The 57,219-nt window shown below is 70.3% G+C and carries 50 protein-coding genes (2 of these 50 cut by a window edge); 28 read left to right on the forward strand and 22 right to left on the reverse strand.

What is annotated here, in order from left to right; translation table 11 throughout:
- Positions 1–802, forward strand: partial view of a DUF6745 domain-containing protein gene (locus OHN74_RS40970; RefSeq protein WP_327699635.1) — the 3' portion only. It extends 227 nt beyond the left edge of the window; only the last 802 of its 1,029 coding nucleotides appear in the window; the start codon falls outside the window, past its left edge; its stop codon occupies positions 800–802.
- A 180-nt stretch (positions 803–982) separates the two neighbouring features.
- Here the strand turns inward: OHN74_RS40970 and OHN74_RS40975 are convergent, their stop codons facing one another.
- Entirely contained in the window at positions 983–1,768 is a 786-nt protein-coding gene (locus OHN74_RS40975) for a PaaX family transcriptional regulator (RefSeq protein ID WP_327700443.1), read from the reverse strand.
- Between the two features lie 393 nt (positions 1,769–2,161).
- On the opposite strand from OHN74_RS40975, the gene OHN74_RS40980 reads away from it, so the two are divergent.
- The 5 genes from OHN74_RS40980 to OHN74_RS41000 are packed head-to-tail and all read left to right on the forward strand — an operon-like array spanning position 2,162 to position 6,164.
- Positions 2,162–3,139: an ABC transporter substrate-binding protein gene (locus OHN74_RS40980; RefSeq protein WP_327699636.1), complete on the forward strand. Its 978-nt coding sequence runs from the start codon at positions 2,162–2,164 to the stop codon at positions 3,137–3,139.
- The gene (locus OHN74_RS40985; RefSeq protein ID WP_327699637.1) at positions 3,136–3,996 is read left to right on the forward strand and encodes an ABC transporter permease; all 861 of its coding nucleotides are present in this window, start codon (positions 3,136–3,138) and stop codon (positions 3,994–3,996) included. Before OHN74_RS40980 ends, OHN74_RS40985 begins: the two co-directional genes overlap by 4 nt.
- On the forward strand, positions 3,993–4,775 hold the full coding sequence (locus tag OHN74_RS40990; RefSeq protein ID WP_327699638.1) for an ABC transporter permease: 783 nt from the start codon (positions 3,993–3,995) through the stop codon (positions 4,773–4,775). Before OHN74_RS40985 ends, OHN74_RS40990 begins: the two co-directional genes overlap by 4 nt.
- A 13-nt stretch (positions 4,776–4,788) precedes the next feature.
- Positions 4,789–5,622: an ABC transporter ATP-binding protein gene (locus OHN74_RS40995; protein ID WP_327699639.1), complete on the forward strand. Its 834-nt coding sequence runs from the start codon at positions 4,789–4,791 to the stop codon at positions 5,620–5,622.
- 23 nt (positions 5,623–5,645) lie between these two features.
- Positions 5,646–6,164 (forward strand): hypothetical protein, encoded by a 519-nt coding sequence (locus OHN74_RS41000; RefSeq protein WP_327699640.1) that lies wholly within the window; start codon positions 5,646–5,648, stop codon positions 6,162–6,164.
- A gap of 18 nt (positions 6,165–6,182) precedes the next feature.
- Here OHN74_RS41000 and OHN74_RS41005 read toward each other — a convergent pair whose 3' ends face one another.
- Together OHN74_RS41005 and OHN74_RS41010 are read right to left on the reverse strand one after the other, a co-directional pair.
- Positions 6,183–7,382 carry an MFS transporter gene (locus OHN74_RS41005; RefSeq protein WP_327700444.1) on the reverse strand — a complete coding sequence of 400 codons (1,200 nt, stop codon included), beginning with the start codon at positions 7,380–7,382 and terminating at the stop codon, positions 6,183–6,185.
- Between the two features lie 96 nt (positions 7,383–7,478).
- Positions 7,479–8,744 (reverse strand): cellulase-like family protein, encoded by a 1,266-nt coding sequence (locus OHN74_RS41010; protein WP_327699641.1) that lies wholly within the window; start codon positions 8,742–8,744, stop codon positions 7,479–7,481.
- Between the two features lie 76 nt (positions 8,745–8,820).
- Between OHN74_RS41010 and OHN74_RS41015 the strand changes: the two genes are divergently transcribed.
- The gene (locus OHN74_RS41015; RefSeq protein WP_327699642.1) at positions 8,821–10,860 is read left to right on the forward strand and encodes a glycoside hydrolase family 2 protein; all 2,040 of its coding nucleotides are present in this window, start codon (positions 8,821–8,823) and stop codon (positions 10,858–10,860) included.
- A 119-nt stretch (positions 10,861–10,979) separates the two neighbouring features.
- Here OHN74_RS41015 and OHN74_RS41020 read toward each other — a convergent pair whose 3' ends face one another.
- The 3 genes from OHN74_RS41020 to OHN74_RS41030 form a co-directional block, all read right to left on the reverse strand.
- Positions 10,980–11,909, reverse strand: a complete 930-nt coding sequence (locus OHN74_RS41020; RefSeq protein WP_327699643.1) for a carbohydrate ABC transporter permease — start codon at positions 11,907–11,909, stop codon at positions 10,980–10,982.
- Complete coding sequence (locus tag OHN74_RS41025) at positions 11,906–12,811, reverse strand: carbohydrate ABC transporter permease (protein ID WP_327699644.1); 906 nt, start codon at positions 12,809–12,811, stop codon at positions 11,906–11,908. Before OHN74_RS41025 ends, OHN74_RS41020 begins: the two co-directional genes overlap by 4 nt.
- 64 nt (positions 12,812–12,875) lie before the next feature.
- Positions 12,876–14,222, reverse strand: a complete 1,347-nt coding sequence (locus tag OHN74_RS41030) for an ABC transporter substrate-binding protein (RefSeq protein WP_327699645.1) — start codon at positions 14,220–14,222, stop codon at positions 12,876–12,878.
- A gap of 168 nt (positions 14,223–14,390) precedes the next feature.
- On the opposite strand from OHN74_RS41030, the gene OHN74_RS41035 reads away from it, so the two are divergent.
- The 6 genes from OHN74_RS41035 to OHN74_RS41060 all read left to right on the forward strand — a co-directional run bounded on the left by OHN74_RS41035 (position 14,391) and on the right by OHN74_RS41060 (position 19,729).
- On the forward strand, positions 14,391–15,134 hold the full coding sequence (locus OHN74_RS41035; protein ID WP_327699646.1) for an SDR family NAD(P)-dependent oxidoreductase: 744 nt from the start codon (positions 14,391–14,393) through the stop codon (positions 15,132–15,134).
- A gap of 70 nt (positions 15,135–15,204) precedes the next feature.
- A complete protein-coding gene (locus OHN74_RS41040) occupies positions 15,205–15,960 on the forward strand; it encodes a FadR/GntR family transcriptional regulator (RefSeq protein ID WP_327699647.1) in 756 nt (251 codons plus the stop codon).
- A complete protein-coding gene (gene dgoD / locus OHN74_RS41045) occupies positions 15,957–17,102 on the forward strand; it encodes a galactonate dehydratase (protein WP_327699648.1) in 1,146 nt (381 codons plus the stop codon). Before OHN74_RS41040 ends, dgoD begins: the two co-directional genes overlap by 4 nt.
- Before the next feature lie 49 nt (positions 17,103–17,151).
- Positions 17,152–17,787 carry a bifunctional 4-hydroxy-2-oxoglutarate aldolase/2-dehydro-3-deoxy-phosphogluconate aldolase gene (locus tag OHN74_RS41050; RefSeq protein ID WP_327699649.1) on the forward strand — a complete coding sequence of 212 codons (636 nt, stop codon included), beginning with the start codon at positions 17,152–17,154 and terminating at the stop codon, positions 17,785–17,787.
- The gene (locus OHN74_RS41055) at positions 17,784–18,749 is read left to right on the forward strand and encodes a sugar kinase (RefSeq protein WP_443060520.1); all 966 of its coding nucleotides are present in this window, start codon (positions 17,784–17,786) and stop codon (positions 18,747–18,749) included. Before OHN74_RS41050 ends, OHN74_RS41055 begins: the two co-directional genes overlap by 4 nt.
- Positions 18,750–18,763: 14 nt before the next feature.
- Positions 18,764–19,729, forward strand: a complete 966-nt coding sequence (locus OHN74_RS41060; RefSeq protein WP_327699650.1) for an SMP-30/gluconolactonase/LRE family protein — start codon at positions 18,764–18,766, stop codon at positions 19,727–19,729.
- A gap of 345 nt (positions 19,730–20,074) precedes the next feature.
- Here OHN74_RS41060 and OHN74_RS41065 read toward each other — a convergent pair whose 3' ends face one another.
- Complete coding sequence (locus OHN74_RS41065; protein ID WP_327699651.1) at positions 20,075–20,956, reverse strand: LysR family transcriptional regulator; 882 nt, start codon at positions 20,954–20,956, stop codon at positions 20,075–20,077.
- Positions 20,957–21,027: 71 nt separating this feature from the next.
- Between OHN74_RS41065 and OHN74_RS41070 the strand changes: the two genes are divergently transcribed.
- The 4 genes from OHN74_RS41070 to OHN74_RS41085 all read left to right on the forward strand — a co-directional run bounded on the left by OHN74_RS41070 (position 21,028) and on the right by OHN74_RS41085 (position 24,381).
- A complete protein-coding gene (locus OHN74_RS41070; RefSeq protein ID WP_327699652.1) occupies positions 21,028–22,233 on the forward strand; it encodes a thiolase family protein in 1,206 nt (401 codons plus the stop codon).
- Positions 22,230–22,925 carry a 3-oxoacid CoA-transferase subunit A gene (locus OHN74_RS41075; RefSeq protein WP_327699653.1) on the forward strand — a complete coding sequence of 232 codons (696 nt, stop codon included), beginning with the start codon at positions 22,230–22,232 and terminating at the stop codon, positions 22,923–22,925. The genes OHN74_RS41070 and OHN74_RS41075 overlap by 4 nt, the downstream gene beginning before the upstream one ends.
- Positions 22,922–23,647, forward strand: a complete 726-nt coding sequence (locus tag OHN74_RS41080) for a 3-oxoacid CoA-transferase subunit B (protein ID WP_327699654.1) — start codon at positions 22,922–22,924, stop codon at positions 23,645–23,647. Before OHN74_RS41075 ends, OHN74_RS41080 begins: the two co-directional genes overlap by 4 nt.
- A 92-nt stretch (positions 23,648–23,739) precedes the next feature.
- On the forward strand, positions 23,740–24,381 hold the full coding sequence (locus OHN74_RS41085; protein ID WP_327700446.1) for a DNA alkylation repair protein: 642 nt from the start codon (positions 23,740–23,742) through the stop codon (positions 24,379–24,381).
- A gap of 51 nt (positions 24,382–24,432) precedes the next feature.
- Here OHN74_RS41085 and OHN74_RS41090 read toward each other — a convergent pair whose 3' ends face one another.
- From OHN74_RS41090 to OHN74_RS41105, 4 genes are all read right to left on the reverse strand, one after another.
- Positions 24,433–25,476, reverse strand: a complete 1,044-nt coding sequence (locus OHN74_RS41090; RefSeq protein ID WP_327699655.1) for a LacI family DNA-binding transcriptional regulator — start codon at positions 25,474–25,476, stop codon at positions 24,433–24,435.
- A gap of 76 nt (positions 25,477–25,552) precedes the next feature.
- Positions 25,553–26,389 carry an ATP-binding cassette domain-containing protein gene (locus tag OHN74_RS41095; RefSeq protein ID WP_327699656.1) on the reverse strand — a complete coding sequence of 279 codons (837 nt, stop codon included), beginning with the start codon at positions 26,387–26,389 and terminating at the stop codon, positions 25,553–25,555.
- A complete protein-coding gene (locus OHN74_RS41100; protein ID WP_327699657.1) occupies positions 26,386–27,381 on the reverse strand; it encodes an ABC transporter permease in 996 nt (331 codons plus the stop codon). Before OHN74_RS41100 ends, OHN74_RS41095 begins: the two co-directional genes overlap by 4 nt.
- Positions 27,382–27,617: 236 nt before the next feature.
- Positions 27,618–28,634, reverse strand: coding sequence for a sugar ABC transporter substrate-binding protein (locus OHN74_RS41105; protein ID WP_327699658.1), 1,017 nt, complete (start codon positions 28,632–28,634; stop codon positions 27,618–27,620).
- Positions 28,635–28,908: 274 nt separating this feature from the next.
- Between OHN74_RS41105 and OHN74_RS41110 the strand changes: the two genes are divergently transcribed.
- From OHN74_RS41110 to OHN74_RS41120, 3 genes are all read left to right on the forward strand, one after another.
- Complete coding sequence (locus OHN74_RS41110; RefSeq protein WP_327699659.1) at positions 28,909–29,874, forward strand: carbohydrate kinase family protein; 966 nt, start codon at positions 28,909–28,911, stop codon at positions 29,872–29,874.
- A 224-nt stretch (positions 29,875–30,098) separates the two neighbouring features.
- A complete protein-coding gene (locus OHN74_RS41115; protein ID WP_327699660.1) occupies positions 30,099–32,657 on the forward strand; it encodes a GH32 C-terminal domain-containing protein in 2,559 nt (852 codons plus the stop codon).
- Between the two features lie 54 nt (positions 32,658–32,711).
- Positions 32,712–33,005 (forward strand): putative quinol monooxygenase, encoded by a 294-nt coding sequence (locus OHN74_RS41120; protein ID WP_327699661.1) that lies wholly within the window; start codon positions 32,712–32,714, stop codon positions 33,003–33,005.
- A gap of 246 nt (positions 33,006–33,251) precedes the next feature.
- Here the strand turns inward: OHN74_RS41120 and OHN74_RS41125 are convergent, their stop codons facing one another.
- The 5 genes from OHN74_RS41125 to OHN74_RS41145 form a co-directional block, all read right to left on the reverse strand.
- Complete coding sequence (locus OHN74_RS41125; protein ID WP_327699662.1) at positions 33,252–35,720, reverse strand: CBM35 domain-containing protein; 2,469 nt, start codon at positions 35,718–35,720, stop codon at positions 33,252–33,254.
- Between the two features lie 107 nt (positions 35,721–35,827).
- Complete coding sequence (locus OHN74_RS41130; protein ID WP_327700447.1) at positions 35,828–36,697, reverse strand: carbohydrate ABC transporter permease; 870 nt, start codon at positions 36,695–36,697, stop codon at positions 35,828–35,830.
- A gap of 17 nt (positions 36,698–36,714) precedes the next feature.
- Positions 36,715–37,644: a carbohydrate ABC transporter permease gene (locus tag OHN74_RS41135; RefSeq protein WP_327699663.1), complete on the reverse strand. Its 930-nt coding sequence runs from the start codon at positions 37,642–37,644 to the stop codon at positions 36,715–36,717.
- Positions 37,645–37,693: 49 nt separating this feature from the next.
- Positions 37,694–39,028: an ABC transporter substrate-binding protein gene (locus OHN74_RS41140; protein ID WP_327699664.1), complete on the reverse strand. Its 1,335-nt coding sequence runs from the start codon at positions 39,026–39,028 to the stop codon at positions 37,694–37,696.
- Between the two features lie 127 nt (positions 39,029–39,155).
- Positions 39,156–40,202, reverse strand: coding sequence for a LacI family DNA-binding transcriptional regulator (locus tag OHN74_RS41145; protein ID WP_443060521.1), 1,047 nt, complete (start codon positions 40,200–40,202; stop codon positions 39,156–39,158).
- A gap of 105 nt (positions 40,203–40,307) precedes the next feature.
- On the opposite strand from OHN74_RS41145, the gene OHN74_RS41150 reads away from it, so the two are divergent.
- Complete coding sequence (locus OHN74_RS41150; protein ID WP_327699666.1) at positions 40,308–42,494, forward strand: glycoside hydrolase family 36 protein; 2,187 nt, start codon at positions 40,308–40,310, stop codon at positions 42,492–42,494.
- Between the two features lie 189 nt (positions 42,495–42,683).
- Entirely contained in the window at positions 42,684–44,057 is a 1,374-nt protein-coding gene (locus tag OHN74_RS41155) for a cryptochrome/photolyase family protein (protein WP_327699667.1), read from the forward strand.
- A 28-nt stretch (positions 44,058–44,085) separates the two neighbouring features.
- On the opposite strand, the gene OHN74_RS41160 is transcribed toward OHN74_RS41155, so the two are convergent.
- Positions 44,086–45,111 (reverse strand): MerR family transcriptional regulator, encoded by a 1,026-nt coding sequence (locus OHN74_RS41160; protein WP_443060522.1) that lies wholly within the window; start codon positions 45,109–45,111, stop codon positions 44,086–44,088.
- A 140-nt stretch (positions 45,112–45,251) separates the two neighbouring features.
- Here OHN74_RS41160 and OHN74_RS41165 point away from each other — a divergent pair, with 140 nt between their 5' ends.
- The 3 genes from OHN74_RS41165 (at position 45,252) to OHN74_RS41175 (ending at position 48,825) form a co-directional block, all read left to right on the forward strand.
- A complete protein-coding gene (locus OHN74_RS41165) occupies positions 45,252–45,851 on the forward strand; it encodes a sigma-70 family RNA polymerase sigma factor (protein ID WP_327699668.1) in 600 nt (199 codons plus the stop codon).
- 160 nt (positions 45,852–46,011) lie between these two features.
- A complete protein-coding gene (locus OHN74_RS41170; RefSeq protein ID WP_327699669.1) occupies positions 46,012–46,890 on the forward strand; it encodes a PhzF family phenazine biosynthesis protein in 879 nt (292 codons plus the stop codon).
- Positions 46,891–47,061: 171 nt separating this feature from the next.
- Positions 47,062–48,825 carry a serine/threonine-protein kinase gene (locus tag OHN74_RS41175; RefSeq protein WP_327699670.1) on the forward strand — a complete coding sequence of 588 codons (1,764 nt, stop codon included), beginning with the start codon at positions 47,062–47,064 and terminating at the stop codon, positions 48,823–48,825.
- Positions 48,826–48,886: 61 nt separating this feature from the next.
- Here OHN74_RS41175 and OHN74_RS41180 read toward each other — a convergent pair whose 3' ends face one another.
- The 4 genes from OHN74_RS41180 to OHN74_RS41195 form a co-directional block, all read right to left on the reverse strand.
- Positions 48,887–49,351, reverse strand: a complete 465-nt coding sequence (locus OHN74_RS41180; RefSeq protein ID WP_327699671.1) for a cyclic nucleotide-binding domain-containing protein — start codon at positions 49,349–49,351, stop codon at positions 48,887–48,889.
- Positions 49,352–49,673: 322 nt separating this feature from the next.
- The gene (locus tag OHN74_RS41185; RefSeq protein ID WP_327699672.1) at positions 49,674–51,395 is read right to left on the reverse strand and encodes a SulP family inorganic anion transporter; all 1,722 of its coding nucleotides are present in this window, start codon (positions 51,393–51,395) and stop codon (positions 49,674–49,676) included.
- A 189-nt stretch (positions 51,396–51,584) separates the two neighbouring features.
- Positions 51,585–52,388, reverse strand: coding sequence for a polyphosphate kinase 2 (ppk2, locus tag OHN74_RS41190; RefSeq protein WP_327699673.1), 804 nt, complete (start codon positions 52,386–52,388; stop codon positions 51,585–51,587).
- A gap of 42 nt (positions 52,389–52,430) precedes the next feature.
- A complete protein-coding gene (locus OHN74_RS41195) occupies positions 52,431–52,553 on the reverse strand; it encodes a hypothetical protein (protein WP_327699674.1) in 123 nt (40 codons plus the stop codon).
- Between the two features lie 339 nt (positions 52,554–52,892).
- On the opposite strand from OHN74_RS41195, the gene OHN74_RS41200 reads away from it, so the two are divergent.
- Entirely contained in the window at positions 52,893–53,678 is a 786-nt protein-coding gene (locus tag OHN74_RS41200) for a carbonic anhydrase (RefSeq protein ID WP_327699675.1), read from the forward strand.
- 248 nt (positions 53,679–53,926) lie between these two features.
- Positions 53,927–54,769, forward strand: a complete 843-nt coding sequence (locus OHN74_RS41205; RefSeq protein ID WP_327699676.1) for an SMP-30/gluconolactonase/LRE family protein — start codon at positions 53,927–53,929, stop codon at positions 54,767–54,769.
- Between the two features lie 42 nt (positions 54,770–54,811).
- Here OHN74_RS41205 and OHN74_RS41210 read toward each other — a convergent pair whose 3' ends face one another.
- A complete protein-coding gene (locus OHN74_RS41210; RefSeq protein ID WP_327699677.1) occupies positions 54,812–55,666 on the reverse strand; it encodes an SCO2400 family protein in 855 nt (284 codons plus the stop codon).
- Between the two features lie 684 nt (positions 55,667–56,350).
- On the opposite strand from OHN74_RS41210, the gene OHN74_RS41215 reads away from it, so the two are divergent.
- Positions 56,351–57,219 carry the 5' portion of a DNA-directed RNA polymerase subunit alpha gene (locus OHN74_RS41215; RefSeq protein WP_055531818.1) on the forward strand. 154 nt of this gene lie beyond the right edge of the window, so 869 of the gene's 1,023 nt are visible here — the first part of the coding sequence; the start codon lies at positions 56,351–56,353; its stop codon lies beyond the right edge, outside the window.

The following is a 57,219-nucleotide window of genomic DNA, read 5'->3' on the forward strand; positions in this document are numbered from 1 at the left end:
GCTGGGCGCGCCCTGGGCCGCCGAACGGGCCCGGCTGCACGCGCGGTTGGGGCCGGAGCGGTGGAGTGGGCACTGGCGGTCCACGGGAGCGAGTCTGTGGGAGTCGACCCGTACTCTGGTCGACCGGGTGCGGGCGGGAATCGTCGAGGAACTCGCCACCGGCCGCCAGGAGGAGGCACGGGTCCGCCTGCTGCTTCTGGACGCCGCGCTGGGACAGCACGACGCGGCCTGGCTGTGCGCGTTCGAGGCCGGTGACGACAGCCCCCTGGCAGGCCTGGCCGCGGTGGCGCGCGAGGCGGGCTGGTGGTGGCCCTACGAGAAGACGGTGATCGTCAGCGAACGTCCCCTGACGCTGCACCGCGACGAAGCGGGCCGTCTGGACCGCGGAGACGGCCCGGCGCTCGGCTACGCGGACGGATTCGAGCTGTACGCCTGGCGCGGCATGCCCGTACCGAGGGACTTCCTGGACGAGCTGACCGCACTGACCCCGGAGCGGATCCGTGGCGAGGAGAACGCCGAACTCCGCCGGGTGATGCTGGAGTACTACGGCTACGACCGGTACCTGGACGAGTCGGGCGCGAAACCCGTCCACCGCGACGAGACGGGGGTGCTGTGGCGGGTCGAACTCGTCGGCGACGAGGACGTGGTCATGGTCGAGGTCGTCAACTCCACACCGGAGCCGGACGGTACGAGCCGCACCTACTGGCTGAGGGTGCCGCCGACGACCCGCACGGCCCGTGAGGGAGTGGCCTGGACGTTCGGAATCGGCGCGGACATGTACGAGCCGTTGCGGCAGACATGACCGGAAGGCCATGCCCGCCGACGGTGTCGGCCCGAGGGTCCCGGGCCTGTTCCAGCTTGTCGATCGGGGCGGCGACCAGTTCCTGGGTGCGCGGGTCGAAGGCGACGGATCGATTCTGACGGCCGGACCGTCGGCACCCGATCCCGCCGCTGATCGGCACCCGTGATGTCGGCCCCGGCGTCAGGAGACCTGTACCGGTGTGGTCTCCAGGAGGTCGGTGGCCATCCGGCGGGCGGGGGCCTCGGTCTGCTGCGCGATGCGGTGGAAGGTCTCCTGGGCCGAGCGGGCCGGCCAGTCGGGGGGCAGGTGGCCGGCGGGGAGCCGTGGGTCGGTGCGGATGGTGTCCAGCCATTCGCTGATCACGCGCAGTCGGACACCGAGCGGGTCGTCGGACCCGGTGCCGGGCCAGCCGGCCCAGCGCTTGTCGAAGTCGGCGTACCGGGCGCCGATGCTGCCCAGGTCCCAGGTGTCCCGGATCATCAGGCCGATGTCGGTGGCCTCGTCGGCCGAGGCATGGAAGATCTTGACGTGGGCGGCGAGGCCGAGCTCGGAGACGAGTGTGGAGACGTCGACGTCCCCGGGGGCGATCCACAGTCCGCTGTACAGGGCCCCGAAGCCCGACCAGGTGAGCCGGGAGCGCAGATCGTGCCGCTGGCGCTGCCAGGACTCGGGCAGTGAGAAGCCGAGCAGGGTCCAGGTGCCGTCCCACTCCTCGTTGACGGCCCCGGTCTGCCAGAGGCGTCGCTTGCCGTCGACGAGAATCTCTTCCGTTTGAGCGGTCAGACCGAAGTACATCCTGCGTCCCTGGCGCTGGCGCTGCAGCAGACCCCGGTTGACCATGCGGGTGAGGGTGGACCTGACGGCGTGTTCCCCGACTCCGGCACGGGCGAGTACATCGATGATGCTGCCCGAGTACACATGTCCGAGCTCCTCCTCCAGGACATAGCTGCCGAACAGGGCGAACATCAGCGACTGGGGGCGCGGCTGCGGTCCGTCGGGGGTTTCCGCCGCGGCCCGGGTGTTCTCGTCGTGCACGTCGGAAAGGGTACGGCCGTCCCGCCGGTCCCCGACGCCAGGGGGCACGGGCGAGGTCACGGGGACGTCGGGCCGACGGGGCCACGGATTCTCATGCGGGGGTGCACGGACGGAACTCCCTTTTCTGGTGTGCCTCGTCGGCGGTGGCCGCACTCGGCGAAGTTGTCGGGGCCTCTCTTGTCCTGAGTACTGACAGCGCGAACATAGGTGTGTACATTGCGGCCGTCAAGAAAGTGCACAACATTCGGGTCGCAGGTCCGCGCGACCCGGTCCTTCACATCGGGGCGTTCACCCATCCAGCGTTGCTTCCGTCAGGAGAGGCCCATGCAAAGGCGCAGTTTCGGGCTTGCCGCAGTAGTGATCACGATCGTCGGCGCGGCCGGATGCGGGTCGTCGGACCCGGCAGACAGCGGTTCGTCGTCCTCCGGCGGCGACAAGACCACGCAGGTCAAGGTCGGCATCATCCCCATCATCGATGTGGCCCCGCTCTATCTGGGCCAGAAGAAGGGGTTCTTCAGCAGCCGGGGCATCGAACTGGAGATGGTCAGCGCCCAGGGCGGCGCGGCGATCATCCCCGGTGTGGTGAGCGATCAGTTCCAGTTCGGGTTCAGCAACACCACGTCGCTGATGATCGCCCAGGTCAAGGGCGTACCGATCAAGTCCGTGGTCAACGGCGCGGCCTCCAACGGCAAGGTCGGGGCCGACGTCACCGGTGTGGCCGTCAAGAAGGACAGCGCGATCAAGTCGGCCAAGGACCTCGCCGGGCACACGGTCGCCGTCAACACCCTGCAGAACATCGGGTCCACCACGGTGCGCGAGTCGGTCCGGCTGGCCGGCGGCGATCCGTCGAAGGTCAAGTTCGTCGAGATGCCGTTCGACCAGATGCCGGCCGCGCTGGACGGCGGGCGGGTGGACGCCGCCTGGATGGGCGATCCCGCGATGACGATCGCCAAGGCGCAGGGCGCCCGCGTCGTGGCCTCGCCGTTCGCCGAGACGGACCCGAAGCTCACCGTGGCGACGTACTTCACCTCCACGCAACTCGTGAAGCAGAAGCCCGACCTGGTCAAGAAGTTCGCCGCAGCCATGAGCGAGTCGCTCCAGTACGCCACCGACCACCCGGACGAGGCACGCCAGATCCTCACCACCTACACCAAGCTCAGCGGCGATGTCCTGAACAAGGTCACGCTGCCCAGCTGGCCTGCCGAGATCGACATGGCCTCGCTGCAGAAGCTCGCCTCCCTCGGCGAGACGGACGGCCTCTTCGACGGCAAGAAGCCCGACCTGAACGCCCTGTTCTCATGACCCGCGCCGCCGTCACCACCGACGTGGCGGGCTCCGCCGGGACCGGCACCGGTCCCGGCGGAGCCCCCGCCCGGCGGCTGCCGGAGCGGGCCGTCGCCCCGCTGCGCGGCCTGGCCGGACTCGCCGGGCTCGTCGCCGTGCTCGAAGTGCTGCCGCACACCGGCCTGGTGTCGGCCGACTATCTGCCGCCCGCCTCGGAGACCGTCCGCGCGCTGTGGCACCTGCTCGCCGAGCAGGCATTCTGGACCGCGCTCGGCGACACCCTCACCGGCTGGGGCCTGGGCCTGGCCATCTCCGTCGTGGCGGGCGTGGCGGCCGGACTGGTCATCGGCTCCGTACCCGTGCTGCGCGCGGTCACCGCCTCCACCATCGAGTTCCTGCGCCCCATCCCGTCCGTCGCCCTGATCCCCGTCGCCGTCCTGCTCTACGGTGCCGACCTCCGGTCCAAGCTGCTGCTCGTGGTGTACGCCTCCTTCTGGCAGGTGATCGTCCAGGTCCTGGCCGGTATCCAGGACGTCGACCCGGTCGCGGACGACACCGCCCGCAGCTATCGGCTCGGCACCTGGGGACGGCTGCGCCACGTCATGTGGCCCACCGCCCTGCCGTACGTGATGACGGGCGTACGGCTGGCCGCCACCGTCGCCCTCATCCTCGCCGTCACCGCCGAACTCGTCATCGGCGCGCCCGGACTCGGCCAGGAGATCGCCGTCGCGCAGTCGTCCGGAGCCGTACCGCAGGTCTACGCCCTGGTCCTGGTCACGGGGCTGCTCGGCGTCGCCGTCAACCTGGTGGCGCGAGCGGTCGAGCGGCGGGCACTGCACTGGCACCAGTCCGTACGTACGGAGGTGGCCGTATGACCGTCCTCACCGTCCTGCGCCGCGCCCTGCTGCTCCTGGGCCTGCCGGCCGTCCTCTTCGCCGTGTGGTGGTACGCCACCGCCGACAGCACCGACTTCTACGTACCGCCGCTGTCCAGCATCCTGGAAGCCTTCGGGAAGGTCTGGACGGGGGAGCGGCTGCTGTCCGACGTCGTGCCCAGTCTCCTTCGCCTCGCGGCCGGTTATCTCCTCGCCGTGGTGGCCGGAGTGGGGCTCGGCCTGCTGGTCGGTATGCGGCGGGTCGTACGGGACGTCCTGGAACCGGTCCTGGAACTCTTCCGGGCCATTCCGCCGCCCGTCCTCGTACCGGTGATCATGCTGTTCGCGGGCATCGGCGACACCATGAAGGTGATCGTCATCGTCAGCGGCTGTGTGTGGCCGATCCTGCTCAACACCGTCGAAGGCGTCCGCGCCGTGGACGAGGTGCTCGGCGACACCTGCCGGTCCTACGGCATCACCGGCACCGCCCGCCTGCGCCACCTCGTGCTGCGCGCGGCGAGCCCGCAGATCGTCACCGGCATGCGCCAGGCCCTGTCGATCGGGATCATCCTCATGGTCATCAGTGAGATGTTCGCCGCCAGCAACGGCCTGGGCTTCACCATCGTGCAGTTCCAGCGTTCGTTCGCCATCCCTGAGATGTGGAGCGGCGTCCTGCTCCTCGGCATCCTCGGCTTCCTTCTCTCCCTGCTCTTCCGGTTCGCCGAGAACCGGGTCCTGGCCTGGTACCACGGCCTGCGCCGCGCCCAGCGCAACCCCTGAAACGGAGCCGTCGATGCTCGACGTACGCAACCTGCAGAAGATCTACACCGGTCGGAACCGCAATGTCGAAGCCCTACGGAACCTGACGTTCCATATCGGCGCCGGTGAACTCGTCTGCCTGGTCGGGCCGTCCGGATGCGGCAAGACGACGCTGCTGAAGTGCATGGCGGGACTGCTCGCCCCCACCGACGGCGAAGTGCTCCTGGACGGACGCCCGGTCGACGGGCCCCCGCCCGGGATGGCGGTCGTCTTCCAGGAGTACGGCCGTTCCCTGTTCGCCTGGATGAACGTCCGCGACAACGTCGCCCTGCCCCTGCGCCGCAAGAAGCTCGGCAAGGCGCGGACACGGGAACTGGTGGACCACGCACTCGAGGTCGTGGGACTGGCCGACGCCCACCAGGCCTACCCCTGGCAGCTGTCGGGCGGTATGCAGCAGCGCGTCGCCATCGCACGCGCCGTCGCCTTCGAACCGAAGGTGCTGCTGATGGACGAGCCCTTCGCGGCCGTCGACGCCCAGACGCGTGCCGAACTCGAGGACCTCATCCGGCGCTTGTGGCGGGAACTCGGCGTCACCGTGCTGTTCGTCACCCACGACATCGACGAGGCCGTCTACCTCGGCCAGCGCACCGTCGTCCTGTCCAAGTCGCCGACCGTCGTGCAGGAGGACCTCACCATCGACCTCCCCGACGAACGCGACCAGTTGCACACCCGCTCCAGCCCCCGCTTCGCCGAACTCCGCGCCCATGTCTACGAACAGATCCAGCGGGCAAAACACCGGAGCGGCGACACGGACGCCCAGGTCGAGGACCGGGCACCCGAGCCCGCACTGCAGAAGACCGAACGCTGAGCGGCCTCTTGGGGGAGCAGGACATGGAACAGCCCACCGGAATCGAGGAGATGGCGGAACGGGTCGCCCTGGTCGACGCGGCCGTCCGGCCCATCGCGCAGCGGCCCGTGGACATCACCGACCCCGACTGGGTGGAGAAGATGCGGCAGGGGCCGGCTCCGCTGGACGAGGCGGGTGTCCGGGCGGAGGCCGAGTCGGTGCTGCGGGCCCTGATCGCCGTCTACACACAGGGCGACGAGTCGCTTCGCGTGTCCGTACGCGGGCTCTTCTCTCGCTACACCTCCTTCCGTTGGGCCACCCACCTGCCCGTCGATCCCACCCCCGAAGGCTTCCGGCAGCGCCTGCTGCACATGTCCGCCGTCGACCAGGGCTCCGACATGCGAGACGAGCTGCTCTCGCTGCGCGACCTGTGCGCGGACGCGCGAACGGCGGGGATCGACATCGGACCGATCCTGCGTGAGGTGGCGGAGCTGTCCAGCCGGGAGGACAAGTACGGGATGGGGTCCATGCGGGACATCCTGCGCGGTGCGGCGCAGCCTTGACCGGGCGAAGCCTCGGCCCTACCCCACCGGCTGCCGCACGGGCGACCTTGCCAGTCGTGCGGCGACCGCCATGACGACGACGGCGATCAGGACGATGCCGGCGCCGACGAAGAGCGGCGCGGTGTAGCCGAGGCCCGCGGTGATGGCCAGCCCGCCGAGCCAGGCGCCGAGGGCGTTGCCGAGGTTGGACGCGGACACGTTGGCGCCGGCGGCCAGTGCCGCTCCGTGGGCGTGGTCGGTGACGCGGGTGATCATGCCGGGCACACTGGCGAACCCGGTCACTCCCATCAGGAACACCAGTACCACCGACGCAGTGGCGTTGCCGGCCAGCAGGCCGAACGCGGTCAGGGTGACGGTGAGTCCGAGCAGGGACAGGACCAGGGTGCGGTCCCGGTCGCGGTCGGCCGCTCGCCCGCCGACGATGTTCCCGACGACCAGGCCGGAGCCGTACACCATCAGCAGCCAGGCGACGTCCGCCGACGCGAAGCCGCCGACCTCGGTGAACGTGTAGGCGATGTAGGTGAACGCCCCGAACATCCCGCCGTAGCCGAGCGCGGTGGCCGTCAGGGTCAGCCAGACCTGCCAGGACCGGAACGCCCGGAACTGCGCCCGCAGGCTGCTGGGAGGTACCGGCTCCGCGCGGCCTGTCACCGCCGTCGGCCGCGTCGCTCCGGCCCCGCCGGGGACGAGGGCGACGATTCCCGCCAGCGCGAGCACACCGATCGCGGTGACCGCCCAGAAGGCCGCCCGCCACCCCCACCGCTCACCGACCAGCGCGCCGAACGGCACACCCAGCACGTTCGCCACCGTCAGCCCGGCGAACATGACGGCCACCGCACGGGACTTACGCTCCGGAGCGACCAGACCGCGCGCGACCAGTGATCCGATGCCGAAGAACGAGCCGTGGCACAGGGCGGCGACGATCCGCCCGAGCAGCATCACCTCGTAGTCCGGCGCGACCGCGCACATCAGGTTGCCGACGACGAACAACGCCACCAGGCCGACCAGCACCTGCTTGCGGGGCAGCCGTGCCGTCGCCGCGGTCAGTGCGATCGCGCCGACCGCGACACTCAACGCGTACCCGGAGATGAGCCGGCCCGCAGCCGCCTCGGACACCTCGAAACCCGACGCCACCTGCGGCAGCAGCCCGGCGATCAGGAACTCGGTCAGCCCGATGCCGAATCCGCCCAGCGCCAGCGCGACCAGTCCCATCGGCATCCGTCCCATGGTCCAACCCTCACCCCTGGCGACGGAGGCGTCCATGGACATCGACCGGCGGCGCTTGGACGGAATTCGGCGGAGCCCGAGTGCCCTTCAGCCCGCGGTGATACGGGAGTTGACCCGCCGCATCCAGTCCCCGTCGGTGTGCCACATGGGGTGGTGAGGGGCCGCGTTGGAGGTCAGGACGATGCCCTGGAAACCCGCGGCGAGGCAGCGGTCGACGACGAACTCGGCGATGTCCTTCCCGACGGCGTCCTCCTCGAAGCGTGTCAGGAGCGGGGTGTAGCCCACGACGCCTTCACCGAGGACGGCGGGGATGCCACGGCGCCGCGCGAACTCGGCGACGGAGTCGACCCAGCCGGCCAGCGTCTCCCGCATGCTCTCGCGGTGCGCCGCGTAGTTCTCGTAGAGCCACAGGTCCCAGCGGTCGGGATCCACCCAGTCGTGCGCGTAGAACAGTTCGCGCGGAATTCCCGTGGCGGCCAGCCGCCAGGGCTCGTCCGGCTGGTATTCGGCGAACGCGGGTGCGTTGGGGCGCAGCATGGCGGACAGCTCGGGGGTGGGCCAGGTGGGCGTCTCGGGCGCCGCTTCGGTGCCGTGCCAGAGTCCCACCGCCGTGTACAGCGCGCCGAGCACGCCGTAGACGTAGAAGTGGAAGTGCGCGAGCTGCGCCTGGTCCGGCAGGTCGTCGATCTCGTCGGGCCATGGTTCGCCCAGGGAGTAGGTGACGGGGATGCCGGGGTGGCGTGCCTGCAACAGCTTCACGGCGCGTTCGAGGGGGCCGCGCAGCCGGGCGTAGTGTTTGGGGTCGCCGTCGGCCGGTACCAGGGAGCAGTTGTCGACCTCGTTGTGCACCTCGACGTACGCGACGCCGTCGGTGAGACCCCGCTCGGTGAGGAAGTCCAGCAGCCCGGCGAGCGCCTCGGCCACGGCCTCGGCGCGGTCCGGGCCTGGCACCTCGGCCAGGGCGCGGTGCCAGGCGTCGGTGTCGGCGAAGCTGGGGGACTGCTGGTACTCCCACGACGACACGATCACCTTGCAGTCGTGGCGGGCCGCTGCCTCGAACAGCTCGACGAGCCGCCGACGGCCGTCCAGTGGATAGCCGCCGCGCACGTTGTACCAGCGGGTTCGCTGCCCGAACTCCTCGCCCAGGCCGCGGACCTGAAGTGTCTCCGGATCGTCGACGCGCCCGGAGAACAGGAGGAAGGGCATCGCGCAGATGCGCACGGTGTTGAAGCCCCGGTCGACCGTCTCGGCGAACGCGCGGTCCAGGTCGGCGAACGGTTCGCCGGGGCCTGCCTGCGTGTACCAGCTGAAGTCCCACAGGGTGATGGCCATTGTCTGCTGCTGTGTTGTCATGAGAGCACGCTAGCTCAATTCATTATTTATGAATAATGCTTGACAGGGGTGGCGGGACTCCCCAGGCTCAGGTGCCATGACCGAACCCATCCGTCCGTCCCGGCGTACCGTCGTGACGGCACTCAGCGCCGCCGCCGCCGTCGTCGTCGCTCTGCCCGCCTGGCCGGAGAGCGCGCAAGCGGCGACCGCCACATCCGGCGCGGTGCTCGACACCCACCCGGCCACCGAGCCCTCCGGCACCCATGTGCGTGACGTGGGCGGCACCAACGTCGTCTTCCAGTACGGCGCGGTCCTCCCCGCCTTCGACGGCTGGCGCACGCATGAGCCCACCCGCGACTACCTGTCCCTCGACAGGAAGTGGCGCTTCCGCTTCGATCCGGCCGGCCAGGGGCTCGGTGAGGGCTGGCAGTCCGCGCACCATGACGACAGCACGTGGGGCCACATCGGCGTCCCGTCTGCCTGGGACCTGCTGGACACCCCCGGATTCGGCTCGGAGGACGGCCCCTTCGCCCAGGGCACCGCGTTCAACGACGGCTACGCCTGGTACCGCACCACCGTCGACGTACCCGGATCCTGGCGGGCCCGGCATGTACGCATCGCCTTCCTCGCGGCCGGGTACAGCGCCGAGGTCTGGCTCGACGGCAGGCATCTCGGCAAGCACGAGGGCGCCAACTCGCCCTTCGCGCTTCCGGTGGCGGGGGCGCTGAGGCCGGGAACGCGTCAGACGATCGCCGTCCGTGTCTTCCGCAAGGCCAGCTACACCGACTACACGGCCTCGCCCGCCCAGCCGGTCACCGACAACCACGAACTGCCGTACAAGCCCGTCGACTACTGGCCCTACGCGGGCCTCACCCGGTCGGCCTGGATCGAGGCGGTCCCGCAGGTCACCATCGCCAAACTGCTCGCCGTCGGCGCGAACGGGCGCCTTGAGGCACGCGCGGTCGTCGAGAACCACAGCGCCACCGACTTCGACGGCCGGCTCACCCTGGATCCCGGCCGGGGCAGCGGTGGCCGGCCCGTCGTGGTCGCCGCCCGGATCGCGGCCCGGTCGGCCGGCGTCGTACGCGTCTCGCTCCCGATACCCCGGGCCCCGCGCTGGAGCCCCGCCTCGCCGCACACGCTGACCGCCCGCGCCACCCTGGCCGCCGGTCGGCACTCGGGCCCACGGGTGGACACGCTGTCCACCCGGTACGGCGTGCGTGAACTGACCATAGCCGACGCCCGGTTGAGGCTGAACAACAAGCCGCTGTTCCTCAAGGGACTCAACTGGCACGAGGAGACCGCCGCACACGGCAGGGCGATGACCCCGGCCGAGTACGACCGGGAACTGGGCCAGGTGAAGGCGGTGGGCGCCAACCTCATCCGCAACTGCGTCTACAACCGCCACCCGTACGTCTACGACTGGGCGGACGAGCACGGGGTCCTGGTGATGGACGACATCGACACCATGTGGCTGAACACCGCCCAGGAGAAGCTCCAGACCGAGCGCTACGGTCTCGCCCGCGCCCTTGCCCTGACCATGGCGTGGAACCAGCACAACCACCCCTCGGTGATCCTCTGGGGGCTCCAGAACGAGTCGGAGATCGACGCCGCGGGCGCTCCGGTCTACCGGGCCTGGCTCGCCGACCTCAAGGCGGCCGTGAAGGCGGTCGACCTCACCGCCCGGCCCGTCACCTGGGCCTCCAACACCAGCAACGACCCCGCCTTCGACCTGGCCGACGTGATCGGGTTCAACGAGTACTTCGGCTACTTCTACGGCAAGGACGCCGACCTCGGCCCCACACTGGACACGGTCCACGCGAGGTATCCCGACAAGCCGATCCTGATCACCGAGAACGGCACGTGGTCCGAGGCGGGCACCCACGGCCCCGCAACCACGCAGGGCACGGAGGAGTGGCAGGCGGCGAGCTTCACCGCCCACTGGAACCAGGTGACCGCGCGCAGCGACTTCGTCGCCGGGTTCGTCTACTGGGTACTCAAGGACTACAAGCAGCGCTGCGGGTACAACCAGGACCACAACGGCATCTCCGTCATGGGCCTGCTCACCTTCGAGGAGGAACGGCCCAAGCTCGTCCACGAGGTGTTCCGGAAGGCGGTCATTCCCGGGGACAGGTGACGCCAGGCGGTGACGCCGAAAGAGGGGAGGGGCGATCTGCCCCTCCCCTCTTGTGTTGTCGCCCCCTTGTGCCGGCGGCGAGTGCCACTTCGGCTCCCGGTGCCGTGACGCGGTCGGCGTCAGCCCTTTACGCTGCCCTCGGTCAGGCCGCTGCGCCAGAAACGCTGCAGGGTGACCATGGCGATCATCAGGGGGACGACCGAGACGAAGGCACCTCCAACGGTCAGCTGATAGAGCTGCGGTTGGCGGTCGGCGAAGGACTGCCACGACGTCAGACCGAGGGTGATGGGGTACAGCTTGGAGTCGGAGAGCATGACCAGCGGCAGGAAGTAGTTGTTCCAGATGCCGACGAACTGGAACAGGAAGATCGTCACCAGGGCGGGGGTCATGATGCGCAGAGCGACGACCGTGAAGATGCGGACCTCTCCCGCGCCGTCGATGCGCGCCGCCTCCAGCAGCTCGTCCGGTATGGATGCCGCGGCGTAGATCCGGCACAGGTACACGCCGAAGGGACTGACGAAGCTCGGCAGCAGTACGGCCCAGTAGGTGTTGGCCAGGCCCGCCTTGCTGAACAGCAGGTACATGGGCAGCGCCAGCGCCGTGGCGGGGATCAGGACGCCACCCAGCACGATGTTGAAGATCGTGTCGCGGCCGGTGAAGGAGAACTTGGCCAGCGCGTAGCCGGACATCGCGGCCAGAAGCGTCGCCACGGCCGCGCCGACACCTGCGTACAGCAGGCTGTTGGCGGCCCAGCGCAGGTAGATCGCGTCGTCGTAGGTGACCACCTCGCGCAGATTGCTCAGGAACCGGGGATGGGAGAACCACAACCCGAAGCTGCCGAACAGGTCGCCGGTGGACTTGGTGGATGCCACGGCCAGCCAGTACACCGGGAGCAGGAAGTACCCGGCGGCCGCCACCAGCAGGCCGGTCACCAGGATGCGACTGCGAGCGGTGACCCCGGTGATGCCGCCGCGCGGCGTCGTGCCGTCGTCGGAGGCCGGCGTCTCGCCACTCGGCGGGAGTGTGCGGGCCGGCGTATGGAGACTCACGCGTCCCCACCTCTCTTGTTGATCAGCCGCAGAAAACCGAAGGAGAGCACGAACGCGGCGAGGGCGAGCAGGACCGCCTCGGCAGCGGCGAGGTGGTAGTTGTCGTTGGTGAACGCCTCGTTGTAGGCGCTGAGGTTGGGGGTGTAGGCGCTGTCGATACTCGACGAGACGGGCTTGAGCACCAGCGGTTCCGCGAACAGTTGCAGCGTGCCGATGATGGTGAAGACCGTGGTGAGGATCAGCGCCGGGCGCAGCAGCGGCAGTTTGACGTACCGGACCGTCGCCCACGCACTGGCACCGTCGATGCGGGCGGCCTCGTACAGCTCCGCGGGGATGGTACGCAGCTGTGCGACGAGAACCAGGACGTTGTAGCCGGCGAACTCCCAGGTGACGATGTTCGCGATGGACCACAGAACCGTGTTTCCGCCCAGCAGGTCGACCGACACCCCCAGATGGCGCATGCCGTCCACGAGCGGGCTGACTCCCGGTACGTAGAGGAAGCCCCACAGGATGGACGCGATGACGCCCGGAACGCCGTAGGGCAGGAAGAAGGCGGCGCGGAAGAACCGCACGCCTCTGGCCGAGGCGCTGTCCAGCAGCAGCGCGAGCCCGGCGGACAACGCGACCATCACCGGCACCTGGACGGCCGCGAACAGCAGTACGCGGCCGATGCTGCGCAGAAAGGCGTGATCGGACAACGCGTCGGAGTAGTTGTCCAGCGCCACGAAGACGGTATGGCTGCCGCCGAGCCCCAGGGCCCCGGTGTACTCGACATCCATGACGCTCTGGTGCACGGCGTAGCCGATGGGGAGGGCGAAGGCCAGGAGGAACAGCAGGAGGAACGGCGCGACAAAGGCGAAGGGCGCCAGGTTTCTGCGGCGACGGGGTGCTCGGGTAGCCATCAGGGTTCTTTCTGGAGTCCGGAGGGGAGAACGGCGGCGGCCGTGTCCCGCCCTCCGGAGGTGGTCACTTGCCGGTGGAGACCTTCAGGCCCTTCCTCTTCAGGTCCTCGACGGTCTGCTTCTGCGCCTGCTGGACCGCGGAGACGAACGTGCCCTTGCCGGCCAGGGCGGCCTGGAAGCCGTCGTTGAGGTGCTGGTAGGTGGCGTCGATGGTCGGTATCCACTTCCACGAGGTGTCGATGCTCTTGTCCGCCTGTGCGAAGACCTCGTTGTACTTCTGCCCTCCGAAGAACGGTGACGGCTTGTCCAGTGAGGAGCCCTTGTATCCGTCGGCCGAAGCAGGCCAGCCGTATCCGCCCTGGAGGAGCAGGTCGACGCTCGCGGGGTCCGTGTTGAGCCATTCGGCGAACTTCAGGGCCTCGGGGATGTGCTTGGCGCCCTTGAGGACAGCCGTGGAGGATCCTCCCCAGTTCGCGGAGACGTTCGAGCCCTTCGTCCACTGCGGCATGGGTGCGACGGCCCATTTGCCGGTGGTCTGGGGAGCGTTTCCGCTGATGATGGCGTCGCCCCACTGGGCGCTGACCCATGAGGTGATGGCACCGGTCTGCAGGTCCTTGTACCAGCCGTTGGCGAAGTCGGGTTCGGTCTTGATCACTTTCTTGCTGCGCAGGTCGTCCCAGAAGGCGGCGACCTTGAGGGTCTGCGGGGAGTCGATGTTCACCGACCAGGTGTCGCCGTTCACGCCGAACCACTTGGCGCCGGCCTGCCAGGCGAGTGCGGTGAACCAGGCGGAGTTGCCGGCGGGGAAGGTGCTGATGTAGGCCTTCGGGTCGGCGGCGTGGATCTTCTGCGCGGCCTGGGCGAACTCGTCCCAGGTGGCGGGCGGCTCGATGCCCCACTTCTTGTACAGGTCGGAGCGGTAGAACAGGCCCATCGGACCGGACGCCTGGGGGATCGCGTAGACGGCCGAGCCGAAGACTCCCTGCTGCCACTGCCAGTCCACGAACTTCGACCGGTCCTTGTCCGCGCCGTACTGGGACAGGTTCACCAGTCCGTTCTCCAGCAGGAACGAGGGGATCTCCTGGTACTCCACCTGTGCCAGGTCGGGTGCGTTGCCGCTCTTGAGCGCGGCGCGCATCTTGGCGTAGCCGCCGCTGCTGCCCGCCGGGATCTTCTCCAGTTTGACGTGGATGTCCGGGTGGGTGGCGTTCCACTTGTCGACAGCCTTGTCGACACCGGGAACCCACGACCAGAAGCGCAGGTCGACCTTCTGGCCGGGCTTGACAGGTGCCTGGACCGCGGGGTCCTTCGAACCTGACGAACCCCCGCAGGCGGAGATCAGCAGGGAGGCGGTGGCAAGGGTGACGGCGAGTGCGCCCCGGCTTCTGCGGAGGCGTGTGGTGCGGCTCATGGGAGGAGGTCCTTTTCCTGGCTTCGTACCGGAGGGGCCTGTTGCTTGCCGGTCAGTCTTGGAGCGGCGTCGCCACCCCGTCAAGATATATTCATAATTAATTGAAACAGCTATGGTGGGGCGCAGGCAGCCGGAAAGAAGAGGTAAACGATGACGGAGTGCCACAGGATGGCCGGACGGGTGGCGGTGATCACCGGCGCCGCGCACGGCATCGGCGCGGCCACGGCGCGAAGGCTCGCGGCAGAGGGCGCGACAGTCGTGGTGACGGACGTGGACGACGCTGCGGGCAAGACGCTCGCCGCGGACATCGAGGACAGCGGGGGCCGCGCGGAGTACGTGCGCTGCGACGTCACCTCGGCCGCCGACTGGGAGAACCTTGCCCGCCACGTCGAGGAGCGGCACGGGCGCCTGGACGTCCTGCACAGCAACGCCTTCGCCCAGGTCAACAAGCCCGCCCATGAGCTGAGCGAGGCCGAGTGGGACGGTCAGATGGCCGTACTGCTCAAGCCGGCCTGGCGGGCCATGAAGACCTTCGCCGTCATGCTGCGCGAGGCCTCGGGATCCGTCGTCCTCACCTCCTCGGTGCACGCGGTCATGGGCCTGCCCGGCCACGCCGCCTACGCCGCCGCGAAGGGCGCGCTGTGCTCGCTGGGACGGCAGCTGGCCGTCGAGTACGGGCCGGACATCCGGGTCAACACCGTGCTGCCCGGACCCATCCTCACCGCCGCCTGGGACGGCATCCCGGAGGCCGACCGGGCACGCAGTGTGGCCGCCACGGCCGCGAGGCGGTTCGGGCAGCCGGAGGAGGTGGCCGCCGCCGTCGCCTTCCTGGCATCGGCGGACGCTTCCTACGTGACCGGGGCGAGCCTCGTGGTTGATGGAGGATGGAGCGTCATGAAGGAGTCCTCGTGAGAGGCGCGCACCCCGCGACGGGCCGTGCGCGGCCTCGGCGAACAGGACCGGAACGGAAACGGAGAACACGGTGATCCATCCCGGTAGGGGGCTGCACGGCCAGGCGGTTGAGGAGCTGGGCCGACGCATCATCCGCGGCGACTACCCCCCGGGCTCCGTGGTGGACCCGACCAACTTCGAGACGGAACTGGGCGTCAGCAAGACCGTGGTCCGCGAGGCCATGCGTGTGCTCGCGTCCAAGGGCCTGTTGGAGTCGCGGCAGAAACGCGGTACGACCATCAGGCCCCGCGCCGACTGGAACCTGCTCGACAGCGACCTGCTGCGCTGGCAGGGCAGCAGCGCTCCGACCGACGGTTTCCTGGAGGACCTCGCGGAGGTCCGCGCGATCGTCGAGCCCGCCGGCGCGCGGCTCGCCGCGGTCCGCCGTACCCCGGCCGACCTGGACGCGATGCGGCAGGCACTGGCCGCGATGGCGGCGGCGGGCACGGACGCGGCGGCGATGGTCGAGGCGGACCTGGCCTTCCACCGCGCCCTCCTGGACGCCGCCCACAACGAACTGCTCAGCCGTATGGAGGTCGTCATCGAAGCCGGCCTGCGCGTCCGCGACCGGATCGTGCACGGCGCCCAGCACTTCTCCGACTCCATCCCCGTGCACCAGGAACTGGTCGACGCCGTCGAGGCGGGCGACCCGGACGCCGCCGCGGCGGCCGTCGCATCGCTCCTGGCGCAGGCCTCCGACGACCTGGCCGCCGTACAGGCCAGGAAAGACAGGGAAGACCGCGCCGCCGACGTCGCGACCGACACGCCGCCGAAGGAAATTCCTTGAAGATAACCGGACTTGAGACGTTCCTGGTGGCTCCGCGCTGGCTGTTCCTGCGCGTCGCCACCGACGAGGGCGTCACCGGCTGGGGCGAACCCGTCGTCGAGGGCCGCGCCGAGACCGTACGCGCAGCGGTCCACGAACTGGCCGACTACCTCGTCGGCCGCGACCCGCTGCGCATCGAGGACCACTGGCAGGTACTCACCAAGGGCGGCTTCTACCGCGGCGGTCCCATCCTCTCCAGCGCCGTCGCCGGTATCGACCAGGCCCTCTGGGACATCGCGGGCAAGACCTACGGCGTCCCGGTGCACCGCCTCCTCGGCGGCCCGGTCCGTGACCGCGTCCGCATGTACGCCTGGATCGGCGGCGACCGCCCCAGCGACGTCGCGGAACTGGCCGAGGAACAGATGAAAGCCGGCTTCACCGCCGTCAAGATGAACGGCTCGGCCGAACTCGCCCCCATCGACACCCCGGCACGCACCGCCGAGGTCGTCGAACGCGTCGCGGCCGTCCGTGAGGTGCTCGGCGACGAGCGGGACATCGCTGTCGACTTCCACGGCCGCGCCTCCACCGCCATGTCACGCCGCCTGCTGCCCCAACTGGAGCCGCTGCACCCGCTGTTCGTCGAAGAGCCGGTCGCGCCGGAACACTCGGCCAACCTGCGCAGCCTCGTCGAGTCCACGAGCATCCCGCTCGCCACCGGCGAACGCCTTTACTCCCGCTGGGACTTCCGCGACGTCCTGGCCAGCGGCATCGCCGTCGCCCAGCCCGACCTTTCGCACGCCGGCGGCATCTCCGAGGTCCGCCGTATCTCGGCCATGGCCGAGATGTACGACGTCGTCATGGCCCCGCACTGCCCGCTCGGCCCGATCGCCCTGGCAGCGAGCCTCCAGATCGCCTTCTCCGTACCGAACTTCCTCATCCAGGAACAGAGCATGGGCATCCACTACAACCAGCAGTGCGACCTGCTGGAGTACGTGATGGACCCCGAACCCTTCCGGTTCCGGGACGGATACGCCGTCGCCTCCACCCGCCCGGGTCTCGGCGTCGAGATCGACGAGAAGGCGGTGCGCCACGCCGCCGAGACCGGACACCGCTGGCGCAACCCCGTATGGCGCGGCCCCGACGGGGCGTTCACCGAGTGGTGACCGCCATCGGACCGTGCCCCGAACCCACGCGCAAGGAGAGCCCGCTCCCATGAACCCGGCGGAACCGAACCTGGTGGAATCGCTCCGCGCCCACCGCCTGCTGGCGATCGTCCGCGGCAAGGACCCCGCCGCGGCCCTGAACACCGTACGCACCCTCGCCGAGGAGGGCATCGCGGCCATCGAGGTCTCGCTGACCGCCGCGGACGCCCTGACCGTCATACGTCGGGCCCGCGCCGAACTGGGCCCCGACGCACTCCTCGGCGCCGGCACCGTACGCTCGGCCGCGGACGCCGCCCGAGCCGTGGACGCCGGAGCGTCGTACCTCGTCACACCGGCCCTCGTCGACGGGCTTGAGCAGTACGGCGTACCCGTGCTGATGGGCGCCCTGACACCCAGCGAGATCGAAGCCGCGCTCGCACGGGGCGCCGCCGCGATCAAGCTCTTCCCCGGCTCCTTCGGCGGCCCCGGCTATCTGAAGGCCCTGCGCGATCCCTTCCCCGAGGTGCCCTTCGTGCCGGTCGGCGGAGTGGACGCGCGGGCCGCCCGCGACTACCTGGACCGGGGCGCCATCGCCGTCGGTGTCGGCTCCCCGCTCGTCGGTGACGCGGCCGACGGCGGCGACCTGGACCAACTCCGCCTCCGCGCGGCCGGGTTCCGCAAGGTGGCGGCGGGGGAGACACCGTGACGATCCCGACTGCACCGGAGGTCGTGACCTTCGGCGAGACCATGGCGGCGCTGCGGGCGCACGGCGCGCTGCGGCTCGGCGGCGAGCTCGGCCTGTCCGTGGCCGGAGCCGAGTCCAACGTCGCGATCGGGCTCGCCCGGCTCGGGCACCGGGTGAGCTGGGCCGGGCGCGTGGGCGCGGACGAACTGGGCGCGCTGGTACTGCGCACGCTGCGCGCCGAGGGCGTCGACACCGGGCACGCGGTGACCGACGACGCCGACCGCCCCACCGGACTGCTGCTGACCGAACCCCGGCTCGGCACCCTGACCCGGGTCAGCTACTACCGTGCCGGCTCGGCGGGTTCGGCCGTGTCGCCGGACGACGTACTGCCCGCGCTGGCCGGCGGCGCCCGCATCCTGCATCTGACCGGCATCACACCAGCGCTCGGCCCGTCGGCGGCGGAGGCCGCCCTCACCGCCGCCAGGACGGCTCGCGACACCGGCATCACCGTATGCCTCGACGTCAACCACCGCTCCCGGCTGTGGACCACCGACCGCGCCCGCACGGTCCTGCGGCCGTTGGTGGCCCACATCGACCTGCTCATCGCCTCCGAGGACGAGCTGCCGCTGGTACTGGAACGACCGGGCGCGGAAGAATCCGAGGCCGTGCACAGCATCCTGGCCGCAGGTGTCGGCGAGGTGGTCGTCAAACGCGGGGCGCGCGGTGCGACCACCTTCACCGTCGACGGAGTAACCGATCGTGCGGCACGTCAGGTCGACGCGGTCGATCTGGTCGGCGCGGGTGACGCGTTCGTGGCCGGATACCTGTCCGGTGTCCTCGACGGCGGGGACATCCCGGCCCGTCTGCACCGGGCCGTCACCACCGCCGCCTTCGCCGTGGCCACCCGGGGCGACTGGGAGGGCCTTCCGACGCGGGACGAACTCGGGCTGCTCGACCGGCCCGACGGCACGACCATCCGCTGACCAGGAGACGGAACATGACCTCAACGGCGGCTTCGGCTGCGGTTCTTGTGGACGGCGGGTACGAACTCGCCGAAGGCGGGCGCTGGGTCGACGACCGGTATGTGTACGTCGACATCCTCAGCGGCCGGCTCTTCGAACTGCGTGACGGCGCCCGACCCGCGACCCCGCGCCAACTGGCCGTACTCGACGTGCCGTTGGGTGCTGTCGCGCCGGTGGGAGGCACACCGGGCGCGTGGATCGCCGCCGCGGGCACCGGGATCGCGCTGCTCACCGCCGACGGCGTCCTGGAATGGCTGGACCGCCCGGAGGACCGTACGCCGGTCCCCAGCCGGATGAACGACGGTGTCGCGGACCCCGGCGGCCGCTTCTGGGCGGGCAGCATGGCCTACGACGGCACCCGGGGCGCGGGCTCGCTCTACCGGACGGACCACGACGGCACGGTCGTACGCGTCCTCGACGGCCTGACCATCGTCAACGGCCCGGCGTTCACCGCCGACGGCACGACCATGTACCTCGCCGACACGGCCGCCGGGACCATCCTCCGCTGCCGGGTCGACCCCGACTCGGGCGACCTCTCGGGAGGCCCGGAGACCTTCGCCCGCCTGGGCGAGGCCGACGGCAGCCCCGACGGGATGACCGTCGACGACGAGGACTGTCTGTGGGTCGCGATGTGGGGCGCCGGTGCGGTCCGCCGGTACCACCCCGACGGGCGCCTGCTCCACACCCTGACCGTGCCCGCGCCCCATCCCACGTCGGTGTGCCTGCATCCCGACGACAACCGCCTCCTCGTCACCACGGCCCGCTACGGGGTGCCGAACCCGACCGTCGCCTCCGGGGCGGTGCTCAGTGTTCCCGTGCCGGTCCGGGGAACGCCGGCCTGCTCCTGGCGGGGCCGGCGTCAGAGCGGCCCACCCGGATCCGGCCGGGCAGGGAGTCGGCGGGGAGGGGTGTACTTTCAGGGCACGCCTCCCGTGGAGTAGCCGGGTTCGCGGCCTTCGCCGCGGCGCCCCGGATGCACCCAGCGTCTCCCCACCTGCTTGATTCCGGCCTTCCGACGGTCACCGGTGGTGTGCCGATCGTGATGGCCGAGGGGAGGTCGTCGGCGCCATCGGTGTCGGCGGGGCGGACGACACCACCGACGACCGCATCGCGCGGCACGCTGTCGGTTCCGTCACGATGATCGTTGCCTGGACCTGTCGTCGCCGTACGAGGGATCGACTCTCCACGGCTCCGGTCGCGGACGGCCGCGGATCGTCTTCCTGGACGCCCGTTCGGCGCGGGCCCGTGGCCTCGCGCCTTCCGGCACACACACCACGGGCCAAGCTTCAGAACATCGCCCGGATGATCCCCACGGTGCGCGCCAGATGCGGTTCGGCGCGGTCCGCGCGGTGGGCGACGGCCAGTTCGATGCGGGCGTCCGCCCCGGCCAGCGGCAGGTAGGTGACGCCGTCGAGGGCCAGTGCGGTCACGGGCTCGGGCACGACCGCGACACCGAGGCCGCCCGCGACGAGCGTGACCAGCGTCGAGGTCTCGCCGACCTCGTGGCGGATCCGCGGCTCGACCCCGGCATCGAGCAGGAGGCCCAGCACGACGTCGTACATCACCGACCGGCGGTCGGCGGAGTGCACGATCAGGTCCGTGCCGGCCAGGTCCGCTGCCCGCAACCGCTTGCGACGGGCGAGGCGATGGCCCACCGGGACGGCGACCACGAGCCGGTCCCGGCGCAGCGTGTGCACGGTGAGGGAGAGGTCGGCCGCCACAGGCCGCAGCAGCGCGACGTCGATCGCGCCGGTGCGCAGCGCCTCGACCTGGTCGGGCGCGAGCATCTCGCCGCGGAAGGAGAACTCCACGCCGGGAAGCTCCTCCGCGAGCCTGCGCGAGAGCGCCGGCAGGAGGCTGTACGTCGCCGAGCCCACGCACCCGATCGAGAGGTGGCCCACCGAACCGGCGGCGACGAGCCGGGCGTGGTGGGCGGCCTCTTCGACGCCGGCGAGGATCGCGCGTGCCCGTTCGAGGTAGGCCCGGCCGGCATCGGTCAGGTCGACACGGCGTGTGGTGCGATGGAGCAACTCCACGCCGAGCTCGGTCTCGAGCTGGCGGATCTGCTGGGAGAGCGGCGGCTGGGCCATGTGGAGCCGCTCGGCGGCGCGCCCGAAGTGGAGCTCCTCGGCCACCGCCACGAAGTACCGAAGATGACGCAGATCCATATGTCACCCATATCAATCAGCTCGGATATGTGTACTTCAGAATATCGCGGTCCGGGACTAGCCTCGCTGTCATGAGCGCTTATCTGTACGCCGCGACGAGGACGCCGTTCGGCCGCTTCAACGGCGCGTTGGCCGGTGTCCGCCCCGACGACCTCGCCGCCGCCGCGATCACCTCCACGCTCGCCGACGTGCCGGGCCTCGACCGCGCCGCGATCGACGACGTGGTGTGGGGCAACGCCAACGGCTCCGGCGAGGACAACCGCAACGTCGGCCGCATGGCCGCGCTGCTCGCCGGGCTTCCGGTGAGCGTGCCCGGCACCACGGTCAACCGGCTGTGCGGTTCGAGCCTCGACGCGGCGATGACGGCCAGCCGGACGATCGAGTCCGGCGACGCCGAGGTGGTGCTGACCGGCGGCGTGGAGTCCATGACACGTGCGCCGTGGGTGCTGCCCAAGTCGGCGAAACCGTTCCCGGTCGGCGATGTCACCGCGGTCTCGACCACGCTCGGCTGGCGGCTGGTCAACCCGCGGATGCCGAAGGAGTGGACGGTCAGCCTCGGCGAGGCCAACGAGCAGCTCAGGGAGCGCTTCGGCATCTCCCGTGAGCGGCAGGACGAGTTCGCCGCCCGCTCCCACCAACTTGCCGACCTGGCTTGGGAGTCGGGCTTCTACGACGGTCTTGTGGTCCCGGTCGAAGGCGTCGACCTGACCCGCGACGAGGGCATCCGGGCCGGATCCACACCGGAGGTGCTGGCCGAGCTCAAGCCGGTCTTCCGTACGCCGGAGCAGGGCGGCACCATCACCGCGGGCAACGCCAGTCCGCTCAACGACGGTGCCTCCGCGGTGCTGCTGGGCAGTGAGAAGGCCGCGGCCACGATCGGGGCCGACCCCATCGCCCGTATCGCCGGCCGAGGGGTGCTGGCGCTGGAGCCGCAGGCCTTCGGATACGCCCCGGTCGAGGCCGCCAACCGTGCGCTGGCCCGGGCCGGGATCGGCTGGGACCAGGTGGGCGCGGTCGAGCTCAACGAGGCCTTCGCCGTGCAGTCGCTCGCCTGCGTCGACGCGTGGAAGATCGACCCCGCCATCGTCAACCAGAAGGGTGGCGCCATCGCGATCGGGCACCCGCTGGGCGCCTCGGGCGGTCGTGTCCTCGCCACGCTGGCCAAGGTGCTGCGCGTGACGAAGCAGCGCTACGGCGTCGCCGCGATCTGCATCGGGGTCGGTCAGGGACTGGCCGTCGTACTGGAGAACTGCGGCGTCACGGAGGAGGGCCGGTGAGCCGGGCGGAGATCCTCGAGAGCGCCGACGCGGCGGTCGCCGGTATCGAGGACGGGGCCACCGTCCTGGTGGGCGGCTTCGGCCTGGCCGGGATGCCGTTCGACCTGATCGACGCGCTCATCCGGCAGGGGGCGAAGGACCTCACGATCGTGTCCAACAACGCGGGCAACGGCGAGGTCGGGCTGGCCGCCCTGCTGGCCGCCGGCCGGGTGCGCAAGGTGCTCTGTTCCTTTCCGCGCCAGTCCGACTCCTGGGTGTTCGACGGCCTCTACCGCGAGGGAAGGATCGAACTGGAGGTGGTGCCGCAGGGCAACCTCGCCGAGCGGATGCGCGCGGCCGGTGCCGGCATCGGTGCGTTCTACTGCCCGACCGCGGTCGGCACACCGCTGGCCGAGGGCAAGGAGGAGCGGGAGATCGACGGCCGGAAGTACCTGCTGGAGTACCCCATCAAGGGCGACTACGCGCTGATCGGCGCGCACGTCGCGGACACGCTGGGCAACCTCGTCTACCGCAAGACCGCCCGCAACTTCGGACCGGTCATGGCCACGGCCGCGACGACGACCATCGTCCAGGTCGACGAGGTCGTCGAGCCCGGAAAGCTCGACCCCGAGGCCGTCGTCACCCCGTCCATCTACGTCGACCGGATCGTCCAGGTCGAGGCCCGCCACTACACCGTGCAGGGGGCACGATGACCATCACGCCGGGCGATCAGGTGCGCGCCGACCACCAACTCTCGATGGACGAGCTGGCCGCCGTCATCGCACGCGACATCCCGGCCGGTGCCTTCGTCAACCTCGGTATCGGACAGCCCACCAGGATCGCCGACCATCTGCCGGCCGACTCCGGGGTGGTGCTGCACACCGAGAACGGCATGCTCCACATGGGTCCGAAGGCCGAGGGCGACGCGGTCGACCCCGACCTGACCAACGCCGGCAAGGTCCCGGTGACCGAGCTGCCGGGGGCGGCGTACTTCCACCACGCCGACTCCTTCGCCATGATGCGCGGCGGGCACCTCGACGTCTGCGTCCTCGGGGCGTACCAGGTCGCCTTCGACGGCGACCTCGCCAACTGGACCACCGGCAGGCCCGACGACATCCCCGCCGTCGGCGGCGCCATGGACCTCGCCATCGGCGCCAAGGACGTCTACGTGATGATGACGCTCTTCACCCGCTCCGGTGAGCCGAAGCTCGTGCCGCGGTGCACCTACCCGCTCACCGGCATCGGCTGCGTCAGCCGCGTCTACACCGACCACGGCGTCTTCGACGTCGGCCCCGACGGCGTACGGATCAGGGAGACGTACGGCGTCGGCGCCCACGAACTGGCGGAGCGACTCGGCATCACGCTGTCGCCGTCCGCGCAGCGGCCGGCGCGCCGGACGGCCGAACCCGGGGCGGGTCCCGCAACTCCGCCCTGACTGTCCCTGATGTCGCTTTCGCTGCCCGTAGGCTGGTCCGCGCACAGGACGGACAGGAGGCTGAGGTGGCCGAGACGGCGTTGGCCGAGGTGATGGCCGAGCTGGCCGCACTCGAGGACCCGAAGGCACGTGCGGTGAACGAGAGACACGGTGACGACCACGGTGTGAACCTCGGAAAACTGCGTGCGCTCGCGAAGCGGCTGAAGACACAACAGGAACTGGCGTGCCGACTCTGGGCGACGGACGACACCGCGGCGAGACTGCTGGCGCTCCTGATCTGCCGCCCGAAGGCGTTCGGGCGTGACGAGCTGGACGCCATGGTGCGCCAGACGCGCGCGCCCAAGGTGCACGACTGGCTCGTGAACTACGTGGTGAAGAAGAATCCGCACGCCGAAGAGCTGCGCCTGGCCTGGTACGCCGATCCGGATCCCGTGGTCGCGAGTGCCGGCTGGGCGCTGACCACCGAACGCGTGGCGAAGAAGCCCGAGGGCCTCGATCTGTCAGGGCTGCTGGACGTCATCGAGGCGGAGATGAAGGACGCCCCGGATCGGCTGCAGTGGGCGATGAACCACTGCCTGGCCCAGATCGGGATCGAGCACGCAGGGCACCGCGACCGCGCGATCGCCGTCGGTGAGCGCCTTGAGGTGCTCAAGGACTATCCGACGTCCCCGGGCTGCACCTCTCCGTTCGCGCCGATCTGGATCACCGAGATGGTGCGCCGACGGTCCGAGTAGGAGGGTCCGGTGGCGCTCCGCGCCGGGAGCGCCACCGTTGTGCCGTCGGCCTCAACTCCCGGTGAGCACTTCCCGCAGGGCGGGGACGGGGAGTTCGCCCGAGCCTCGGACGATGAGGCGGGTGGGGACGGTGACGGTTCGGGCGCGGGTGCGGTCGCCGTCGAGCCTGTTCAGAGCGGTGGTCGCCGCCGCCCTGCCGATTTCCTCCGCGTCCTGGGCGACGACGGTCAGAGCCGGTTCGAGCGCCTCGGCGAGCGCCACGTCGTCGAAGGCGACGACGGCGACGTCCTTGCGCTTGCTGCGGGCCAGTTCGGCGACCGTGCCCAGCGCCATGATGTTGTTGCCGGCGAACAGGGCGGTGGGGGGATCGGCGAGGCCGAGGAGCCGGGCGGTCGCGGTTTCGGCGCCCTGCTGGTCGTGGGCGTTGGTCACGAGTGAGCGGTCGTAGGGGATGTCGGCTTCGTCGAGCGCCGAGCGGTAGCCGGCCAGACGTTCACGGCGGGTGTGCAGCCTCAGCGGGAGGTCGCCGACGAAGCCTATGCGCCGGTGTCCGTGGGCGACGAGATGGGCCACGCCGGCGTGGGCTCCGGCACGGTTGGAGCTGACGATGCTGTCCGTGGCGAGACCGACTCCGGGCCGGTCGAGGAAGATCACCGGCAGTCCGGCCGTACGGTGGGACTTGAGGTGGGAGTGGTCGGCGCCGACGGACGGCACGACGATCAGGATGCTGACGCGGCGGGCCAGGAACTTGTCCGTCAGGGCGCGTTCGCGATCGGGGGCGTCCGCGGAGGAGCCCATGAGCAGGGTCAGTCCGCGTTCGCGGACGGTGTCCTCGATGGCGCGGGCGACGGCTCCGAAGAAGGGGTTGGCGAGGTCGGGAATGACCAGGCCGATCGTGGTGTCCGGGCCGCCGACGCGGATGTTGCGGGCCATGAGGTTCGGCTGGAAGCCGAGCTTGGCCACTGCGGCCAGTACCTGTTCCCTGGTCTGCGCGGAGGCGGGTCCGTCCTCGTTGAGGACTCGGGAGACCGTCTTCGCGCTTACACCGACTTCGCGGGCGACGTCGGCCAGGGTGGGGCGGCGGTTCGCTGCCATGGAGGAAACCGTCTCCTGAGGGCTCTCGGTTCCGGCCGCGGCCTCGGCCGGAAACTGCGAGAGCGGTGTTGAGCTGTCAGGTGGCCTGGACTCCGGCGGCCTTGGCGGCCTCCGAATCCGCTACGACAGTATCTCCGGCCTCGTCGACCGTGAGTGCGCCGGTCATGATGGCGACGACCTCGGCCATGGAGTAGTCGGAGGGCTTGATCACGGCGGCGCGCCGGCCGAGGCGGTGGACGTGGATCCGGTCGGCGATCTCGAAGACGTGCGGCATGTTGTGGCTGATCAGAACGACCGGCATGCCCTTGTCCCGGACCCGGCGGATCAGGTCGAGAACCTGGCCGGACTCCTTGACGCCGAGGGCGGCGGTGGGTTCGTCCATGACGACGACGCTGCTCGCCCAGGCGACGGAACGGGCGACCGCGACGGCCTGCCGCTGTCCACCGGAGAGCGTCTCCACCGACTGCGTCAGCGAACGCAGGCCGATCTTCAGGTCGGCCATGTGCTCGGCCGCCTCCTGGCGCATGCGCTTCTTGTCGAGCATCCGGAAGACACTGCCCAGGACGCCGGGGCGGCGCAGCTCCCGCCCGAGGAACACGTTCGAGGCGATGTCCATCGAGGCGGCCACGGCGAGGTCCTGATACACCGTCTCGATGCCGTGGGCGCGTGCGCTCTGGGGCCCGGAGAAGGTGATGGGTTCGCCGTTGAGGCGTATCTCGCCCGCGTCCGGGACGATCGCGCCGGTGAGCGCCTTGATGAGGCTGGTCTTGCCGGCGCCGTTGTCGCCGATGACCGCGAGGACCTCGCCGGGGAGCAGGTCGAAGTCGGCGCCGTCGATGGCGGTGACCTGGCCGTACCGCTTGAACAGGCCGCGGGCCTGCAGCACGGGTGCGGGGGAGGAGATGGCGGTCATCGGGCCTTCTTCCGGGAGAGCTGGTCGACGGTCACCGCGAGGATCACCAGGACTCCGGTGATCAGGGTCTGGTAGATGGACGCGACGCCCATCAGCTGCAGGCCGTTGCGGAAGACGCCCACGATGAGGACTCCGATGAAGGTGCCCAGGACCGAGCCGCGTCCGCCGAAGAGGCTGGTGCCGCCGAGGACCACGGCGGTGATGCTGTCGAGGTTGTCGGTCTGCCCGGCCTGCGGATCGCCGACTCCGGTGCGGGAGATGAGAAGCAGGGCGGCGATGCCGTACAGCAGGCCGGCCACGGTGTAGATGCCGATGGTGAGGCGCGAGGTGCGGATGCCGTTGAGCCGGGCGGCCTCGGCGCTGTTGCCCAGGGCGTAGACGTGCCGCCCCCAGCCGGTGTTGCTCAGCGAGTAGGCGAGCAGGAGGAACAGGCCGATGGTGACGAGGGAGCCGTAGGTGATGTCCGTGTGGCCCAGCGGGAACGTCTCGCCGAGGGCGGTGAGCGGGCCGGGCAGGTTGGTGACCGTCTGCTCCTCGGAGTAGATGTGGGTCAGCGCGAACGCCACATTGAGCATGCCGAGGGTGACGATGAACGGCGGCAGCGGGATCTTCTGCACCAGCAGCCCGTTGAGCAGCCCGAACCCGCCGCAGACGGCGAGGCCCAGACCGATGGCGAGGAGCGGGGGCAGGGAGCCCTCGGCGGCCATCTTGGCGATCACGATGCTGCCGAACGCCATCACGGCGCCGCACGACAGGTCGATGCCCGCGGTGAGGATGATCAGGGTCTGCCCGATGGCGAGGGTGCCCACGACCATGACCTGCTGCACGATCAGCGAGAAGTTCCCGCCGGTCAGGAACTGGTCGGTCGAGAAGGAGAAGAAGGCGCAGGCCAGAAGGAGGGCGGCCAGGGGTCCGGTGGTCGGCGCCGTGAGCAGTCTGCGGGCCGTGGTCGGCGCTTTGAGCTCCGAGTACGGCGTGGTCGTGGCTGTCATGCGAAGTCCTTGTCGGAAGACAGATGTCCTTGTCGGCGGGCGACGGCACTGAGCGGTTCTGAAGGAGCCGGGTGCGCGGCCGGGCCCCACCGGCCCGGCCTGCGGCAGACGACCGCATGTTCCGCGGAGCGTTCGGCCTCGCCGCCCGGGACAAGGGGGACGGCCGTCCCTGGCCGGGGAGGTGGGACGACCGCCCCGCTGAGGGGAGGGGCGGTGTCGTACGGTCCTCGGGCTGCTCAGCCCCAGCAGTTCTCCAGGCCGTAGGCGGTGTCCTTGGACGCGACACCGTCCTGGGCCTTGTCGGTGATCAGCGTGACGCCGGTGTCGGTGTAACCGGACGCCTTCTTGCCGTCCTTGGCGAACGACACGACTGCCTTGACGCCCTCCGCGGCCATCTTCAGCGGGTACTGCTGCGAAGTCGCGGCGATCTTGCCGTCCTTGACCGCCTGGGTGCCGGTGCAGCCTCCGTCGACGGAGACGATCAGGACGTCCTTCTCCCGGCCCTTGGCCTTCAGCGCCGTGTACGCGCCCAGGGCCGCCGGTTCGTTGATGGTGTAGACGACATTGATGTCGGGCTCCTTCTGGAGACAGTTCTCCATCGCCGTCTGGCCCTTGGCCTGGTCGCCGCCGGTGTCCTGGGCGCACGCGACGTCCTTCTCGGTGGCGCCGAAGCCCTTGAGGAAACCGTCGTGCCGCTGAACACCGACGGAGACGCCCGGCGCGAGGTCGAGCGCGGCTATCTTCGCCGTCTTGCCCTTCATCGCGGCCTTGGCGTACTCGCCGATCAGCTCACCGGCCTTGAGGTTGTCGGTGGCGAAGAGGGCGTCGACCGCGCTCTCCGGCTCGGTCGGGGTGTCCAGCGCGATCACCAGAACGCCCTTGGCGCGGGCCTTCTCGATCGCCGGCACGATCGCCTTGGAGTCGCTCGGAGTGATCAGAATGCCCTTCACCCCGGCAGCGACCATGTTCTCGATCGCGGTGACCTGCCCGGCGTTGTCCCCATCGAACTTCCCTGCAGCGGTGGACAGTTGGGCGCCGTTCTCCTTGGCGGCCTTCTCCGCGCCCTCCTTCATCTTCACGAAGAACGGGTTGGTGTCGGTCTTGGTGATCAGACCGACCTTGACCTCGCCCGAACCGGAACTCGACGAGCCCGATCCGGAGCCGGACCCGCAGGCCGTCAGGGTGAGTGCCGCGACGCCCGTGACCGCGGCGGCTCTGAGGAGGGACGAGGACAGGCGAGTGGTGCGAGACATGATCGACTCCTGAGGGATAGCGGGCAGCACAGGGCTGGGATCGGAGCATGCTGCCCGGGGTGTCATCGTTGACTTATGTCATCGTTGACACTGCCTGGCCAGGATGATGGACTCCGGATCCCGGCAACGTCAATGCCTTCCGCTCGTCACAAATCGGCAACGCCCCGACGATCGTTGCCGCGCAGCCGGTCAGCGGCTGTGTGGCCGCCGCCCGACTGCCCGGGCCTTCCGGGCCTTCCGAGCCCGTCCGAGCCCTTTCGAGAGAGAGCAGCCCATGAGCCCGCGTCAGATCACCGTGCTGGGAGAGTGCGTCGCGGACGCCTTCACCGAACCGGCGGCAAGCGCCTCGAACGAACTCGCTCTGCGGGTGCTGCCCGGCGGCGGACCCGCGAATACGGCGGTGGCCCTGGCCCGCCTCGGAACACCGTCCCGCTTCCTCGCCCGGCTGTCCGGCGATGTGTTCGGCCGCCTGTTCCGCGCCCACCTGGAGGCGTCCGGCGTAGACCTGTCGTACGCCGTCGCAGCCGCCGAGCCCAGCACGCTGGCCGTGGCGGAACTGGACGCCACCGGGCAGGCCGCGTTCTCGTTCCACGCGCAGAACACGGCCGACTGGCAGTGGACCCCGGCGGAACTGGCCGGGGTGGATCTCTCCGGAACGGCCTGTGTGCACACCGGATCGCTGGCGCTGGTCCGTGAACCCGGCGGAGCGGTGGTGGAGGAGTTCCTGGCGGCAGCGGCCGAGCGGGCCACCATCAGCATCGATCCCAACGTCAGGCCGCTGTTGGTGCGCCCCGACGTCTACCGTGCCCGGCTGACGCACTGGTGTGCTCTCGCCGACATTCTGCGGCTGAGCGAGGACGACCTGGAACTCCTCCTGCCGGGCACCGCGCCCGAGGAGGCATGCGACAGCTGGCATGCCGCAGGGGTACGGCTCGTCGTGGTCACGCTCGGCTCCGGCGGCGCGCTGGCCTCACTCGACGGCGAACGGTTGCGGGTGCCCGCGGTGGCCACGCGGGTCGTCGACACCGTCGGCGCGGGGGACTCCTTCACCGCCGGCCTGCTGCACCACCTCGGTGCCGCCGGACTCCTCGGTGGCCGACTGTCCGGGCTCGGGCTCCACGAGGTCGCCGAGGCCTGCCGGTTCGGCGCCCGGGTCGCGGCCCTGACCTGCTCGGTCGCGGGCCCGAACCCGCCGTGGCGCAGCCAGTTGGAGCAGCTCACGGCCGCCGGTGGTGTCTGACGGTTCGTGCGGCCCGCGCCGGGCAATCCTGCTCGTACCGTTGACGCGCCGGTCGGATTTCGCCCATCATCGGGCCACTCGATGTCATCGATGACACAAGTCAACGTTGACATGCCTGGTCGGCGGCATGGACGATGACGCCGGCCAGGGCGTCACTCTTCGGCCGGTCCACGCAGGAAAGCCGCAGGCTCTGCCCGGTGGACGACCACAGCACAGGAGACACCATGAGCTCTGGACGTGTATCCCGGCATGCCCGCATACGGATGATGGCTGCGGTGGCGACCGTCTGCGCCCTGTCCGCAGCGCCGCCGGCTCCTTCGGCTGTCGCTGCCGGCACTCCGCCGTACTCCGAGACCTACCGGCCCCAGTTCCACTTCACTCCGGAGAAGAACTGGATGAACGACCCCAACGGGCTCGTGTACTTCCAGGGCGAGTACCACCTCTTCTACCAGTACAACCCCAACGGCAACTCCTGGGGCGACATGTCCTGGGGGCACGCGGTGAGCAAGGATCTCGTGCACTGGACGCAGTTGCCGCTCGCCCTGTCCCACGACGACGAGGAGATGGTGTTCTCCGGCAGCGCGGTCGTCGACCGGGACAACACCACCGGGTTCGGCACGAAGAAGAACCCGGCCATGGTGGCGGTCTACACCAGCGCCTACAAGAACGGCGGCAAGCAGGCCCAGTCGCTCGCCTACAGCACCGACCGGGGCCGGACCTGGACCAAGTACCAGGGCAATCCCGTCATCGACATCGGCTCCGACAACTTCCGTGATCCCAAGGTCCAGTGGTACGCGCCGACGAAGAGCTGGCTGATGACGGTGTCGATGTCCGCCGAGCACAAGGTGCGGTTCTACTCGTCGAAGAACCTCAAGGACTGGGAGCTGCAGAGCGAGTTCGGGCCGGCCGGTGCGACGGGCGGGGTGTGGGAGTGCCCCGACCTGTTCCCCCTCGCGGTCGACGGGAACAAGAACAACATCAAGTGGGTCCTGGTCGTCAACATCAACCCCGGTGGAATCGCGGGCGGTTCGGCCGCCCAGTACTTCGTCGGTGACTTCGACGGCAAGAAGTTCACCGCCGACGACAAGGGCACCTACACCCCGCCCACCGGCACGGTGGTGCAGGACTTCGAGGGCACCGACTTCGGTTCGTGGACGACCACGGGCACCGCGTACGGCACCGCGCCGGCAACCGGGGCGGTGGACGGTCAGGGCGCGGTCACCGGCTTCGACGGCAAGGGTCTCGCCAACAGCTTCCACGGCGGTGACGGCGCCACCGGCACCCTGACCTCGCCCGCCTTCACCGTCGACAGCAGGTACCTGAACTTCAAGGTCGGTGGCGGTCGGCACCCGCACGAGGCCGGGACCGTGATGGACAGAACTCCGCCCGAGGGCACGGTCCTCGCCGACTTCGAGGGCGGCACGTACGGCGACTGGACGACCACCGGGGACGCCTTCGGCACCGCGTCGGCCCCCGGCACCCTCCCCAATCAGCAGGAGGTCTCCGGCTTCCTGGGGAGCGGCCTGGTCAACACCTTCCTGAACGGCGACTCCACCACCGGCACCCTCACGTCCCCCGAGTTCACCATCGACAAGGACTACGTCAACTTCCTGGTCGGCGGCGGCAATCACCCCGTCGGCTCCGGCAACCCGACCGCGGTCGAGCTCCTCGTCGACGGCCAGGTGGTCCGCAGCACCACCGGACGGGACGGTGAGGCGCTCAACTGGGCCTCCTGGGACGTCAAGGACCTCGCCGGGAAGAAGGCCCAGATCAAGATCGTCGATGACAACAGCGGCGGCTGGGGCCACCTCAACGTCGACCACATCATGCTCTCGGACACGCAGGCCCAGCCCGTCTCCCAGGAGACGTCCGTCAACCTGCTCGTCGACGGCAAGGTCGTCCGCAGTGCCACCGGCTCCAACAGCGAGACCCTGGACTGGGCCTCCTTCGACCTGCGGCCCTACGTCGGCAAGCAGGCGCAGATCCAGATCGTCGACATGAACACCGCCGGCTGGGGCCACGTCATGGCCGACCGGTTCACCGCCGCCGACAAGCCCGCCAAGTCCGTCGTACAGCGTGCCGACTGGGCCGACTACGGCAAGGACTACTACGCGGCGGTGTCCTGGGAGGACGCCCCGGACGGCAAGCGCTACATGATCGGCTGGATGAACAACTGGGACTACAGCGGCGCGATCCCCACGTCCCCCTGGCGCGGCGCGCAGAGCATCCCCCGGGAGATGGCCCTGCGTACGGTCGACGGCGGCATCCGGCTGACCAGCGAGCCCGTGAGCAGCGTGACGTCCCTGCGGCAGAAACAACCGGCATCCGCAGCCGGTGTCACCGTCAAGAACACCTCCACGGCCCTGATCGGCCCCGCGGCCCGGGGCAGGGCGCTCGACATCGAGGCGACCTTCTCCCTCAAGGACGCCGACCGCTTCGGCCTCAAGGTCCGCACCGGTACGAACGGCGAGGAGACCGTCATCGGCTACGACACCACGACCCAGGAGCTGTACGTCGACCGCACCCACTCCGGCGCCGTCGACTTCAACAGCACCTTCCCCGGCGTCCAGACCGCACCCCTGAAGCCCAAGAACGGCAAGGTCAAACTGCGGATCCTCGTCGACTGGTCCTCCGTCGAGGTCTTCGGCGGCAGTGGCGAAGCGGTGATCACCGACCAGATCTTCCCCGACCCCGCGAGTCAGGGAGTGCAGGTCTTCGCCGAGAACGGTTCGGTGCGGCTGGACAAGGCCGTCGTCTGGCAGCTCGGCTCCGCCCACAAGTGACGACCAGGACCGCAGCGCACATCTGATACATCGAGCCGACAAGGACACGAGACCATGAAGAAGACCCTGCTCGCCGAGTTCACAGCCCGCGAGGGAGCGCAGGACCAGGTCGCCCGCATGATCGGGGACTACGCCCTGAAGGTGCGCGAGGAAGAAGGCAACATCGCCTTCGACGTCTACACCAAGGCAACCGCTCCACGCGCCTTCTGGATCTTCGAGGTGTACCGGGACGAGGACGCCTTCCAGGCGCATCTGAACGCCCCGTACGGCGGCCCATTCAATGCCGCCCTCGTTCCCCTGATCGAAGAGGACGCCTCCGTGCTGACGTTCCTGACCCCGCTCGTCTGACGCTGCGGGGCCCTACGCCGGGCGGCCCGACGGCAGTTGGCACCTGCTGGTCGGCTCGTCAACTCGATCCGGTCCGTACCGGGGGATGATCGCCATATCCGTTCATGGGGCTGATCGGTGTGCTCGCAGGAATCCGGGCGCCGGCGCTGCGCCGTGGACAGCCGGCTGCGACCCGGTGTCGCTGCTCGTGGCGCCGGGCCGGATCTCCGTCGAGATCCGGCCCGGCACTGTGTCGGAACGGGTCGATCAGCCGAGGACCCGGCCCAGTTCGATCCGGTCGATGTTCGGGGCCCACGCGCTCGCGTTCCCGAACGTCACCTTGTTGGAGCCCGCCTTCAGGTCGACGGGGACGCCCACCGTCCAGTAGTCGTCCCAGCCCCAGGTGTTCTTGAAGGTGACCGTCCGAGGCGCGGCCGTCCCCACCGTGAGGTCCGCTGTACGGGACATGATGTCCGTGTTGTAGGAGTGGCCGTTGTCGCGCCGCTCGTTGTGCGCGTAGGTGACGACCAGCATGTAGCGGCCCGACTTGGGCGCGTGCACCGTGAACTCGGCGGTGCTGGCGGCACTGTTGCCGAGCCAGCCGATGTAGGAACCGGCTGAGGCGTACACCGAGTCGACGAGCTTGGCGCCGCCCGCGAGGGTGGCCGAGGCGCCCTCGTAGGAGAGGACACCGGACGTCGAGCCGGCACCCGAGACGTCGAGGGAGCGGACGGAGGCGGCCTTGGCCGTCAGCGCGATGCGGTTGTTGCCCGCCACCAGATACAGCCGCAGGGCCTTGCCCGGTACCGCCGTCACCTTCTGGCCGTGCAGCTCCAGCCGCACCGGCGCCGACGCGCGCGGCACCACCGAGTAGTAGCCGTCGCGCGGCGCGTAGGCGTCGAAGACCGCCTTGTCACCGGAGCGCAGGACGAGGGCGCCGGTGCCGACCCCGGTGGACGAGGAGTAGTCGAAGGACGGCCGGCCGCTGATGTCGGCGAGCGTGGCCTCGTACGACGCCGAAGGCACGGCGGAGGTACGGGCGGTCAGGTCGATGCGGTCGAGGGTGACCTCGGTGTCGCCCTTGGCCAGCGTCAGGACGTGCTGGCCGGCCGGGAGATCGACCGTGACGTCCTTCTTGGCGCGGTAGGTCCAGTTCTCGGTGGAGGGATAGGAGACCGTGACCGGGTCCTTGCCGTCGACCGAGAGCTTCTGGGTGGCGGGCGTCCCGGACTGGTTGCCGTAGAGGATCGCCAGGTCGTAGCTGCCGGCCTCGGGCACGTCGACCGTGAAGTCGACCTTGCTGGTGGCCTGGTTCAGCGAGCCGACGTCCTTCGTCCCGGAAGCCGCGTAGCCGTTGGCGTTGCTGACCGTGCCCTGCGTGTAGACCCTGCCGTCGGTGATGGCCGCGTCCTCGGCCTCGTACGACGCAGACCAGGGGACGGACGCGGCGGCCGGGGTGCCGGTACCGCCGGGGGTGAGGACGATCCGGTACGCGGACATCTTGTGCAGGCCCCGCAGCGGAACGCTCACCGTGCCGTCGGCCGCGACCTTCACCTTCGTCCGGGCGAGGACACGGGGTGCCGCGTGCTGACCCTCGTAGCCGGACCAGGCGGCCTCGGCGACGGTCGCCGTGACCGTACGGCCGAAGGCGGACCGGGAGACGTTCTGTACGACGACGTCGGCGTCACCGGCCGCGCCGCCGAGCAGCACCTGCGCCTGGCGGCGCTTCTTGTCGTACGAGGCCAGACCCTGAAGGGTGTCGACGGTGTTGGCCTGCGGCGGAGTCACCTTGACCGTGTCGCCCGTCAGTCCCGCGTACCAACGGAAGAACCACCAGCCGCCGTTGGGGATGTTGCTGCGGACGACATTGCCGTCGAGGTTGCCGGCCGCGTCCCAGTAGGCCTGGTTCGCGTACACCTTGTTCCGCTCGAACATCGCGACCCACTGGGCGAGTTGGCCCGGAACGGACAGGTCGCGGCGGTTCGCGTACTCATCGATGTTGATCTTCAGGGGTGCGATGCCGAGACCGCGCTCGATGGAGCGGTAGTTGTCGTAGTTCCCCTGGAAGTTCTTCAGCGAGCTGGAGTCCAGCTCGTGCCAGGTCATGACCTGGGGCAGGACGTTCTCCCGCTTGGCGAAGGCGAGGAAGTCGGTCAGCAGGCGCGTGTGGTAGCCGGATTCGTTCGGCCCGGCGATCCTGGCGGTCGGGTCGATCGCGCGGATGCGCTCGTACACCGTCTTCCAGTCCTTGAAGAACCGGTCGCGGTTGACCTCGTACTGCGCCTGGTTGGAGGTGCCGAGGTTGTACCAGATCTGGTCGGGCTCGTTGAAGGGGATGTAGACGAAGCGCTCGCTGTTCGGGTCGGCCGCCACCTCCTTGACGATCTTGTCGACCTTGGGGAGGTAGTCCTCGATGCCGAGATCCTCGTACGGCCACTTCGCGTAGATGTCCTGCATCATCACGTTGATCTCGCCGCCGCCGTTGCGGAAGAACGACTTGGAGACGGCGAGCGCGTCCCCGTTGGGATGCTGGGCGCCGCCCTCCGGCTTCTGCGAGATGCTGGTGATCTTCAAGGGCGCCAGCATGGCGTCGCTGGGCACGCCGTCGTCGCTGAGCCCGTACAGGGTGCCGTTGGCGCCGAGCGTCACCGGTCCCTCGGACGCGGCGAGGTCGACGGTGACGCGCTGCGGGTCGGCCGCTGCCGCGGGCCCCGCGGTGGGGAGGGTGCCTGCCATGGCGGCTGCTCCAAGTACGGCTGTGGCAAGGACGGTTGCGGAACGGGAACGGGATTTCGTGCGGGCTCGCGTGGGGTTGGGGGTGCTCACGCTGAGGGACCTGAAGGTCATTTGACGGCTCCACTGGTGATTCCGGACACGATCTTTCGCTGGGCCACCAGGAAGATGGCGACCATGGGCAGGCTCATCACCACGACGTACGCGAAGACGAGATGCCAGTTGTTGAGGTACAGCTGGGCGCTGGCGACCTTGTAGAGGTTGAGCGGCAGGGTCGCCTTCTCTCCGCCGCCGAGGACGAAGAAGGCGTAGAAGATGTCGCTCCAGGCGTAGAGCATCACCATGATCGTCGCGGTGGCGATGACCGGCCTGAGCAGCGGCAGAATGATCTGCCGGAAGATCCGCAGCGGCGACGCGCCGTCCATCCGCGCGGCCTCCTCCAGCTCCACGGGGATGGCCCGGATGAAGCCGGTCATGAAGAAGATCGACGTGGACAGGTACATCCCGGTGTAGACGGCGATCATCCCGGGCCGGGTGCCCGCGAGGCCCAGCTGCCGCAGCTCCATGACGATGGTGATGACGGCGGGCGGCAGCAGCAGCCCGCTGATGCAGATCGCGTACGCCGCCGAGACCAGCTTCGACTTGCGGCGCGCGAAGACCCAGGCGGCGCCGGCCCCCAGGATCAACACCAGGGCGACCGAAGGCACCACGACGAGCAGGGAGTTGAGGAAGCCGTGCAGCATCTCGCCCTGGCTGACGGCCTCTTCGTAGTTGCCGCCCGGCTGCCAGTGCCGTGGCAGGTCGAGGTTCGGGGTGATCGCCTCGGCCTGCGGCTTGGCGGAGGTGACGGCGACCAGCCACAGCGGTACGCCGACGGCGAGCCCGGCGAGCAGCAGGACGAGCGCCGGACGGCCGTAGCGCCAGGCGGGGTTGACGGCGGATGCGCGACGTACGGCGGACGAGGGATTCGCGGCGGACACGGGATTCACAGCGGTGCTCACAGCAGTTGCTCCCTTCGGCGCAGTCCGATGACGAGGGGGATCGCGACGGCGACCACGACCAGGAAGAGGACGAGGCTCATCGCGGAGGCCTGGGCGTACAGGCCCTGTCCGAAGATCCGGAACATGTAGATGTTGAAGACCTCCGTGGAGCCCGCGGGCCCGCCGCCGGTCGTGGCCTGCACGATGTCGAAGGTGTTCATCGAGCCGATCAGTGCCGTGGTGACGTTGAAGGTGAGGGCGGGCGCCAGCATCGGCCAGCGGACCGACCAGAAGGTCCGCCACGGCCCGGCGCCGTCGCACTTCGCGGCCTCCAGCATCTCGCCGGGGATGCCCTTGAGACCGGCGAGATAGATCAGCATGGACAGGCCCATCCACTTCCAGCCGTGGATGACGGTGACCAGGACCAGCGTCCAGCTCGTCGAGCCGAGCCACGGGATGTCCGTACCGAGCAGGCCGTTGACGGCGCCGTCCTGGTTGAACAGCGACTGGAAGATGTAGCCGGTGGCGAGCGCGGAGATCAGCACGGGCAGGAAGAAGACGGCTCGGAAGAACCGGTTGAACCGGCTGTCCGCCTCCAGCAGCAGTGCCAGACCGAGCCCGAATCCGTTCTGGAAGACGGCCGCGAGCAGGGCGTAGAGCAGGGTCGTGCGGATCGCCCGCAGCAGTGAGCCGTCGTGGGCGATGGTCGTGAAGTTGTCGAGGCCGGTGAAGGCGATGTCCGGGTGGTACGAGGACCAGTTGGTGAACGGGTAGTAGAAGTTGAGCAGGTTCGGCACCAGGAAGAAGGCCGCGAAGACGACGATCGCGGGGAGGGCGAACCACCAGGGGTGATGGACGGCGGCGCGGGGCAGCCGTCCCACCTTTCCTCCCCGGCCCTTGGCGGGCGCCGGTTTCTGCGTGCGCGTGCGTATGGCCGTGTCCGCCATCGGGAGATCCTTGCCAGTCGGTCGGTCCGGAGGCCGGTACGGAGGTCGACTAGAAGCCGGGCGCGCCCTGGGCCTTGGCCACCTGCGCGAACTGGTCCTCGATCGCCTGCGCGACCTGCTGCGGGCTCTTCTTGCCGTAGAGCATGTCGGCGAGGTACAGGTGGGTGTCGGGCGCGACGATCGCCTTGGCCTGGAAGACACCGATGGCCGTGGGCAGGGCCTTGAACTGCGCCATCGACGCCTCGGGGAGGCCGGCGGGGGTCGGCACGGACGGCTCCACGGACGGGATCTTCATCGTCTTGATGTAGTCGGCGTAGTCCGGACCGAGCCAGAAGGCCAGGAACTGCCGGGAGGCGTTCTGCCGCTTCTCGTCACCGGTCTTGAAGGCGACGACGCCGTTGGTCTGGTCGGGGGAGTACAGGCCGGTGGCCGAGGAGTTGGCGACCGGGAACCAGCCGATCCTCTTGTCGATCTCGGCAGTGGAGTACTTGGCCTGCAACTGGCTCTGGAACGAGGTGACGTTGAGGACCATGCCCGACTCGCCCTTCCAGAGGGAGTCGGCCTGCCCGGTGAACGTGCCGGTCTTGTAGTTCTTCTGCGCGAGCCCGGCGTCGAGCAGCTTCTCCTTGTACTTCTTGATGGCGCCGACGACGACCGGGTCGGTCCACTTCACCTTGTTCTGGTTGAGGTCGGCCCACCACTGCTTGTCGAGGTCGGTGAGCTGGACCTGCATCTGCCACTGCAGCGGCCACTTGTCGCCGCCGGCCTCGTAGAAGCCGGCCGCGTCGGTCTTGTCGGTGACCGTCTTGCCGAGGGCCAGCAACTGGTCGTACGACTTGGGGAAGTCGGCCTCGCTCAGTCCGGCCTTCTTGAAGACGTCCTTGTTGTAGTAGACGCCGAGCATCGCGGGGCTGGTGACGATCGCCGCGTACCGCTTGCCGTCGATCACGCCGAGCGACTTCTCGGTGTCGCCCAGCTTGGACACCCACTCCTCCCCGTCGAGGGTGAGGAGGTTCTGCTTCGGCTGGATGAAGGGCAGCGTGGAGATGGACGGCTGCCAGAACATCAGGTCCGGCCTGTCGCCCGAGGCGAGTTTGGTCGGCACGTTCTGCTCGTACAGGTCGGGGATCGCCTGTGTCTCGACCTCGGCCCCGGTGGCCTTCTCGAAGGCGTCGATGACCTGCTTGGGCGCGTTGAGTGTGTTCTGCGCGGTCCACATGGTCAGCTTCACGCCGTCCAGGCGGGCGGTCGGGTCGACCTTCGTCTGCTTGGCGCCCGAGTCGGCGGACGAACCGGAGTCACCGGCTGTGGGGTCACTGCAGGCGGTGACGGACAGGGCGGCGGCGCATATGAACGCCAGCGCGGGGAGGGCTCTTCTCGTCATGACGTGCCTTTCGCGAACGGGCTCGGACGGGCGGCGGATCGTGAGGCGGTCGGGCTGAGGAGGTGCGGGGCGTAGCAAGCGGGGGCGGAGAAAATGGGGGAGGAGCGCGGGCGGAGCGGGAACGGGGTCATCCGTGTGCCGGCGGTGGCCCCGAGCTCTCCCGCACGACCAGTTCCGGTACGGAGACGGGGTGCGGGGCGATCTGCGCGGACTCCTCCAGCACGCCGTGCAGCAGGGCGAACGCGGACCGGCCGAGGCCGGTGAAGTCCAGGCGTACGGTCGTCAGCGACGGGGTGAGATAGGCGGAGTGCGGGGCGTCGTCGAACCCGGCCACGCTCACTTCGCCGGGAACCGACCGCCCCGCCTCGTGGAGGGCGCGGATCACACCGAGGGCGAGGTCGTCGTTGCCGCAGAGGATCGCGGTGACATCGGCGTCCTTCGCGAGCTTCAGGCCTGCCGCATGACCGCCCGCCGGGCCCCAACTCCCCTGTAGGGGACGAGGTTCGGGCGCTCCCGCCTCCCGGAGTGCCTGCTGCCAGCCGGTCGTTCGGGCGCTGGTGCGCCGGGTGCTGGACGGGATGGCGACGTAGTGCACGGTTTCGTGGCCGAGGGAGAGCAGATGGCGGGTCGCCTCGTAGGCGGCCTCGCGGTCGTCGGCCCAGACCCAGGGACGGTCGTCACCGGGCGGACTGGCGGGTGTCTCGACCACGCCGACGACCGGCAGGTCGGCGGGTACGGCACCCAGGGCCCGGACACCGGCCGGATCGTATGCGATCACGATCAGACCGCCGCCCGCGTCCGCCGCCCGCTGGACCTGGGCGGCGATGGCGGCCTCGTCGGGCCCGTCGGTCGATTCGAGGACGCCGACCCCGACGCTGTACGAGGCGGCGCGGGCGGCCTCCTCGATGCCCTGGAGGATCGAGGCGTAGCCGTAGTGCGTGGTGTTGGAGGTGAGCACGGTCACGGCACGGGTGCGCCCGCTGGCGAGGGCCAGCGCGGTGGAGTTGCGCCGGAACCCCAGTTCGTCGATGGCGGCGAGCACCCTGTCGCGGGTCGACGGCTTGACGCTGGGGTGGTCGTTGATCACCCGGGAGACGGTCTGGTAGGAGACTCCGGCCGCGGTGGCGACATCCCGGATGCTCACTGAGCGTCTTGTGTGACCGGTCACATTCATGCCAGGATTGTGACCGGTCACATGAGGGTCGTCAAGAGACCGTAACCATCAATTCACGCGGCAGAAGCAGACCGTCGGCCCAGACGGCATCGGGAGGGGAAGACGTTGACCGGTACGTCGGATTCGGCGGGCACGGCCCCCCGCACCACCACTGAGCAGCACTTTGTCTGGGGTCACCGCGCCCTGGAGGCCGAGTTCGCCACCGGCGCCGACGGGGTCCTGCGGCTGGTCGGGCTGACCCGCCCCGACTCCGCGTCCCCGTCGAGCTGGAGCGGCCCCACCGGGGAGTCGACACCGGAACCCGGCCCGGACGCCCCCCTCCACCTCGTGGAGCTCACCGCACTCGGTCACGGCAGTGGCTGGTCGGGCCCCCGCTTCACCGGTACGGCCTTCGGCGCCCGTCTCTGGCACGTGGGCCACTCCACCCGGGAAGCCGACGGCTGGACGTATCTGACCGTCGAACTCCACGACCCCGGCAGCGCGTTGACCGCCTTCGTCGAGCTGTCCTCGCCCGTCGGACTGCCCGTGCTGCGCTCCCGCGTCCGCCTCCGCAACGACGGAGAGCAGCCCCTTGTCGTCCAGTCGGTCAGCAGTCTGCTGCTCGGCGCCCTTCCCTCTCCCGACGGCCTCGACATCCACCGGGCCCGCAACGACTGGCTGGCGGAGTGCCGCTGGCACACCGAGCCGCTGCGCCACACCGTCAGCGACATCCATGTCGACGTCCACCAGCACGACAGCCGGGCGGCGCTGACCCTGACGGGACGCGGCAGCTGGCCCACCGACGGACACCTCGCGATGGGCGCCCTCACCGAACACGACGGCGACCGGGCCTGGTTGTGGCAGATCGAATCCCCGGCCGGCTGGCGCTGGGACCTCGGTGAGCGCGACCACGGCACGTATCTGGCGCTCAACGGACCCACGGACGCGGAGCATCAATGGCGCGTCCGCCTCGAACCCGGCGCCGAGTTCACCACCGTGCCCGGCGTCCTGGCCCTCGGCTCCGGCCTGGACGACGCCTTCGCCGCCCTGACCTCGTACCGTCGTGCCGTACGACGCCCGCACCCGGACCACACCACGCTGCCCGTCGTCTTCAACGACTACATGAACACCCTGATGGGCGACCCGACGACGGAGAAACTGCTGCCGCTGATCGACGCCGCCGCCCGGGCCGGGGCGGAGTACTTCTGCATCGACTCCGGCTGGTACGACGACAGCACCGAGGGCTGGTGGGACAGCGTCGGCGAGTGGCTGCCCTCGGCGCGCCGCTTCCCCGACGGCGGTATCCAGGCGGTCCTGCACCGGATCAGGGAGCGCGGCATGGTCCCCGGGCTGTGGCTGGAACCGGAGGTCGTCGGCGTGCGCAGCCCCGTCGCGTCCGAACTCCCGCCGGAGGCCTTCTTCCGGCGGGACGGCATACGGCTGACGGAACAGGGCCGCCACCAACTGGACCTGCGGCACCCGGCCGCCCGAGCGCACCTCGACAAGACGGTGGACCGCATAGTCGGCGACTGGGGAGTGGGCTACCTCAAGCTGGACTACAACATCGTGGTCGACCCGGGAACCTGCGCCCCCGGGGACATCGCGCCCGGAGCCGGCCTTCTCGGCCATGCCCAGGCGTACCTGGACTGGCTCTCCGAGGTACTGGACCGGCACCCGGGCCTGGTGATCGAGAACTGCGCCTCGGGCGGGATGCGGATGGACGGAGCCACGCTGGCCGTCACCCAGCTCCAGTCCACCAGCGACCAGCAGGACCCCCTGCTCTGCCCGCCGATCGCCGCCGCCGCACCGACGGCGGTCCCGCCCGAACAGGGCGCCGTCTGGGCCTACCCGCAGCCGGGCTTCGACGACGACCTGATCACGTTCACCCTGGGCGGGGCGCTGCTCGGCCGGATCCACCTCTCCGGCCATCTGGACCGCATGTCGGAACATCAGCTCGCCCTCGTGGGGGACGCGGTGGCCGTGTACAAGACACTCCGCGCCGATCTCACGGAGGCGGTGCCGTTCTGGCCGCTCGGTCTGCCGGGATGGACGGACGAGTGGACGGCCCTGGGCATGCGGGTACCGGACGGCGGTACGTCCTACCTCTCGGTGTGGCGCCGAGGCGGCGAGCCGGAGCTCCGCCTGCCGGTCGCGCACCTGGCCGGGCAGGAGGTCCGGGCGGAGATCCTGCACCCGACCGCTCCGGCCACAGGCTCGGCGGTCTGGGACGCGGACGGGCACGCACTGCGGGTGTCACTGCCGCACACGCCCGCTGTCCTGCTGATCCGGCTCACCTCGGAGGAAGACCACTGAGGTGACCGGCGGGCGGGTGAGGCACTGCTCCCGGAACGGCGGGAACAGGATTCCCGCCGGGCGCATCCGAAAGGGACCCGCGCCCGGAAGTGATCACCAGGGGTACCTGCCCGGTTCGCCGAGCAGCCCCTCCGCCCCGGACCCGGGCGGATCACCTGCCGGTTCCTCCTGCTCCCCGGAGTGCGCGCCATGAACGTCTCGGTCGTCCTGTTCACCTCCGACCTGCGTCTGCACGACCATCCGCCGCTGCGGGCAGGCCTGGACGGCGGCCGCGGGGTCGTCCCGCTGTTCGTGCGTGACCCCGCGGTGGACGGCGCAGGGTTCGCCGTACCCAACCGGCTGGCCTTCCTCGCCGACTGCCTGAGCGACCTCGACGCCGGTCTGCGCGAGCGGGGCGGACGGCTGGTCGTGCGCCACGGCGACCTCGTCGGCGAGGTGTGCCGGGTCGCCGCCGAGGCGGGCGCCGACGAGGTGCACATGGCGGCCGACGTCAGCGGCCACGCGCGCCGACGGGAGGACCGGCTGCGCCGCGCCCTGGAGGCGGACGGCGTACGGCTGCACGTCCACGACACCGTGACCACCGCCGTCGCCCCGGGTGCCGTGGTCCCGGCCGCCTCGGACCACTTCGCCGTCTTCACGCCGTACTTCGGGCACTGGTCGCGGCAGCAGCTGCGGGAGCCGCTCGGGGCGCCACGGGCAGTGCGGGTCCCGGACGGGGTCGGATCCGATCCCCTGCCGTCCCGGAGCGGTCTGCCGGGCCTCTCGGAGGGGCTCGCCGCCGGCGGCGAGACCGAGGGCCGCGCACGGCTCACCACGTGGCTGCGCGGCGGGGTGGCGACGTACGAGGAGGGTCACGACGACCTGGCGGGCGACGCCACCTCCCGGCTCTCCCCGCATCTGCACTTCGGCACCCTCTCCTGCGTCGAACTCGTCCACCGCGCCCGCCGCGCCGGCGGACCCGGCGCCGACGCCTTCGTACGGCAGCTCGCCTGGCGCGACTTCCACCGTCAGGTGCTCGCGGCCCGCCCGGACGCGGCCGTCGCCGACTACCGCACCCGGAACGACCGCTGGCGATCGGAGACAGAAGCCCGGGAGGACGTCGAGGCGTGGAAGGAGGGCCGCACCGGCTACCCCATCGTCGACGCGGCGATGCGCCAGTTGCGGTACGAGGGCTGGATGCACAACCGGGGGCGCCTGCTGACCGCGAGCTTCCTCGCCAAGACGCTGTACGTGGACTGGCGGGTCGGCGCCCGCTACTTCCTCGACCTGCTGGTGGACGGCGACGTCGCCAACAACCAGCTCAACTGGCAGTGGATGGCCGGCACCGGGACCGACTCACGGCCCAACCGGGTCCTCAACCCTGTCACCCAGGCCAAGCGGTACGACCCCGACGGCTCGTACGTGCACCGCTGGGTGCCCGAACTGCGGTCGCTGTCAGGGGCGGCGGTGCACGAGCCGTGGAAACTGCGCGGCCTGGACCGCGCCGCCGTGGACTACCCGGATCCGATCGTCGGCCTGTCGGACGGTCTCGACCGCTTCAAGCGGGCCCGCGGTCTCGACTGAGCCGCCACCGGGCCACCGCCGGCGGAACTCACCGCCCCTCCGTGTACAGGGCCTCCAGGGTGTCCAGGGCGTCCTTCAGGGACGTGGGCCAGGGCATCCCCGGGTCCGATCGGCCGAGCCAGCCGGGGCCGCACGGCACCACCAGCGGGCCGCGCCGGGCGCCCTTCACACCCCACCGGGCGCCGGCGACACGCCGGGCCAGCGGCAGACTCGCCGTGGAGCGGGCCTGCGCCCACAGGACGACGGCCACCGGGCCGAGCCGGTCCACCGCCGCGATCAGTGCCTCCGCGGGGACCGCCGACCCGAACATCCGGGTGGGCAGGCCCAGTTCGCTCAGCCCGCAGTGGAGCGACTCCAGCGCCAGGGTGTGCTGCTCGCCCGGCATGCAGGCCAGAACCACCGGTCCCAGTGCCGAGGCGCCGCCGGATCCGGCGGCCGGGCGGGCGAAGCGGCGCAGCGTGGTCGAGACATGCCAGGACAGGAGGTGCTCCACCTCGACGTACCGGTCCCCGGACGAGGCCCATCTGCGGCCCACGGCATGCAGCGTCGGCACCATCACCTCCTGCCAGGCGACCACCAGACCGTGGGTGTCGACCGCCGTGGCCAGCTGCTGCTCCACAGCGGGCGCGTCGAGTCGTACGGCGGCGCGGGCGAGCCCCCTGCACTCCCGGCGGACGTCGCCGAGCGGAAGCGGGCCCGCCGCGCGGGAGCCGGCTCCGATTGCCGGTTCCGGCGCGGCGGCGGGCGCCCGGCCCTCGCCCGGGGCCCCGGCGGCCGTCGCCCGCGCGGCGCGGGCCGCCTCCGCGGGCGGCACACCGGCGGACGTCAGCCGGCACATCGCCTCCAGTACGGCTATGTCGTGCGGAGCCCATCGGCGGTGCCGGCCGTCGGGGCGGATCGCGGGCCCGATGCCGTAGCGGTGGTCCCAGGAGCGCAGCGTGGTGGGTGACACCCCCAGCCGACGGGCCAGCGCGCCGGTGGTGAGACCTGCCGCGACGCCCTGGGGCTCCGCCTCCGAGCGGGCCGCCGCGCTGTCACCCGTAGTGCCGTCCACGGGCCGACTCTACGGCTTGAGCCTCGCCGTACGACGCAGAATCGATGCGAGTTGATGCTCTGCGCCCGGACTCGGACGATGACAGAACCGTCGTACGCCGGATCGCGACGCCGGATCCGTTCCGTGCAAGGAGTCTCCTCATGAACATGCCCGAGTGTGCCGCTCCGGCTGCCGTGCCTGCCGCGTCATGGGACGAGGCGGAGCTGGTCCGGGGCCTTCTCGCGGGTGACGAAGCATGCCTGGCGGCCGTGTACCGGCGCTGGTCGGCGCTGGTGCACACCCTGGCCTGGCGCTCCCTGGGAGATGTGAAGGAGGCCGAGGACGTCACCCAGCAGGTCTTCCTCGGTGTGTGGTGCGGTCGGCGGGGCTACCGGCCGGAACGCGGTCCGCTCGTCGGGTGGATCGTGGGCATCGCCCGGCACCGGATCGCCGACGCGCTGGCCGCGCGCACCCGCCGCTGCCGAGCGGTCGCTGCCGCGGACTCCTGGCCGACCCTCGCCGATCCCGCGGACGACCGGTTCGAGGGGGCCCTGGACCGGGTGGTGGTGCGCGCCGAATTCGCCAAGCTGGCCTCGGCACAGCAGCGGGTGCTGCGACTCGCCTTCTACGAGGACCTGAGCCAGAGTCAGATCGCCGAGCGCACGGGCTGGCCGCTGGGCACCGTCAAGAGCCACGCACGGCGCGGGCTGTACCGGCTCAGGCGCGAGCTCGAAGTCGTCTTCGACCCGGAAGCGGTGTGACACTCCGGGCTGCCTGCGGCCACCGCGCTCCGCGGCGTCGTCGCTCCAGGCGACGGTTGAGAGCGGGGTGGATGCCTTCGACCACGACCTGGCGCTGTGCCCCGTCACTACCCACCGGTGTCCGGGAACAGTCGTGGCCCCTTCCCGTGTTGCCGCGAGCATGACGACGAACACGCCGAGTCCCGAGGTGCTGCGCTACACCGCCTTCTCCACCTCTCCCGACGGCGGAAACCCCGCCGGTGTCGTACTGGACGCCACCGGCCTGGACGACAGCCAGATGCTGGCCATCGCCGCCGACCTCGGATACTCGGAGTCCGCGTTCCTGACCGCGCCGCCTGAGGGTCCGGGCGGCCGGGAGGGCGGCAGGGCGTACACCATCCGCTACTTCAGCCCCAGGGCCGAGGTGCCGTTCTGCGGGCACGCGACCGTCGCGACCGCCGTCGCCCTGGCCGAGCGTCACGGTCCCGGCGAGCTGGTGTTCGCGACACGAGCCGGCACCGTGCCGGTGGTGGTGACCGAGGAGGGCGGGACGCTCCGCGCCACGCTGACCAGCGTCGAGCCGCGGATCGAGGAGATCGCCGCCGCCGACCTCACGGAAGCCCTGGCCGCGCTCGACTGGCCGGCCGCCGATCTCGACCCGGCCTTCCCACCCCGTATCGCCTTCGCCGGCGCCCGCCACCTCGTTCTCGCGGCGGCGACGCGCGCCCGCCTCGCGGATCTCGCGTACGACTTCGAGCGCCTCGACGCCCTGATGCACCGCCTGGACCTGACCACGACCCAGTTGGTGTGGCGGGAGTCGGCCACCGTCTTCCATGTCCGTGACCCGTTCCCCGTCGGCGGGGTCGTCGAGGATCCGGCGACCGGCGCGGCAGCAGCCGCGTTCGGGGCGTACGCCCGTGAACTCGGCCTGGTCCCCGAGGACACCGTCCTCACCCTGCACCAGGGCGAGGACCTGGGCCGCCCCGGCGAACTCACGGTGACCCTGCGCGCGGATGACCCGCGCGTCCGGGTCGGCGGCGCGGGAACACGCATCGGCTGAAGTGCCGGCCATGACGGTGGTGCGGACCTGGGGAGAGGAGGCTTCAACCCACCGTCAACGGCCCAACGGCGGCCGTCCGTACGACAGTTGATCGCGGGTCTCCGTGAACTGCCGCAGCTGATGGTGGGTACCGTTCGAACGGTGTCGGTGGCGGCGTCTAGGCTCCCGTCCATGAGTGAGGCAGACAGAGGCACCGGGCGACGGATCGTCGACGGGCGCTTCGAGTTGGAGGCCCGTCTCGGCGGAGGCGGGATGGGGACCGTCTGGCGGGCCAGGGACGTGGTGCTCCACAGGCTGGTGGCGGTCAAGGAGGTCCGCCCGCCCGACCGGGACCTCGCCGAGTACGACCCCGAGGGCGCGCGCATGCTGCGCGAGCGGGTGCTGCGCGAGGCCCGGGCCCTGGCCCGGATCGACCATCCGAACGTCGTCACCATCCACCACATCGTCGACGGCGGTGAGGGCACCTACCCGTGGATCGTGATGGAACTGGTCAGCGGCGGCTCGCTGGCCGACCGGCTGGCCCGGGCGCCGATGACGCCGGCCGAGGCGGCGCGGACCGGCCGGGGAGTGCTGGCCGCGCTCACCGCCGCGCATGACGCCGGTATCCAGCACCGGGACGTCAAGCCCGCCAACGTACTCCTGCGGCCCGACGGGCGCCCGGTGCTCACCGACTTCGGCATCGCCGCGATCCGTGAGGCGACCAGCCTCACCGCCACGGGCTCCATCATCGGCACGGCCGACTTCATGGCACCCGAGCGCATCTCGGGGCACGAGGGCGGAGCCGCCTCCGACCTGTGGTCGCTGGCGATGATGCTGTACACAGCGGTCGACGGCCACCACCCGCTGCGCCGCGGCACCACCCTGGCCACCCTCGCCGCGGTCCTCCACGAGGAGGTGCCGCCACCGGTGCGGGCCGGCGCCCTCGGTGACGTCCTGATGAGCGTCCTGGTACGGGATCCCGCGGCGCGGCCGTCCGCCGCGGTGCTGGACCGGCAGCTGGCCGCGATCGAGTCGGCTCCGGACCGGTCGACCGCGTCGAGGGACGAGCCCACCTCCTACCCGCTGGGTCCGCCGTCCGCCCCCGCGACACCTTCGGACCCGCGCACCTCTGCCGCGCCCGCAGGATTCGTCGCGACCGGCGGAATCCCTGTCGCGCCGGTCACTCCCGTCCAGGCGGGGTTCGGGCCGCCGCCGGTCCTCCCCGGGCCGGTCACGATCCAGCCGGTCACCGCACCCGCACCCGTACCAACCGCACGCCGACGCGTCCGTGGCCTGAGGGTCCTGTGGGGTGTCTCTGGATCTTCGCTCGCCGCAGTCCTGGTGTGGTGGCTGCTGCCTCTCGGGGGCGACTCGGGTGACGCGAACACGAACGCGGGCGCGGGCGCCTCGACGTCCACGCCGAGCCCGCGGACGGATGTGTCGCCCACCGCGAACACGGACACGGCCGCCCCGGCAGCCCAGGAGTCCGAGGAGACCCGGACCGGCACACTGCTCACCCCGGCAGGCATCCGCATGGTCATCAAGGAGCTGGAGAAGGAGACCGGCCGGGACAGGTTCGGCGACTTCACCGTGTACGAGGAGTACGCCATCGCCCAGATGATGGTCAACGGCAGCAACACCAAGTACGACTCCTACACCTACCGCCCGGGCAACGGTGTCGAGAAAAGCATCATCAAGGGTTCGATCTTCAGCGGCAACCAGCCGATCACTCTCGACGGCTTCAACTGGGACAGCGTTCCCGCGCTTCTGAAGGAGGCGGACAAGAAGCTGAACGTGGCCGATCCGGAAAACCGCTACCTGGTGGTGAAGCCGCCCAACGACATCCTCGACACGCCGGCCGGAATGGCTGTGTACCTGTCCGACAGCTACGGGTCCGGCTACCTGGCGGCGGACACAAAGGGCAGGGTGACCAGGGTGTATCCCGCCGAGGACTGACCGCCGGCGCGGCGTCGGGCCGGCGAGGCGGAACACCGGCCGCGCCGGCCGAGGAGCGCCGTCATAGGAGGCTGCCGCTGCCGTACGGTGCGTACAGATCCAGCAGGCGGGTACGGGCGGCGCGCAGCCGGTGGGCGAGGATGCTTCCCACCCAGTCGGAGACGGAGCGGCCCAGCGCGGGGTCGTCCCGGCACATCGAGCGGACCGCCGTGGCGTCGAACTCGTACGCGCGCACGGGCGTGGTCGTGGTCGCGCCCAGCTGCCAGGCGTGCGGCGGGAACAGCCAGGACCAGCCGACGAGTTCGTCGTGGCCGAGGCGCTCGATGACGGCGGCCCGACGGCCGGGCACATGCATGTCGAGGTCGACGGTCCCGGTGCGGATGATCCAGAACCGGTCGGCGCGTCCGCCCTCCTCGAAGAGCCGGGCTCCCTGCGGGAACGACACCTCACGGGCGACGTGCATCAGCCGGTGCCGGTGCTCGGCGGGCAGCGCCCGCAGCATGCTGGGGGTGGGAGGGGAGTTCATGACGGGACCTCCGGGGCGTTCTGACGAGCCTGCCGCTCTCAGTCTCGTCCGGAGTGCCGGTTCGGGCCATGGGCCGGTCGGCCCTCGCCACCGGGCCACACGGCCACACGGACCCTCGGTGAAGCCGAGCGCCCCCCACGGGTGCCGGTGGCGCGTGTCGCCCTGTAGGGAGCCGATGGACCGGCCGGGACCTCGACCCGCGCCCGGCCGTCCGCCGGGGGCGTCGTCCCGGGCCGTGAGACACACGCCCGCCCGCCCGCACGTCCATGCGCCGAGGGTGCCGACGCGGATCACGACGACGTGCGGTCGGGGGATGCGCGGCCTACTGAGCCCGTTCCCACTCGCGGTACGCGGTCACGGCCGTCGGCAGGGTGGGGAAGATGAGGCCGGTGCCGACGGACTCCGTCAGGCCGTACGCGTCCAGATCGTCGCGGAGGTCCTGTTTGACGCGGGCGAGGGCGAAGACGATGCCCCGGCGGGTCAGTTCGCCACGCAGCGCGTCGACGGCGTCCAGGGCGGTGATGTCGACCTCCACATTGGCCTCGGCGTTGAGGACGAACCAGTGGACCGGGCCTTCCTGTTCGTCCACGGCGGCCAGGGCCCGTCGGTGGAAGTTCTCCGCGTTGGCGAAGAAGAGGGGCGAGTCGTAGCGGTAGACCACCAGCCCCGGGATCGTGCGGGCCTGCGGATAATCGTCGACGTCGTGCATACCGGCCACCCCGGGCACCACACCCTCGACCGCGTCGTGCGGCCGCGCGACCCGGGTCAGCAGCTCGGCCACCGACAGACCGACGGCGACCAGCACCCCGTACAGGATGTCCAGAGCGAGCACTCCGGCCAGGCAGCCGAGTGCCAGCAGGAGCTCACGACGCCGGAAGGACGCCAGTCGTCGGAAGCCCGCCAGGTCGATCATGCGCAGGGCGGCGTAGACGACGAGCGCGCCCAGCACGACCGAGGGTGTCCTGGTCAGCAGGGGACTCAGGAAGAGCAGGACGGCGAGGACGACGACGGCGGCTACCAGGGAGTACGCCTGGGAGCGGGCGCCCGCCGAGGACGCGAGCGCGGTGCGGCTGGCGCTGCTGCTGACCGGGAACCCCTGCACCGCCCCGGCACCGAGGTTGGCCGCGCCCAGGGCGAGCAGTTCCTGGTTGGCGTCGAGCCCCGGGCCGTCGTCGTCGGCGGCGGTGCGGCCGGTGAAGGCCCGCGCGGTGAGGATGAAGTCGGTGTAACCGACGAGGAGGACCCCCAGGGCGGGCAGCACCAGATGCGGCAGCTCGGCCAGGTCCGGGGCGGCCAGGCCGGGCAGACCCGCGGGCACATCGCCGATCACCTTGATGCCGTGACGGTCGTCGAGGCCGAACACGGCCACGGCCGTCGTGGCGAGGACAACGGCCAGCAGGGGGCCGGGGACGGCGGGGAAGAAGCGGGCCACGGCGAGGACGAAGGCGAGCAGGATCACGGCGAACAGCAGGGTGGCCCCATGGATCTGCGACACATGGCCCACGAACGACCACAGTTGGGGGAAGAAGGCGGAGCCCGTGGTGCTGACGCCGGTGAGCTTCGGCAACTGGTCCACGATCATGATCAGTGCCACGCCCGCCAGATAGCCGACCAGGACGGGCCGGGAGAGCAGGTCCGCGACGAAGCCCAGCCGCACCGCCCAGGCCACGACGCACAGCAGCCCGACCGTGACCGCCAGCGTGGCGGCCAGAGTCGCGTAGCGGCCCGGGTCTCCCGCGGCCAGCGGGCCGACCACGGTCGCCGTCATCAGCGCGGTCGTCGACTCGGGCCCGACCGACAGCAGACGCGAGGAACCGAACAGCGCGTACAGGGCGAGCGCGGGCAGGATCGCCCACAGACCGGCGACCGGCGGCAGACCGGCCACCCCCGCGTACGCCATCACCTGCGGCACCAGATACGCGGCCACCGTCACCCCGGCCAGCACATCACCGCGCAGCCAGGCGCGCCGGTAGCCGAGGAGCGCGTGGAGCCCCGGCGCCAGTCGGTGCCACACGGGAACGGGTCTGCCCGAGCTTTGGGACATGGGCCTCCTTCTGCCGAATGACCTCATGATCCACGGACGAGCGGGAGACCGCGAGGACCGGGTCGGCCTGAACTGCCCTCGGACATGCGCCCCGCAGCCCAACAGGCCCCCGGAACTGGGTCGTTCAGCCGACGCCCCCAACTCCCCTTGCCCGCGCGCCCGCAGGGTGCTCAACCGGCGTGGACGGACTCAGAGACCGGCCGCGTGATCGGGGACGTAGGTCTGCAGATCACGTGGCGGACGCACGTACCCGGTCGACGGCGGCCGGTGCGGCAGCTTCAGCACCGGTGGCGGTACCTCGTGGTACGGGAGCGTGCTCAACAGATGGGCGATCATGTTCAGCCGCGCCCGGCGCTTGTCGTCGCTCTCCACGACGTACCAAGGCGCCTCGGGGATGTCGGTGTGGACCAGCATCTCGTCCTTGGCCCGGGAGTACGCCTCCCAGCGGGTGATCGACTCCAGGTCCATCGGCGAGAGCTTCCAGCGCCGGGTCGGGTCGTCGAGGCGCTGGCGGAACCGCTCCTGCTGCACGCTGTCGCTCACCGAGAACCAGTACTTGCGCAGCACAATGCCCGCCTCGGCCAGCATCCGCTCGAAGATCGGGCACTGCCGGAGGAAGAGCTGGTACTCCTCCTTCGTGCAGAAGCCCATCACATGCTCGACGCCTGCCCGGTTGTACCAACTGCGGTCGAACAGCACGATCTCCCCGGCCGCCGGCAACTGCTCGACGTACCGCTGGAAGTACCACTGGGTGCGCTCACGCTCGGTCGGCTTCGGCAGCGCCGCGATGCGGGCCACCCGCGGATTGAGGTGCTCCGCGACCCGCTTGATGGTGCCGCCCTTGCCCGCCGCGTCCCGTCCCTCGAACACGACCACCAGCCGGGCGCCCTCCGCCCGTACCCACTCCTGGAGCTTCACCAGCTCCGTCTGCAGGCGCAGCAGCTCCGGCTCGTACACCTTGCGCGGCAGCGTCGTCGTCTTCTTGCCGGCCATGCAGCCTCCGTCGTCCGAGACCCACGTCGACCACTCGGGGAGTCACGATGCCCGGGCGAACACCAGGACAGCAGCACCGTACTGACCGACGACGAACAGCGCACCCCGCGCACCCACCGCCGGGCGGGCGACGGCGACCGCTCCCGCCGAGGGTGCCGAGGTCAACGGCGGTGCAATGCGGTGATGACGGTGGCTCGGGGGTGTGCACGAAGGCCTGGCCCGAGCCGAATGCGAGCAGCGCGAGCGTGATCGAGGCGGCTGCGACGCGGGTGCGTAATCGTCTGGATCTCACGGAGCCCCCGTGATCGGAATGCACGGGCATGTGCACGACGACCGGCCATGACCATCCCGGACGCACGTTCAGATAGTGGCGAGCTGCGCACCGCTTGGATGATCGAGTTCCTGCCAAGAGATTCCCCCGGAGCCGCCAAGAAAGGTTCAACGTTTGATCATGAATCAGCAACTCGAACTGAGGGGCATTCAGCCGGACATACGTTCCCTTCCGTGAACTCTGACCCAGCACCCCACACTGCCGTCCTCCCGCAGCGGACTGCATCCGTCGCCCCGGTCTCCGGCGTGACACCCCCCGCCCGGCGCTCACTTCTGCGCGCCGCGCTCACCGGGACCGCCGTCGTCGGCGCCGGCCTGGTCATCGGCGCCGAACCCGCGGTTGCCGCACCCCCCACCGCCGCTCCGCGAAAGCGGCCCGGCACCGCCGAGGAGGCTCTGCGGGAGCTGTCCGCGGGCAACCGCCGCTGGCGCACCTTCCGCCAGCAGCATCCTGACGAGTCTCCCGCCGTCCGGCAGGCGCTGACGACCAGTCAGCACCCCTTCGCCCTGGTCCTCGGCTGCATCGACTCCCGAGTACCTCCGGAGATGGTCTTCGACCAGGGCCTCGGCGATCTGATGACCATACGCAGCGGGGGCCAGGTCCTCGACGAGGCAGTGCTCGGCAGCCTCGCGTACGGCGTGCTCGAACTGGGGATCCCCCTGCTCATGGTGCTCGGCCACCAGTCGTGCGGAGCGGTGAAGGCCACGGTCCAGGCGGACGAGTCGGGCGAGAAACTGCCCGCCCACATCCAGTACCTGGCCGACCAGATCCGCCCGGCCATCGATCACAGCAAGTCGGGCGACGCGCGTGTCGACGCGACGATCGACGCCAACATACGGCTCATACGGGCACGGCTCGCGGCGGAGCCCGACCTCGCCGCCAAGGTGAACTCCGGCGCCCTGACCATCGTCGGCGCCCGCTACGAGCTGACCACCCAGCGAGTGCACCGCATCAGCTGACCGTCGTACGCACAGGAGCCGGCCGCGGTGCACAGCCCCGCGGCCGACTGCCCAAGGCTTTGACCCGGCCTCCTCCGGCGAAGGTGACGTCCCACTCCCGCACCGCGGCGGAGCTTCCGCCGCGGTGCGGGAGTGCGTCGACGCTCCGCACATCGGGGAGCCTGCCGAGCCGCCCACCCGGTGTTCGGATAGATGTTGAGGCGTCGACGTCGGCGCCGGGCCGACCGGGGCGAAGGGCTGTGATGAGGATGACCGAGGTACGGACACTGCTCACCGGCAGGGGTCTGGTGGAGTCTCCGCGCTGGCACGGCGACCGCCTGTACTTCTCCGACTGGTCCGCCGGCGAGGTCATCTCCGTCGACCTCGCCGGCCGCAGCGAGGTGATCGCCCAGGTGGCGTCGTTGCCGCTGTGCACCGCCTGGCTCCCGGACGGCCGCCTGGTGATCGTCTCGTCCCCCGACGGGCTGCTGCTGCGCCGAGAGCCGGACGGCACCCTGGTCACTCACGCGGACCTCCGGCAGCCGGGCTGGAACGACATCGTGGTCGACGGTCGCGGCAACGCATACGTCAACCGCGCCGGCTTCGACCCGATGGCGGGCGAGGCGGTCAAGCCCGGTTTCATCCACCTGGTCACACCCGACGGCTCCGTGCGCCAGGTGGCCGACGACATCGCGTTTCCCAACGGCATGGCGGTCACCCCGGACAACTCCACGCTGATCGTCGCGGATTCCTACCGCCACCACCTGGTGGCCTTCGGCATCGACGCGGACGGTGCGCTGTCCGACCGGCGCGTCTGGGCCGACCTCGGGCAGGGCACCCCGGACGGCATCTGCGTCGACGCGCAGAACGCCGTCTGGTACGCCGATGTCCCGAACCGGCGGTGCGTGCGAGTCGGCGAGGGCGGCACGGTCCTGCAGACCGTGCCGCTGGACCGCGGCGGTTTCGCCTGTGCGCTGGGCGGTCCCGACGGGACGACCTTGTTCATCGTGGCCGCGCAGTGGCAGGGCATGACCGAGCCCGAGCCGGTGGCGGTCGGCACAGGTCAGGTGCTCACCGTCCAGGTCATGGTGCCGGGAGCGGGCTGGCCGTGACCCACGGACGATGCCCGGCCGGATCCACCTCCGTGCAGGTGATCAGCTGATGCACAGCAGTCCGAGCAGGCAGACCTCCGGGGACGACGAGGAGGCCGAGGGCGTCGAGGAGGACTCGGACGGCGAGGGACTCGCCGACGACGTGTCCTCGCCCGATGTGCCGGTGCTGTCGGTGTCCGTGGCTGTGGGCGTGGGTGAGGCCGTGGTCCCGGTGGTGGTGTCCGTGGCTTCGGACATGGTGGAGACCGCCTGTGAATCGGCCGAGGCCGTCACCGCCGTCAGGGGAACCGGGACGCTCTTGGGGCGGATCACCTGTGTCGCCGGCGTGGCCCGCGGCGCGGCGGCGGCCTGTTTGCGCGGTTCGTTGGCCGTGGAGGCCCGGGCGCCGGACGAGGTGCGCTCGGCCCGGTGCGGGGCGATCGGCGTCGACGAGTCCGGGGTGGAGTCGGTGACCTGATCCTCCGCGGTCCCCATGGGCTCTCTGTCCGGCACGGAGGCCGCCTGTGTTCGGTCCGGGGCCTGGCGGTTCAGCGAGGAGACGGTCATGCCTCCGCCGACCAGGGCGACCGCCGTGGCGACCAGGGCTCTGCGCTGCGTCTTCTTCCAGCGTTCCCGTTGACGACGCCGTGCCGCCCGGCCCTGAGGCGCGGGGGCGGGAGCGTCCGCGCTGTCGTAACTCTCGTACGGGAGGTCCTGCGGTGACTGGGGGCTCTCCGCGGCGCCGTCGTCCGCGTCGTTCCACAGATGGACAGGGGCTTGCCGCGTCGCCGCATCCGTCACGGCGGCCGGTGCGGGCGTTCCGTCGGCGAGGGGAGCGATGTCCGGTGCGTAAGCGCCGCACCCGGGGCACACGAGAGCGCCGTTGAGGTGCCGACAGCATGTGGAGCAGTAGTCCATCTACGGTCTTCCTGTGTTCACTCTCGCACGGGTGAGCGAGCCGGCAGCAAACGTAGCGAGGCTTTCGAGAGTGTGTGTGCAGCCTGTGTGACACTCCTGCGCAGATGCGTCCGGGCTGCGACCCCTGTACGGCACATCCGCGTGCCCTTTCTGCTGGTTGCTCGGCTTTTGCCGGGGCACCTGTGTCGATCACGCACACCGGGTACTCCCACTCCGCCCCGGAGCGCCTGGGGGATGGCGCTGAGGTGTCCGGTCCCTTTGGGAGATCCAGCGGCGCCTGTTCGGACAGCGCTGTGCACCAGCGTCGCCTACGTCACGCCCGTTGGCGTGTGAGCTCTGCCCGAACGGAGGCAATCATTCGAGAAGTCCGGCTGGGCCGGGAACACCTGAGCTGCCGTGCCGGTGGATGTCCGTCGGCGTTCCGAGCGGCCTCGCGGGCCTCCAGCACCTCGACAGCAACACCCTGAACAGGGACTTCGTGCCGTCGTCCCCGCCCGGCGGCTGTTCTGCCATGACCCGGAAGGCTTTGCTCGCGGCGGTCGCAAGGGAGACCCGAGGTCTCCTCACCGGCTCGGGACACGAGCCGTTCGGCCTCTGTGGAGACCGCAGGCCCTCTGGCGCCCGTACCCTTTCTATGTCTACGGCGTCACATAGCGGGCGCCAAACCACTGGAGGCAACACCCCGTGCTGATTGCTCAGCGTCCATCCCTGACCGAAGAAGTCGTCGACGAGTTCCGCTCCCGGTTCGTCATCGAGCCGCTGGAGCCGGGCTTCGGCTACACCCTCGGGAACTCTCTGCGTCGTACGCTCCTCTCCTCGATCCCGGGTGCGGCGGTCACGTCCATCCGCGTCGACGGTGTCCTGCACGAGTTCACCACCGTGCCGGGCGTCAAGGAGGACGTCACCGACCTCATCCTCAACATCAAGCAGCTGGTCGTCTCCTCGGAGCAGGACGAGCCGGTCGTGATGTACCTGCGCAAGCAGGGCCCGGGCGTCGTCACCGCCGCCGACATCGCGCCGCCGGCCGGTGTCGAGGTGCACAACCCCGACCTCGTCCTCGCCACGCTCAACGGCAAGGGCAAGCTGGAGATGGAGCTGACCGTCGAGCGCGGTCGCGGCTATGTCTCCGCCGTGCAGAACAAGCAGGTCGGTCAGGAGATCGGGCGTATCCCGGTCGACTCGATCTACTCGCCGGTTCTCAAGGTCACGTACAAGGTCGAGGCCACGCGTGTCGAGCAGCGCACCGACTTCGACAAGCTGATCGTCGACATCGAGACCAAGCAGGCCATGCGTCCCCGTGACGCCATGGCTTCTGCCGGTAAGACGCTCGTCGAGCTGTTCGGGCTCGCCCGTGAGCTCAACATCGACGCCGAGGGCATCGACATGGGCCCGTCCCCGACGGACGCCGCCCTCGCCGCCGACCTCGTGCTGCCGATCGAGGAGCTCGACCTCACCGTCCGCTCGTACAACTGCCTCAAGCGCGAGGGCGTCCACTCCGTGGGCGAGCTCGTCGCCCGCTCCGAGGCCGACCTGCTGGACATCCGCAACTTCGG

The organism is Streptomyces sp. NBC_00459 (assembly GCF_036013955.1).
GTDB lineage: Bacteria > Actinomycetota > Actinomycetes > Streptomycetales > Streptomycetaceae > Streptomyces.

Bases quoted from the DNA above. Each gene is read 5' to 3' on its own strand.
- OHN74_RS40985 (WP_327699637.1), top strand. From the start codon at position 3,136: ATGACCCGCGCCGCCGTCACCACCGACGTGGCGGGCTCCGCCGGGACC.
- OHN74_RS41085 (WP_327700446.1), top strand. From the start codon at position 23,740: ATGGCCGAGCTGGCCGCACTCGAGGACCCGAAGGCACGTGCGGTGAAC.
- OHN74_RS41170 (WP_327699669.1), top strand. From the start codon at position 46,012: ATGACGACGAACACGCCGAGTCCCGAGGTGCTGCGCTACACCGCCTTC.
- OHN74_RS41005 (WP_327700444.1), bottom strand. From the start codon at position 7,382: ATGCCGATGGGACTGGTCGCGCTGGCGCTGGGCGGATTCGGCATCGGG.
- OHN74_RS41080 (WP_327699654.1), top strand. From the start codon at position 22,922: ATGACCATCACGCCGGGCGATCAGGTGCGCGCCGACCACCAACTCTCG.
- OHN74_RS41180 (WP_327699671.1), bottom strand. From the start codon at position 49,351: ATGAACTCCCCTCCCACCCCCAGCATGCTGCGGGCGCTGCCCGCCGAG.
- OHN74_RS41165 (WP_327699668.1), top strand. From the start codon at position 45,252: ATGAACATGCCCGAGTGTGCCGCTCCGGCTGCCGTGCCTGCCGCGTCA.
- OHN74_RS41015 (WP_327699642.1), top strand. From the start codon at position 8,821: ATGACCGAACCCATCCGTCCGTCCCGGCGTACCGTCGTGACGGCACTC.
- OHN74_RS40975 (WP_327700443.1), bottom strand. From the start codon at position 1,768: ATGTTCGCCCTGTTCGGCAGCTATGTCCTGGAGGAGGAGCTCGGACAT.
- OHN74_RS41090 (WP_327699655.1), bottom strand. From the start codon at position 25,476: ATGGCAGCGAACCGCCGCCCCACCCTGGCCGACGTCGCCCGCGAAGTC.
- OHN74_RS41060 (WP_327699650.1), top strand. From the start codon at position 18,764: ATGACCTCAACGGCGGCTTCGGCTGCGGTTCTTGTGGACGGCGGGTAC.
- OHN74_RS41155 (WP_327699667.1), top strand. From the start codon at position 42,684: ATGAACGTCTCGGTCGTCCTGTTCACCTCCGACCTGCGTCTGCACGAC.
- OHN74_RS41185 (WP_327699672.1), bottom strand. From the start codon at position 51,395: ATGTCCCAAAGCTCGGGCAGACCCGTTCCCGTGTGGCACCGACTGGCG.
- OHN74_RS41125 (WP_327699662.1), bottom strand. From the start codon at position 35,720: ATGGCAGGCACCCTCCCCACCGCGGGGCCCGCGGCAGCGGCCGACCCG.
- OHN74_RS41145 (WP_443060521.1), bottom strand. From the start codon at position 40,202: ATGAATGTGACCGGTCACACAAGACGCTCAGTGAGCATCCGGGATGTC.
- OHN74_RS41120 (WP_327699661.1), top strand. From the start codon at position 32,712: ATGAAGAAGACCCTGCTCGCCGAGTTCACAGCCCGCGAGGGAGCGCAG.
- OHN74_RS41010 (WP_327699641.1), bottom strand. From the start codon at position 8,744: ATGACAACACAGCAGCAGACAATGGCCATCACCCTGTGGGACTTCAGC.
- OHN74_RS40990 (WP_327699638.1), top strand. From the start codon at position 3,993: ATGACCGTCCTCACCGTCCTGCGCCGCGCCCTGCTGCTCCTGGGCCTG.
- ppk2 (WP_327699673.1), bottom strand. From the start codon at position 52,388: ATGGCCGGCAAGAAGACGACGACGCTGCCGCGCAAGGTGTACGAGCCG.
- OHN74_RS41070 (WP_327699652.1), top strand. From the start codon at position 21,028: ATGAGCGCTTATCTGTACGCCGCGACGAGGACGCCGTTCGGCCGCTTC.
- OHN74_RS40995 (WP_327699639.1), top strand. From the start codon at position 4,789: ATGCTCGACGTACGCAACCTGCAGAAGATCTACACCGGTCGGAACCGC.
- OHN74_RS41050 (WP_327699649.1), top strand. From the start codon at position 17,152: ATGAACCCGGCGGAACCGAACCTGGTGGAATCGCTCCGCGCCCACCGC.
- OHN74_RS41210 (WP_327699677.1), bottom strand. From the start codon at position 55,666: ATGGACTACTGCTCCACATGCTGTCGGCACCTCAACGGCGCTCTCGTG.
- OHN74_RS41175 (WP_327699670.1), top strand. From the start codon at position 47,062: ATGAGTGAGGCAGACAGAGGCACCGGGCGACGGATCGTCGACGGGCGC.
- OHN74_RS41065 (WP_327699651.1), bottom strand. From the start codon at position 20,956: ATGGATCTGCGTCATCTTCGGTACTTCGTGGCGGTGGCCGAGGAGCTC.
- OHN74_RS40980 (WP_327699636.1), top strand. From the start codon at position 2,162: ATGCAAAGGCGCAGTTTCGGGCTTGCCGCAGTAGTGATCACGATCGTC.
- OHN74_RS41135 (WP_327699663.1), bottom strand. From the start codon at position 37,644: ATGGCGGACACGGCCATACGCACGCGCACGCAGAAACCGGCGCCCGCC.
- OHN74_RS41095 (WP_327699656.1), bottom strand. From the start codon at position 26,389: ATGACCGCCATCTCCTCCCCCGCACCCGTGCTGCAGGCCCGCGGCCTG.
- OHN74_RS41110 (WP_327699659.1), top strand. From the start codon at position 28,909: ATGAGCCCGCGTCAGATCACCGTGCTGGGAGAGTGCGTCGCGGACGCC.
- OHN74_RS41105 (WP_327699658.1), bottom strand. From the start codon at position 28,634: ATGTCTCGCACCACTCGCCTGTCCTCGTCCCTCCTCAGAGCCGCCGCG.
- OHN74_RS41000 (WP_327699640.1), top strand. From the start codon at position 5,646: ATGGAACAGCCCACCGGAATCGAGGAGATGGCGGAACGGGTCGCCCTG.
- OHN74_RS41025 (WP_327699644.1), bottom strand. From the start codon at position 12,811: ATGGCTACCCGAGCACCCCGTCGCCGCAGAAACCTGGCGCCCTTCGCC.
- OHN74_RS41205 (WP_327699676.1), top strand. From the start codon at position 53,927: ATGACCGAGGTACGGACACTGCTCACCGGCAGGGGTCTGGTGGAGTCT.
- OHN74_RS41035 (WP_327699646.1), top strand. From the start codon at position 14,391: ATGGCCGGACGGGTGGCGGTGATCACCGGCGCCGCGCACGGCATCGGC.
- OHN74_RS41115 (WP_327699660.1), top strand. From the start codon at position 30,099: ATGAGCTCTGGACGTGTATCCCGGCATGCCCGCATACGGATGATGGCT.
- OHN74_RS41100 (WP_327699657.1), bottom strand. From the start codon at position 27,381: ATGACAGCCACGACCACGCCGTACTCGGAGCTCAAAGCGCCGACCACG.
- OHN74_RS41140 (WP_327699664.1), bottom strand. From the start codon at position 39,028: ATGACGAGAAGAGCCCTCCCCGCGCTGGCGTTCATATGCGCCGCCGCC.
- OHN74_RS41030 (WP_327699645.1), bottom strand. From the start codon at position 14,222: ATGAGCCGCACCACACGCCTCCGCAGAAGCCGGGGCGCACTCGCCGTC.